Source organism: Paenibacillus sp. JT31N17 (genome assembly GCF_056269255.1).
In genome coordinates this window covers 1-57,671 of sequence record NZ_JBWDNP010000005.1, presented here as the reverse complement: position 1 = coordinate 57,671, position 57,671 = coordinate 1, and the positions used below count along the sequence as shown (strand labels likewise).

Genomic DNA, 57,671 nt, shown 5'->3' with positions numbered 1-57,671 from the left:
AATTGGAGGAGGCTGCTCTGCAGTTGACAGAGGCTTACAGAAAAATATCAGAGCAAAGTTATTATAAACCGCTGGAGGCGGGTGAAGCTGTCAAACTGCTGGACTATCGTACCGCTGCGTGGATGAAAGGTGAGAATGTAATAACTTCACAAGGGACGGAATGGACTCTTCATTTACATACTCATCTTGAAAAATTAGCAGGACATGCTATGCGAATTCTACATTTATATCCTTCTTCTGATTGGACAGAACTGACTAATTATTTTCCTGAGACGATACAGACAATTTCACATAAACTGAATGAACATGACTTACAGACACTTGTTTATTCCTCTTCTTCTAGTGGGGTTTCACGCTTTGTTCCCATCGGGCAAGCCCATGCTTATGATATTCCGTGGGATGGTATGTTAGTTTTAGACCAGTTGGTTCGGTGGATCAGAGTGGATAGTTTAGAAAACTAGGACAGGAGATTCTCATGAAAATTATTGTCATTATCCAAGCTAGAATGGGGTCGTCACGTCTTCCTGGAAAAGTTCTGAAATCGCTTGGTCAATCAACGGTGCTTGATTATGTTGTAACGCGTTGCAGATTGATTCCCTTTATTTCGGATGTGATTGTAGCAACCTCCTATCTTGCTTCGGATAACCCGATCGAAGAATGGTGCCGTAATCATGAAGTCGACTATTTTCGCGGATCCGAGGAAGATGTACTATCACGTTATTACGAATGTGCAAAAAACTACAAGCCTGATTATATTATTCGAGTTACAGCGGATTGTCCTTTTCTGGACTACCATCTGGCGGAAAAGATAGTGAAAGCTATACTTGAGCAACCCTCAGATTTGGTTGTAGTAGAAGGGGAATTACCACGAGGCCTGTCAATCGAAATCATTTCTTTTAGTGCGCTGGAACGTATTCATGAGATTGGTCAAGAGCCTAGACACAGGGAACATGTTACTTATTTTGCATATGAAAATCCTAAAGCCTTTAAACTTGTAGTTGTTCATCCGGAGAAGTCTATTCAACATCCGGAACTACGTATCACGCTTGACACAGATGAAGACTACTTGTTATGTCAAGCGGTAGCTGACGTCTTTTCATGCCATAAGGATACACCTTCCCGCGACATTATTGCCTATCTTACTGAGCATCCCGAAGTAGCAAGTATAAACGCTCATATTGAGCAAAAGCCGGTGATCTGAGTATGACACGAAAAGTTGTCTTTCGTGTGGACGCTTCTTTTGTTATCGGGACGGGTCACGTTATGCGTTGTCTTACGATTGCAGATGATTTAAATGCACAAGGGGTCGAGATATCTTTTATCTGTCGTTCACTGGAAGGGCATATGGCTGATTACATTAAACAGCGCGGATATCAGGTCTGCCTTATTAGAGAGACATATGCTCTTTCAGAACTGAACTATGAATCAGATGCACTCTTTACGGCTCAAGCTATTGCTGATGATATTACCACCGATTGGTTAATTGTGGATCATTACGAGATTGATGAGAGATGGGAACGAATCGTTCAACCAGCCGTCCGTAAACTATTCATTATCGACGATTTGGCCAACCGCAGACATTGTGCAGATATGCTTCTCGATCAAAATGCCCATGATCTTCCTGAAGCCAGATATGACAGTCTGGTTTCTGAACATTGCCGTCTCCTCTTGGGCCCAAGATATCTTCTTCTTCGTCCATCCTTTTATGATGAACGTAAAGAGCTCGGTCTAAGGACAGGTGAACTACACAGACTGCTTGTTTTTTTTGGGGGAAGTGACCCTACGGATGAAACCACTAAAGTTCTCGAATCACTTTTAGAACTTGGAAAACTAAAGCTGAAGGTTGATGTTGTCGTTGGGCAAGCCAATGGACAGATTGAAAATATTGAAAGACTTTGTACTTTACTTGCTGATACTACGCTGCACATTCAAATTGAGAATATGGCTCAGTTAATAGCCCGAGCTGACTTTGCGCTTGGTGCGGGGGGCATATCTATGTGGGAGCGATGTTATCTCGGTTTGCCATCGGCGGTTACAATTGTGGCGGAAAACCAATCTGATTCTGTCCATAAAGCAGCGACCTATGGAGCGGTTTGGAATATAGGATGGTATGAACAAAAGAATTCCAGCCTTTATTCCGATATATTACTTAATGCGGCCTATGCACAATCAGAATTACGACAAATGAGTCGCCTTGCCTTGAAATTGACGGATAGTCGGAGAGATAATGCACACAGCCTCGCCATTAAAGCTATTATGGGGGAATAATTATATGTTTAAAGCCGTTCAGATAGCTGAACGTTTCATAGGAGAGCAATATAAACCTTTCTTGATCGCTGAAATGTCCGGTAATCATAACCAATCGCTTGCAAGAGCTTTAGAAATTGTGGATGCAGCCGCTGACGCAGGCGCTGATGCCCTCAAGCTGCAAACCTATACAGCTGACACAATGACATTAGATATTCATGATGGTGATTTTTATATTAACGACGCCAATAACCTTTGGCAAGGGACGTCTCTCTATAAGCTTTATCTGGAAGCCTACACACCTTGGGAATGGCACAAACCAATTTTTGACCGGTGTAAGGAACGAGGGATGCTGGCGTTCAGTACGCCTTTTGACTTTACGGCTGTAGAGTTTCTGGAAACATTAGAAGTACCTGCATACAAAATTGCTTCCTTCGAAAATACAGATCTCCCTTTAATTCGTAAAGTAGCAGCTACGGGAAAACCATTAATTATATCGACCGGAATGGCGTCAATTGCTGAGCTGGATGAAACGGTACGTGCAGCTAGAGAGGCTGGTTGTGACCAACTCGTGCTGTTGAAATGTACAAGTACATACCCAGCCACGCCAGCTAAATCAAACTTAAATACTATTCCCCACATGAAGCATTTATTCCAATGCCAAGTTGGCCTTTCTGACCACACAATGGGTATTGGTACAGCTGTGGCGAGTGTTGCTATAGGGGCTGCAGTGATTGAGAAACATTTTACCTTATCTCGCGATGAGGGGGGCGTGGATGCGGCATTCTCACTAGAACCTCAAGAATTCAAAGCATTAGCCGATGAGATAGAGAGAGCCTGGGAGTCCATGGGTGAAATCGTGTATGGTGCTACGGACGCCGAACTTGCTTCCAAGAAGCATCGCCGATCCTTATATATCGCAGAGGATATAAAAGCGGGAGAGAGCTTTACGGACAAAAATGTGCGTGCCATTCGACCGGGTCTCGGATTGCCTCCCAAATATCTGGATCAGATTATGGGTAGACAAGCCAAACAAGACCTGGTAAAAGGAACCCCGTTGTCTTGGAACATTCTTTAAAAAATCACTTACCGGCATAGAAAGTTGAGGGTATTCATGGTAGATAAACAGCGAGAATTATCAGAAATGAATCGGTTATTTGATCAACTCTTTCCTATTTGCCGCAGTATTACAGGACAGGGTGTGCGGGACACTATCTCTCTGCTGTCGGAACAGCTTCCTTTGGAATTATTCACCGTCTCTACGGGAGAACAAGTATTTGATTGGGAGATTCCGAAGGAATGGGTCATTCGAGAAGCATGGCTGAAGGGCCCGAATGGTGAAATTATAGCGGACTTCAAGAAGCATAATTTACATGTACTCAATTACAGTACGCCAATCAATAAACAACTGACACTATACGAGCTAAAAGAACATTTGCATTCCATTCCTCGTCTGCCTGACGCTATTCCTTATGTAACGTCTTACTATAAGCCCAGATGGGGATTCTGCATTACACATCACCAGTTGGAGATGCTGCCTGAAGGCGAATATCATGCTTATATTGATAGCGAGATGATTAAGGGAGAATTGAATTACGCTCATGCGATATTGCAGGGAGAAAGTGAACAGGAAATATTAATTAGCACATATATTTGTCATCCATCTATGGCAAACAACGAATTAAGCGGACCAATAGTAGCGGCCTTTTTATATAACCGGATTTCAAAATGGAGAAATCGCCGATTTACTTATCGTTTCGTCTTTGTTCCTGAGACAATCGGCAGCATAGCTTATTTACATCGGTTCGGCAAACAAATGAAAGCACGTACACACGCAGGCTTAGTATTAACCTGTTTGGGTGGTCAAGAGAAATTAAGCTATAAATTGTCGCGTTCCGGTGAGAATCCACTTGACCGAATTTGGCGGAAAATGGTTGATTCTGGTCAATGGGAGGGTAGAACAAGACCATTTACCCCTAAATCCGGTTCAGATGAAAGACAGTACTGCTCGCCGGGTTTTAATTTGCCAGTTGGGCAGATGGCTCGTACCGTTTACGGTAATTATCCAGGATACCATAATTCATTAGATACGAAAGAATCCATGACGATCGAGGCACTTCAGCAAAGTCTCGATGAGCTGGAGACTTTACTGCTTATCAATGAAGCGGAAGGTTATTATATCAATCGATTTCCTTATGGAGAGGTCAAACTTGACAAGCACGGGCTATATCCGGATATGAACTCTCCCACGACACGATCCTTTTCATCCAATGAAGTTATGGATAGCCGAACTCAGCTTAATCTTATTCTAATGCTGCTTAATTATTCAGATGGTATACATTCGTTGCTGGATATTGCGGAATTAAGCAAATGCAGTATTTCTGAGCTTATGCCCTATGTGAAACAACTTATTGACAAAGAGATTCTGAGAGGACCATTTCATGACAAAGGGAGAGAGTTAGGGTGAAAATGATTTTGCTCACCGGGTCACATCCTCGACACCTGTACGTCGCAAAAAAATTATACGATGAAAACTTACTATCCGGATTATTGATTGAGGCTCGTGAAGAATTCATGCCAGTTCCCAGCCACGAATTATCAAACATTGATCGGCAAAACTTTGAACGACATTTCCAGAGCCGTCAAGCAAGTGAAGAACATTTCTTTGAATCTATGGATCATTCTTATTTCAGGGATATTCCGGTTTTTCATATTTCCAAAAAAAAACTCAATGAAGATTCAACCAGGCAGTGGATACAAAAGCTCCAGCCGGACGTCGTTGTGAGCTATGGTATTCATAAGCTCAATAACGATATTTTGGACATTTTGCCGGCGTTCGCCTGGAATATCCATGGTGGGTTATCTCCCTGGTATCGAGGAAACACAACTTTGTTCTGGCCGTTCTACTTTCTGAAGCCAAACTGGGCAGGAATGACCATTCACAATTTGACTTCAAAGCTGGATGGAGGAGACATTATTCATCATTCTGTCCCCCTATTGGAACGAGGCGATGGTATACATGATGTCGCCTGCAAAGCGGTTATCCAAGCATCGGAGGATTTAATACGTCTCCTTCAGCTAGTCAGAGAAGGTGCTGCTATTCAGGCGGTTCCGCAGAAATCCAATGGAAAATTATTTACTTCAGCCGATTGGATGCCGCAGCATCTAAGACTGATTTATAATACCTTTAACAATGATATTGTAGATCATTATTTGGACGGAAAGCTAGAGAGAACCGAGCCGAAATTAATAAGAGCTTTATAGTTTACTTGCCCAGAACGCAATTGTAGCCACAAAATTAATGTCAGATCTATAAGGCCAGAAAGGATCCCCAAAACATGAATATACTACTTACCGGCGGAGCCGGCTTCATCGGCCGCTGGGTCACGGATCGTCTGTTGAAGGACGGCCACCAGGTTTGGATACTGGATGACCTCTCCAATGGCAGAGAGGCAAATCTTGCAGAATTCCGCGAACATAGCGGCCTGAGGGCTTTTATCCCAGGCTCTATACTCGACGAAGTCCTGCTCAGCCAACTATTCAACCGGCACCAATTCGATATTTGCTATCACCTCGGCGCCTCCATCAATGTTCAAGACTCTATCGATGACCCGCGGACGACTTTTAACAACGACACGACAGGCACTTTTTACATCTTGGAGCAGTGCAAGCAGCACAACGTCAAAGTGGTCTTCATGAGTACCTGCATGGTCTATGACCGCTGCACGGAGGAGAGCGGTATCACGGAGCTTCATCCGACCAAACCGGCTTCTCCATATGCGGGTGCAAAGATTGCTGCCGAGAATATGGTTCTCTCCTATTATCACGCCTATGGGCTTCCGACAGTCGTGATTCGCCCCTTCAATACATACGGACCTTATCAGAAGACCGGCGGGGAAGGCGGTGTGGTCGCTATATTCCTAAAAAATAAGCTGGCAGGCAAGGACCTGAATATCTACGGAGAAGGTACGCAGACGCGTGATCTGTTGTATGTCGAGGATTGCGCGCGTTTTGTTGTGGAAGCGGGCTACAATGGCAGCGTTAATGGCGAGGTCGTAAATGCGGGACTTGGCCGGGATATCAGCGTTAATGAACTCGCGCTTATGATTGCCGGTAACGGGAGCCGGATTAAACATGTTGAGCACATCCATCCTCAAAGTGAAATCCAGAAGCTGCTGTGTAACTCCAGCAAGGCGGAGAGACTGTTGGGCTGGAAACCGGATACTACGCTTGAGGAAGGAATCCGCAGAACGGAAGAGTGGATTCAATCGACGGATTTGATCTAATGCATCGAAGGTGGGAAGGAGATTAGCTTCTTGTCAAATAAAACGATTCCGGACAGACAACCCATACGCAGCACGCTGCTTCCTTATGGCAGGCAGTGGCTGGAGGAAGAAGATATCGATGCTGTTCTTCAGGTGCTCAGGAGCGACTTTATTACGCAAGGCCCGCAAATTGATCGTTTCGAGCAAAAGGTGGCGGATTATGTCGGTGTGAAATACGCTGTTGCCTTCTGTAATGGCACAGCGGCACTGCATGGTGCATGCTTCGCGGCTGGTATCGGTCCTGGCGACGAAGTCATCACGACTCCAATTACATTTTTAGCGAGCAGCAATTGTGTTCTCTATATGGGCGGAAATCCCGTATTTGCAGATATCGATCCTGAAACCTACAACATCTCTCCCGAGCAGATCAGAGGTAAAATCACCTCACGGACAAAAGCGATCATTCCAGTAGATTTTACGGGTCAGCCTGCTGAAATGAATGAGATTGAAAAGATCGCGCGTGATCGCGGCCTCACCATCATCCATGATGCTGCGCATTCCTTGGGAGCATCTTATGGAGATCGTAAAGTTGGGACATTCGGCGATATGACCATGTTCAGCTTTCATCCGGTCAAGCATATAACGACGGGTGAGGGCGGGATGATCGTAACGGATAATGAGGCATTCTACCAACGTTTGCTGCTCTTCAGGAATCACGGGATGACGCGGGACGCGAAGCTGTTGCAGGATAATGATGGTCCGTGGTATTACGAAATGCAGGAGCTTGGGTTCAATTACCGGATGACGGATATTCAAGCTGCGCTGGGTGTGACGCAGATGGACAAGCTGGATCGGTTCGTGGAACGGAGGAGGCAAATTGCGGTGCAATATAATGAAGCTTTTTCCGGTTTTAACGGTCTGATTATTCCTCATCAGCATATGTCCGCTCAGTCCAGCTGGCATTTGTATGTGCTGCGATGGAATCTGGAGCACTTTACAGCTGACCGCAAAGGAATCTTTGAAGCCCTGCGCGGCGAGAATATCGGGGTCAATGTTCATTATATTCCTGTATATAAGCAGCCATATTATCGGGAGCACGGATATGCCGATGAATCATGTCAGAACGCCGAACAATTTTATCAATCTGCAATATCTCTTCCTGTCTTCCCAAAAATGTCACAAGAAGATATTCAAGACGTCATTTTGGCTGTTTCAAAAGTCTATTATCGCTTTATAAAATAGTAGGTATAACTGCCGGTATAAGTGCAATGTATTCGCTTACACAAATTCGTTGACAATTGTGTGACAACGGTGGTATATTCGATTTGCGGGCCACGCTTACCGTGATCTCGCAGCTATTTGAAGATGAAGGGAATGTTATGCATGCAAGGTAAAGTAAAATGGTTTAACGCTGAGAAGGGTTACGGATTTATCGAGACTGAGCAAGGCGGCGACGTATTTGTTCATTTCTCCGCAATCCAATCCGAAGGGTTCAAAACGCTGGAAGAAGGCCAATCGGTCGAATTCGACATCGTGGAAGGCGCCCGCGGACCGCAAGCTGCAAACGTTAATAAACTGTAATCATCCGGCTGTTAAGCGGCCACACCATATATGGTTCACGCTTAACCAAGAATGCAAGCAGTGCCCTGGGAAACCAGGGCTTTTTATATTTGATCACACCTGAATTTCCTCTTAAATCTTGAACAACGAAATCTTCAAAAAGTCTATAATTAATTTTATCTAAAATATTCAAATAATTCAGAAAAAAACAACAAAATGCTTTTGAGATCGCCCAGAGGGGTATGATATAATAAGAACATGTAAAGGAGGAGTGCCCATGAAATACAATGTTCGAGGTCAGCACATTCAAGTGACAGACGCTATGCGTGATTATGTCGTGAAGAAGCTTAGTCGCCTGGATAGGTATTTTGAAGAGCCAATCTCCGAATCAACCGTGACGATGTCCGTCACAAAAGGGAAACACGCCGTTGAGGTGACGATCCCTCTGACCAATGCTTTTCTCCGCGCCGAAGAAAAGAGTGATGACATGTACGCCTCAATTGACGTTGTGGTGGACAAACTGGAGCGGCAAATTCGTAAACATAAAACCAGAATCAATCGCAAGTTCCGCCAGGAGAGCGGAATCAAAATGTTGTTCAAGGATGAAACTTCCCCGGTTAAGGTGCTGGAGGAGGATGATTATGAGCTTGTCCGCACCAAACGCTTCATGCTGAAGCCGATGGATGTGGAGGAAGCGATCCTTCAAATGAATATGGTCGGCCATTCGTTCTTCATGTTCGCCAATGTGGATACCAAGGAAGTGAACGTGGTTTACAAAAGAGACGATGGCAAATACGGCTTGCTTGAACAATACTAAACTTAACTTCTATCATTCATGAATATTCAAGGGCAGGCTTCCTCGTGAAGCGCTGCCCTTTTACAATGCAAGAATAACCATTGGCGGAAAATGTCGCTGACGCTATACTCGCATTGCGGGAAGTGCCGCAAACTGATACAATTTATCCATTAGGCGTAACCACGAAAGGGGAAGACCATGCTCGGACTTGTAAAGAAAATATTCGGAGATGCGAACGAACGGGAAGTCAAGCGTCTCATGCGCACTGTAGAGCAAATTAATGAATTGGAACCAAAGATTTCACAATTATCTGACGAGGATCTTCGGGGAAAAACCGCCGAGTTCAAGATCCGTCTGGCCGAAGGCGGCGATGAGCTGATTGACCTGCTGCCGGAAGCATTTGCCGTTGTACGCGAAGCCTCCGTTCGCGTGTTTGATAAACGTCATTATGACGTTCAACTGGTTGGGGGAATGGTCCTTCATGAAGGCAAAATTGCCGAAATGAAAACAGGGGAAGGGAAGACGCTTGTTGCGACTCTCCCGGTCTACTTGAATGCTCTCCTCGAAAAAGGCGTCCACGTGGTAACGGTCAATGATTATTTGGCCTCCCGCGACAGCCAGCAGATGGGACAGCTTTATAACTTCCTCGGACTCACGGTAGGCTGCAATATGCATGGCTTATCCCATGCCGAGAAACAAGAGGCGTACGCCTGCGATATCACATACGGAACGAATAATGAATTCGGCTTCGATTATTTGCGTGATAATATGGTGCTGTACAAGGAACAAATGGTACAGCGTCCGCTTTATTTTGCCGTTATAGATGAAGTGGATTCCATATTGGTCGATGAAGCGAGAACGCCGCTTATTATATCCGGACAGGCCGCCAAATCGACAGAGCTTTATTTTGCAGCCGACCGTTTCGTAAGCCGGCTCCAGGCGGAAGATGATTACACGATCGATGTCAAGCTCCGCTCGGTGACGTTGACGGAAGCGGGCGTGGAGAAGACCGAACGCGCTTTTGGCATTGAGAATTTATTTGACCATGCCAATGTACTGCTGTACCACCATATCCAGCAAGCGCTCAAAGCGCATGCGATTATGAAGCGCGATGTCGATTATATCGTGCAGGATGACGAGGTTATTATCGTCGATGAGTTTACCGGCCGTCTGATGGCAGGTCGCCGCTACAGCGATGGGCTGCATCAAGCGATTGAGGCCAAGGAACAGATCAAGGTTCAGAACGAGAGCATGACGCTCGCAACGATCACATTCCAGAACTACTTCCGGATGTACCGCAAGCTGGCCGGGATGACCGGTACGGCGAAGACGGAGGAAGAAGAGTTCAAGAAAATCTATGGTCTGGATGTCATCCAGGTTCCAACGAACCGGACCATGATTCGTGAGGATATCGCCGATGTCGTCTACAAAACCGAGAACGGGAAATTCAAGGCGGTTGTAGAGGAAATCGTGCAGCGTCACGGCAAGAATCAGCCGGTGCTTGTCGGTACTGTCTCGATCGAAAACTCGGAAAAGCTGTCGGAGATGCTCAAGCGCCGCGGCGTGGCCCATAAGGTACTCAATGCCAAATACCATGCCGAGGAAGCAGAAATCATCTCACGCGCCGGGCAAGCCGGATCTGTCACTATCGCAACGAACATGGCGGGCCGGGGTACGGATATTTTGCTCGGTGATGAGGTTGCCGGTATTGGCGGACTGCATATCATGGGCACGGAGCGACATGAGAGCCGGCGGATTGATAACCAGCTTCGCGGTCGTGCCGGACGTCAAGGCGACCCGGGTTCCTCCCAGTTTTATTTGTCGCTTGAAGATGAATTAATGCGCCGTTTCGGTGCGGACAACATTATGAGCATGATGGAGCGTCTGGGCTTCGAGGAAGACCAGCCCATTGAGAGCCGTCTGATTTCACGGGCGATCGAATCCGCACAGAAGCGTGTGGAAGGAAGCAATTTTGACACGCGGAAGATCGTACTCCAATATGATGATGTTATGAATCAGCAGCGTGAGATCATATACAAGCAGCGTCGTGAAGTGCTGTACTCGGATAACATCCGCCAAATCGTGCAGGATATGATTACACCGGTTATCGACCTGATTGTCGGCGCGCATTGTCCCGACGACGAGGTGCCGGAGAACTGGGAGCTGCAGGAGATCGTCGATTATGCCCAGGGCACGTTCCTGTATGAAGGCATGATCACGAAAGACGATCTGTGGGGCAAAGAGAAGGAAGAAATTGTAGAATTTCTGAACGAAAAAGTGAGCGCCCTGTACGACCAGCGCGAGGAAGAAATCGGCGTCGAAACGATGCGCGAATTCGAGAAGGTTGTTGTGCTGAGGGCCGTTGACAGCAAATGGATGGATCACATTGATGCGATGGATCAACTGCGTCAAGGGATTCACTTGCGTGCATACGGCGGAACGGATCCGCTTCGCGAATATCAATTTGAAGGCTTTGAAATGTTCAAGGAAATGATTGATAACATTCAGGAAGAAGTCACCAAATATATTATGAAAGCCCAGGTTGAAAGCAATCTGGAGCGTCAGGAAGTTGCCAAGGGACAGACGGAGACCGGAGGCAGCAGCGAGCCGAAGGAGAAGCGCCCCGTTAAGAAGGACGAACGTGTAGGACGTAATGATCCATGTCCATGCGGCAGCGGCAAGAAATACAAGCAGTGCCATGGTCAACAGGCCTAAGCGCGCTGCATGATGCAGGGCAATCGACAAGACGAGGTGAAGGCGTAACATGATAGATATTACAGTGAAACAAGATATGCGTGAAATGGCTAAGCGACTCCAGGAACTTAGGGGGTCTCTTTGACTTAGATCTTAAGCAAGAGATGATTGCCAACTTCGAAGAGAAGATGACAGCACCTGATTTCTGGGATGATAATGACCGGGCGCAAAGCACCATTGCGGAGCTGAATGCCGTTAAATCCGTAGTCGATGACTACAACCAAATGAACAATGAGCACGAGGATTTGTCTACTATGCTGGAATTGGCCGAGGAAGAGGGAGATGAATCCCTGGAGGCTGATTTGGCCAAGAGTGTGACTGCGCTTGTGAAGAAGGTAAGCGACTTCGAGCTGCAGCTCCTTCTCAGCGAACCGTACGACAAGCTGAACGTAATCCTTGAGCTCCATCCTGGAGCCGGAGGCACCGAATCGCAGGACTGGGGTCAGATGCTCTATCGGATGTATACGCGCTGGGCCGAGAAGCATGGCTTCAAGGTGGAAGTGCTGGACTATCTGGCAGGCGATGAGGCGGGCATCAAAAGTGTGACCATCTCCATCAAGGGCTATAACGCCTACGGGTATTTGAAAGCGGAGAAAGGCGTTCACCGTCTCGTGCGCATATCGCCTTTCGATGCCTCGGGACGCCGGCACACTTCATTTGCCTCATGCGATATCATGCCGGAAATTGACGACACCATCGAAATTGATATTCGCTCGGAAGATCTGAAGGTCGATACGTATCGGGCCAGCGGCGCAGGCGGACAGCATATTAACAAAACGGAATCGGCTATCCGCATCACGCATATTCCGAGCGGCATTGTTGTATCCTGTCAAACTCAGCGCTCCCAGATTCAGAACCGCGAACGTGCCATGCAGATGCTCCGCTCCAAGCTCTATGAACGCAAGATCGAAGAGCAGAAGAAGCATCTGGCGGAGATCCGCGGCGAACAATCGGAGATCGGCTGGGGCAGTCAGATCCGCTCTTATGTATTCCATCCCTACAGCATGGTCAAGGATCACCGGACCTCTGTGGAGACAGGAAATGTGGGAGCCGTGATGGACGGCGATCTGGATATTTTCATCGACGGCTATTTGCGCAGCCAGATTCGTCACGAATGAACATAAACTTACACAATCCATGCATAGGCAAGGGCAAGAGTTCCGACACTGTTAAAGTGTTGGAGCTCTTTTTTCTGTTCAACAATAGAGAGTTTAAAATCGGGTCTGTATCTTGCTTGTTTTAATAGGGGCGCCGCCTGAGGACAGCACATCCGGGACTTCCGGCACGGGATTCGTACAGCTTCGCAGAGACCGTGAATATCGAACAGCCGCGTCCTCTTCCGCACAGGAAGATGCGAACATACAACCATATTATAAGTTGAGGATGGTATCCTCAATTTGAGAAGGAGGAGCCCCCATGATCGAAAAACAGCAAACGAGGAGCAGAAACGAGACGTTCTCCCCGCAACGCAAAAAGCCAAACAAGGGTAACGGCAGCAGAAGCCGCTACTCGGAGGCAACGATCAACATCGCGCTCCTGCTGATCGGCTCTCTGCTGATTGCGGCGAGTTTCAATCTGTTTCTCGTTCCGCTGGGCATCGCATCAGGCGGGGTGTCCGGTATCTCCATCCTGGTACAGCGGGCGACGGGATTCCCGCCGGCGTTTACGCAGTGGGCGATCAATGTGCCGCTGTTTCTGCTGGGTCTGTGGCTGCTGGGCGGTCGTTTCGCGATGAAGACGGCGCTGGGTTCATTTGTTTTGCCGCTGCTGGTCCTCCTCACCTCACACTGGCCGGCTCCCACGGACAACGCGCTGCTTGCGGCGATCTATGGCGGCATTGGTGTCGGAGCGGGTCTGGGCCTTGTTTTCCGCGGGCGCGGGTCCACGGGCGGACTGGATCTGGCAGCGCAGCTGCTGCATCGTTATACAGGCATGCGCCTGGGGCTTGCCGTGGCTTGTTTCGACGGTTTTGTCATCGCCGCTGCAGGAATATTGATTGCGCCGGAGAATGCGCTTTATGCTCTGATCGGCTTATATGCGACGAGCAAGACGATTGATTTTGTCCAGACCGGAATTGCGATCTCCAAGGTGGCTTTCATTATTACCGATTGCCCGGAAGCCATCATTCAGGTGGTGCTTCATGATTTGGACCGCGGACTGACCAGGCTTGACGGCCGAGGCGGATTCACCGGCGATGAGCGCTCCGTGCTGATGGTAGTGGTTGGGCGGGGTGAGGTATCCAAGCTGAAGCAGCTGGTGAAGGCGGTTGATCCGAAGGCTTTTGTCATCATCAGCGATACGGCGGAGGTTCTGGGGGAAGGCTTCAATTTGCCCTGAAGCAAGCTGTGGCGACCAGGAATTTAGTGTTGAATTATTATAATTATGAATGTATAATAATACAAAAACCTGGCTATTTCCTCTGTCTCTCGCTTCGTGTAAAATGGATAGTTAGGAAGTTAGCGGATGGGAGAGGGCATGTATGGGTTCAAAACTGAAAACAGCCATTATCGGTTCTACCGGCTACGGGGGCGTGGAACTGATCCGGCTGCTCGCCAGCCATCCTCTGGCAGAGGTGACATCAGTCATATCCTCGTCGAGCGCAGGATCGCCAATAGCCGAAGGTTATCCTCATTTAACAGAAATTCGCACCGATTTGCTTGATGATGTGGATCCTGCACTTATCAAAAGCAAAGCGGATGTTGTTTTTATAGCGACACCCTCCGGAATCGCCAGCAAGCTGGCGCCATCGATGCTTGAAGAAGGTCTCAAAGTGATAGATCTCTCCGGCGATCATCGTTTGAAGTCACCTGAAGTCTATGAAACCTGGTACAAAAAAACACCTGCCTCCCAGAATGCTCTGGATCTTGCCGTATACGGGCTTGCCGAAATATACGGCGATGCGGTGCGCGATCAGACGCTCATCTCAAACCCCGGCTGTTATTCGACAGCCACGCTGCTGGGTTTGATTCCAGCCGTTAAGGCGGGCTACATAGATCCGGCCACGATTATTATTGATGCCAAATCCGGTGTATCCGGAGCAGGGCGCGGCGTTAATCTGGGTTCGCATTATTCCGAGGTTAACGAGAATTTCAGCGCTTATAAACTGAATAAACACCAGCATATTCCGGAGATTGAGCAGGTGCTTTCTGCGGAAGCCGGTTATCCGGTCGTTACCACATTCTCCACCCATTTGGTTCCGATGACCAGGGGCATTATGAGCACGATGTATGCCACGGTCAAGGATGGGAGAAGCACGGACGAGTTTATTGCGTTGTACCGCAGCTTTTATGAAGGACGACCTTTTGTCCGCATTCGCGAAGCCGGAACCTGGCCTTCCACCAAGGAAGTATGGGGATCCAATTACTGTGATATCGGCTTCGCCGTTGACGAGCGGACGGGGCGGGTCACCATCGTATCGGTCATTGATAATTTGGTCAAGGGCGCGGCAGGGCAAGCCATCCAGAATTTAAATCTGATGATGGGCTGGGACGAGACGCTTGGCCTGCAATTTGTACCCGTTTATCCGTAAGCAATCATTCATCTATCCACCTGAAGAAGGAGACTCGATCTAATAATGGGACAGGGGAACATAGCGGCCGCCTACACGGTTGTGCCGGAGGGCTCGATTACAACTCCCAAGGGCTTTACCGCGGGAGGTCTTCACTGCGGCCTGAAAAAAACGACGCGCAATGACTTGGGAGCAATCGTCTGCGAGGTGCCGGCTGCTGCGGCTGCCGTTTATACGATGAATGCCTTTCAGGCAGCGCCGATTGCGGTAACCCGCGAAAGCATCGGCTCAGGCGGCGTACTGCGCGCCGTCATCGTCAACAGCGGCAACGCCAATGCCTGTACGGGCAAGCAGGGCGATGCCGACGCTTATGAGATGCGCAGCCATTTTGCTGAAGCCGTTGGCGTGCCGTCCGATCAAGTCGCCGTCGCTTCGACGGGGGTCATTGGCGAGCCGCTCAAGATGGACCGCGTCCGCGAGGGGATCGCGGAGCTTCCGGCGAGGCTGGCTGCGAGCAGCAAGGGCGGGGATGATTTCTGCCAGGCGATTCTGACAACGGATCTGGTGAAGAAAGAGGTCTGCGTTTCGGTCATGGTGGACGGCAAACCCGTTTACATTGCCGGAGCGTCGAAGGGCTCGGGCATGATTCACCCCAATATGGCAACGATGCTGGGGTTCGTCACCACGGATGCGGCGATCGGCAGTGCGGCACTGCACACCCTTCTGCGTCAAGTGACGGATCTTACTTTCAATATGATCACGGTTGACGGCGATACAAGCACCAATGACATGCTTTTGGCAATGGCAAGCGGCCTGGCGGGCAACCGGGAGCTGGATGAATCGCATCCGGATCTTGCGGCGTTTTCTTCCGCGCTTCGCTATGTTTGTGAAGTTCTGGCCAAAGCGATCGCACGCGATGGCGAAGGGGCAACGAAGCTGGTGGAGGTTCAGGTGAGCGGTGCGGTATCGGATGCTGCGGCGCAGGCCATCGCCAAAACCGTCGTCGGCTCGTCCCTTGTGAAGTCTGCGATCTTCGGCGCGGACGCCAACTGGGGCCGCATTATTGCCGCAGTCGGCAGGGCCGGGCAGCCGGTCAATCCGGATACGGTCGATATTCGGCTGGGGGACATTGTGACGCTTGCAGAATCGCGGCCGGTCGCTTTTGACGAGGAAGCGGCGCTGGAATATTTGAAGGGCGATACGGTTGTCATTTATGTCGACCTGCATATGGCTGAAGGCTCCGCAATTGCATGGGGCTGCGATCTGACCTATGATTATGTGCGCATTAATGCGGCATATCGGACGTAAGGGAAAGGAACGAGCGGAATATGGAACAGCGGTTTGTCATGAAATGCGGCGGAAGCACGCTTGCCGCGCTGCCTGATTCTTTTTTTGATGATTTGCGCGGGCTGCAGGAGAAAGGCGTGAAGGCGGTTATCGTGCACGGGGGCGGTCCGGCGATTTCCGAGACGCTGCAGAAGCTTGGGATTGAGAGTGAATTTGTAAACGGCCTGCGCAAAACCAGCGAAGAAGTGCTGGATGTCGTGGAGATGGTGCTGAGCGGACGCATTAACAAGGAGATTGTCCGCAAAATTCAGCAAAGCGGCGCCCAGTCTCTTGGCCTCTCGGGCGTGGACGGCAAGCTGATTCAAGCGCAGCCGGTTGCCAATGCGGCTGAAATCGGTTTTGTAGGTGATGTGACGCAGGTGAACGCATCCATTATCGAAGGTGTCATGGATATGGGCTACATACCGGTTATTGCTCCCATTGGTATTGACGAGGCCGGTCAACGCTACAACATTAATGCCGATACCGCAGCCGGTGCGGTAGCTTCCCATCTTGGGGTGGAACGGATGATTGTCGTGACCGACGTTCCGGGGATTCTGAAAACTGTGGACGGCGAGAAACGGGTGCTTTCTTCGGTCACAATCGAAGAGATAGAGGCCATGATTGCCAGCGGCGAGATATACGGGGGCATGATTCCGAAGGTGCGCGCAGCCATTCAATGCATACAGGGACGCGTGCGCGAGGTTGTTATTGTCAGCGGCGATGAACCGGGCGTGCTGAGCAAAGCGGTGCTGGAGGGCGGAATCGGAACGCGCATCGTACAGTCCTAGATTATCAGTCACCAGGCGGGCTGGCAGGACGCTAAAATATTCATGAAAGAGGTGTGCCAATCATGAGCGATGTCAAAAAAACAGCAGCGGATGATCAGAAGACAGGCGGAATCGGAACGAAATTACAAGAGCAATCCGAGGCTGGCCCTCAGGCTGGCTTGAACGCTCAAGCCGCAGGAAGCGTGAACAGCTCGCTGCTTCCAACCTACGCCCGATATCCAATCACGCTTGTCAAAGGCGAAGGAAGCTGGCTGTGGGATGATAAAGGGAACAAATATCTCGATTTCATGTGCGGTCTGGCCGTTACGAACCTGGGCCATGCCCCTCAGCGCATCAAGGAAGCGTTGATCAAGCAGCTGGATGAGCTGTGGCATGTGTCGAATTTATTCCATATTCCAAACCAGGAGGCAGCGGCGAAGCTGCTGACTGACAACAGCAGCGCGGATGCCGTATTCTTCTGCAACTCCGGCGCCGAGGCGAACGAGGCAGCGATCAAGCTGGCCCGCCGCTACCATCAGAAGGTGGCCGGCACCGGGCGCTATGAAATCATCACCTTTGAACAATCCTTTCACGGGCGCACGTTGGCAACGCTGACGGCTACGGGCCAGGAGAAGGTCAAAGAGGGCTTCGGCCCGCTGCCGGAAGGGTTCCGCTATATTCCACTGCATGATATAGAAGCGCTGGAAGCAGCCATTACAGACAGAACAGCAGCTATTATGCTGGAAACAATATTGGCCGAAGGGGGCGTAATACCTGTCGAGCCGGAATTTCTACAGCATGTTGCAAAGCTGTGTAAGGAGCGCGGTTTGCTCCTGATCATCGATGAGATTCAAACCGGAATGGGCCGTACGGGCAAACTGTTTTCATTTGAGCATTATGGCATTGAACCGGATATCTTCACACTTGCCAAAGGATTAGGAAGCGGATTTCCAGTGGGCGCCATGCTGGCGAAGGGCCATCTTGTCGAAGCATTCAGCGCCGGCAGCCACGGTTCCACGTTTGGCGGCACTCCGCTCGCAACGGCAGTGGTCAAGGCAACGGTTGAAACCATCGTAGGCGATAATCTGTCCGCCCGTGCTGCGGAGATGGGGGATTACCTGATCGCCAGGCTTCATGACAAGCTTGACGGACATCCGCTGGTTCAGACTATCCGCGGCAAAGGGCTGATGATCGGGATCGTCTGCAAGGAGCCGATCGCGGCGTTAATTGCGGAAGGACAGAAACGCGGTCTGCTCGTCGTGAGTGCCGGCCCTAACGTGATCCGTCTGCTGCCGAACCTGCTCGTATCGCGGGAGGAGATTGATCAAGCGGTGTCACTGCTGGCCGCCATCTTTGCGGATCAGACGGCTACGGCTTAATCAAGAGAGTCACAGAAGGGAGCAACAGCTATGCAGCAAGCTTTGAATGAACAATTAGCGGTCAATCTCAAGGGGCGCGATTTTCTCGCTTTGGCCGACTACAAGCCAGAGGAAGTCCGCTACCTGATCGACCTGGCTATAGAGCTTAAGAATAAGCAAAAAGCGGGCGAAATCTACCACCCGCTTCAAGGAAAAACGCTGGGAATGATTTTTGAGAAATCCTCAACCCGTACCCGGGTATCCTTCGAGGTCGGGATGTACCAGCTTGGGGGACATGCGCTGTTCCTGAGCGGCAACGATTTGCAGATCGGACGGGGGGAGACCATTTGGGACACGGCGCAGGTGCTGTCGCGTTATCTTGACGGCATTATGATCCGCACCTTCGCACACCGCACGGTGATCGAGCTGGCACGCGGAGCGACCATCCCTGTTATAAACGGCTTGACGGACGCTTCCCATCCTTGTCAGGCGCTGGCCGACTATCAGACGGTGCTGGAGCATAAAGGCCGCCTGGAAGGCCTGAAGGTGGCCTACATCGGGGATGGCAACAATATGGTGCATTCCCTGCTCATGGGGGCTGCCAAGCTCGGCATGCATATGTCGGTAGCGACTCCCGAAGGCTACGAGCCGGATGAAGAGATTATCCGCTCGACGAAGGATATTGCTTCGGAGACGGGCTCGCACATTCATATTTGCTATGATCCCAAAGAAGCGATTGCCGATGCGGACATTGTATACACGGATGTTTGGGCGAGCATGGGCTTTGAAGCGGAGCAGAAGGACCGCGAAATCGCTTTTGCCAATTATCAGGTCAACGAAGAGCTGGCCAAGTATGCGAAGAAGGATTTCTTGTTCATGCACTGCCTGCCTGCGCATCGGGGCGAAGAAGTAAGCGAAGGCATTATCGATGGCAAGCATTCTATTATTTTCGACCAGGCTGAGAACCGTCTGCATGCGCAAAAAGCAATCATGGCTGCCATTATGTAGCATTCTACAGACAAAGACACAAAAGGCTTCGAATCCAAGAGGGACGCGGATTTGCCAGCCGGGCAGTAGAACAGCGGAGTGCATGCAGACATTTTTTTTCACTTATAAGGAGTGTTAACTTACACAATGGCAAAAGACAAAATAGTATTGGCATACTCGGGCGGTCTGGATACGTCCGTTATCTTAAAATGGCTCAAAGAAACCTATGATGCTGAAATTATTGCCTTTACGGCAGATATCGGGCAAAAGGATGAGCTGGACGGCCTGGAGGCCAAGGCGCTCGCTACTGGAGCTTCCAAGGTTTATATTGATGACCTGCGCGATGAGTTTGCACAGGATTTTATTTATCCGATGTTCCAGGCAGGAGCTTTGTATGAAGGCCAATACCTGCTGGGAACATCGATCGCCCGCCCGCTGATTGCCAAAAGAATGGTCGAGATCGCCCGTGCGGAAGGCGCTACGGCCATCGCACATGGCGCTACGGGCAAAGGCAACGACCAGATCCGCTTCGAACTGACGGCTGCGGCGCTTGCACCGGATATTGAAGTGATCGCGCCATGGCGCATCGAGGAATTCCGCCACCAGTTCCCGGGACGCGCAGAGATGATCGCTTACGCCGAGAAGCATAACATTCCGGTTCAGGCCTCGGCGGCCAAACCGTACTCGATGGACCGCAATCTGCTGCATATCAGTTTCGAGAGCGGCTTACTGGAAGATCCGTGGTTCGATTCGAGCGCCGACTCCAATAAGGATATGTTTGTTTTGAGCGTTGCACCTGAGGATGCGCCGGACCAAAGCGAGTACATTGAGCTGTCGTTTGATGCAGGCAGCTGCACCGCGATCAACGGGGAACAATTGAGTCCGCTTGCCGTGATGGAGAAGCTGAATGAGCTTGGAGGCAAACACGGCATCGGGCGCGTTGACATGGTGGAGAACCGTTTCGTCGGTATGAAGAGCCGCGGTGTTTACGAGACTCCGGGCGGCTCCATTCTGTTTGCGGCACACCGCAAAATGGAATCGCTGACGATGGACCGCGAGGTTATGCATCTGCGTGATTCGCTCATTGCCAAATACGCGACGCTGGTCTACAACGGCTTCTGGTTCGCTCCCGAACGTCTTGCCATGCAGGCACTCGTGACGGAGAGCCAGAAAAATGTAAGCGGCGTTGTCCGCCTGAAGCTGTATAAAGGCAATATTATCGGAGCCGGTGTAAAAAGTCCGGTCAGCTTATATAATCCGGATATCGCCACTATGGAAGCCGATCCTTCCAAAGCGTATGACCAAGGCGATGCAACAGGTTTTATCCGTCTGAACGCGCTGCGCCTGAAAGTATCCTCCGGTGTGGAGCAAAGCAAGAAACAATAATAAGTGAAAAACATCACGTTTAGGTCGGGCTATTAGGCAATTCGATGGTCCGGCCTGCGTTGTGTTCGGAATGAACGCGATGCAAGAGGTGAAACGATAAAGGGGTGTACCAGCAGTGAGTAAATTGTGGGGAGGCCGGTTTACCAAGAAAACCGACCAATTGGTAGAGGAATATACAGCTTCGATCATGTTCGATAAAGAGCTGGCTGAAGAGGATATTCAGGGGAGCATTGCGCATGTGACGATGCTCGGCAAGCAGGGTATTCTGTCTGCGGATGACGTGGAGAAGATCAAGGACGGGCTGCATCGCGTCATGCAGCGCATCCGCCGCAATGATATCGAGTTTTCGATTGCCGACGAAGATATTCATATGAATATCGAGAAGACGCTGATCGACGATGTGGGCTCAGTGGGCGGCAAGCTGCACACCGGGCGCAGCCGGAATGATCAGGTTGCTACCGATATGCATCTTTACCTGCGCAAGCGCGTGGTTGAATTCGTGGATTTGCTGGGCAAGCTGCAAGCGGCGTTGACCACTCAGGCCAAGGCCAATCTGGATACGATTGTTCCCGGCTACACGCATTTGCAGCGGGCGCAGCCTATCCTGTTCGCGCATCATTTGATGGCTTATGTCTCCATGTTCGGGCGGGATATCGAGCGGCTTCAGGACAGCTACAAACGCATCAATACGCTGCCGCTGGGCGCGGGGGCGCTGGCGGGGACGACGTTTCCGATTGACCGCCATTTTGTGGCCAGCCAGCTGAAGTTCGACCGTGTCTATGAGAATAGTCTGGATGCGGTCAGCGACCGCGACTTTATACTGGAATTTCTATCCCATGCTTCGATTATAATGATGCATCTCTCGCGCCTTAGCGAGGAGCTTATCCTGTGGTCCAGCACAGAGTTTCGTTTCATAGAGCTTGACGATGCTTTCTGTACGGGGAGCAGCATTATGCCGCAGAAGAAAAACCCTGATGTTCCCGAGCTGGTCCGCGGCAAAACGGGCCGTGTATACGGCAACCTGTTCGGCCTGCTGACTGTGCTCAAGTCACTGCCGCTTGCCTACAACAAGGATATGCAGGAGGACAAGGAAGGGATGTTCGATACGGTTCGCACCCTGCAGGGGGCGCTTCAGTTGTTCGCGCCGATGGTTGCGACGATGAAGGTCAACAAAGACCGCATGCGCCAGGCCGTGAACCAGGATTTCTCCAATGCAACGGATATTGCGGATTTCCTAGTAGGCAAAGGACTGCCGTTCCGTCAAGCGCATGAGGTAATCGGCAAGACTGTGCTGTACTGCATCCAGCAGGAGAAGTATTTGCTTGATCTGACGCTTGAAGAGTTCAAGCAGTTCTCCCAGCTGTTCGATGAGCGGATCTACGACGTACTGCAGCCGGAGAATGTCGTCAATGCGCGCAACGTCTACGGCGGCACTGCCCGCACGCAGGTGGAAGAAGCGATCTCACGCGCCGAAAGCGAGCAGGAGCAAACTGCTGCATGGACGGTCGAATATATCGAACGCAGCCGTTAAGTAATGCCTTAACACATACAGATTTAACCGAAAGCTGTCCGGGGAATTTTTCTGCTTGAAGCAGAAAAGCCCCGGATAGCTTTTTTAAGTACCAGAAAGTATAACATGTGTTTCATCCTTGTCTGATTTTTGTGAGGAAGAAACTAACTTGCCGCCAAAGAACGGCGATAGCGGGTTCTTCTTACTCCGCAACACCATCTTCAATAATCTGCTTGCCCTTGCGCACATTGTCAGTTCCGCTTCCCGACTTATCTGCAGAAACGCCATAGACGGCAGGCTGCGCCCGGTATGTATCCCGCGATATCCGCTCCCGCGAGACTGTCTTGCCGTTCTTCGTCAGAGTGCGGTAGGTCTCTACGATATAACCGGACTTGCCGGATGAAAGCAGGAGCCGTCCGCCGGATGGAACCGCTTTGGAGGGAACCTCCCGAACGGGCGGATCTATAACCTTCACGGTTCTGGAATCGATGCTGTATTTCACATTTGCGGGCATGGTCCCGAACAGCTTCACAGTCAGCCGGCCGTTCTCGACAACGGTCCGTATGATCAGATGCTTCCCGGTCGTATTTTTGAAGCGGAAATTGATTGCGCCCTCGGCAAAGGTGGCGTCCTGTCCTTTGGGAAGATAAGAAACAGGAAGTGAGTGATTCCGCCGCTCCACCATTTCAAGGCCAGCCAGCAGGGCGGCATTGTAGAGGGTGCTCGAGACTTGACAGATCCCTCCGCCGATGCCTGGCACCAGCTCGCCGTTCAGAATGACCGGCGCCTGCCGGTAACCGTATTTCTCCCTCGTCAGGGCGATGACCTTGTTATAGTCGAATACTTCGCCGGGAGCCAGCTCCCAGCCGTTCAGCGTCTTGGCGGTCATGCTTACATTAAATGCGCGGCCGGCTCCGCTTGAGCTGAAGTCCGTCGTGAAGGAAATGATTTTCCGTTCCACTCCCTCATTCTTTAAGCGTTCCAGCGTCACATTGGGGGAAACCACGCGTACGGCAAGCGGCAGCGTAATTCCGGCGGGTCCATTGGCTTCGGCCCCTCCGCTGCCTTCCGACCCCCCCTTGTCCGAATCAGGACCAGCCTTCAGACGATCTTTCCAGTCTTTGGCGAGGAGTTCCTCTACTGCCTTCTGCGATTGTGCGAACAGCTTCTCCGTATCCAGCCGGTATGCGTTGGAATGGGGCTGATACACCACTTTGTCATCGTTTGTAATGGTCCGCTTGGCATTGGCCGGTTCATTGGCGTCCAGCCATCCCCACTGCCCGCGGATCTTGTTCATAAATACGGTTTTATTCCAGCTGAGCTGCCCGGTCAGCTCCTTGGGAAAATGCCATCTGAACTTCGCCCTTTCCCAGATGCTGCCCTCGTGCAGCTTCATGAGGGCTTGTTTGGCTTCCCCCAAATCGACGAGCACTCCCATGTCGGCCAAAGTCCAGATGCGCTGCTGCTGCCCGGATTCATTGGCCTCGATACGCAGAGGAAGGCTCATAACGTTGTTCATTCTGTTGTCCAACTCCTGAAGGGCCGTATCGATGTTCAGTCCGCCGAGATCAACGGTTTCGGTATTCTTCAGAACGATTGCCCCGTCTGCCGTCTTCGTTGGTGCGGGATCATGTCCAATCAGAATAACGCCGCCGGGAACGGTATCTCTGGAAGCATAAATCCATAGGTAGCCCCACCCGGCGGAGCATACAAGCAACAGGGCAGAGGCAAGGATCAAGGCCAAATGCAGTTTCTTCATATCCACAATCACCCCAGGTCTGCAATTCATACATGTATATGCGAATAACCCGCGCTTCTTTCCTCGGGTTTTCCAAAAGCCAACTGGATCACAGAGGCTGTTATAATGCTTATGCTCAATTGGTGAGAGGCGGGTTTTTCCTTTTCAGATGTCGAATGGGATGTAATTATTTGGTCGAAAGCCGCAGGCTAATGATTTATGAAATATAGGAAAAATGCAGAAAAACAGGACAATCATAGAGGATTTGAAGCAAACGTGTCGAAATCCTATAAGCTGAATATCTACAGGATGTGATAATGTGATCGAATTGCAAGACATTTGGAAGACGTACGCAGACGGCACTCATGCGCTGCGCGGCGTTTCTGTTCTCATAGACCGCAATGAATTTGTTTACCTGGTCGGGCCGTCCGGAGCGGGGAAATCAACCTTCATGAAGCTGATTTACCGCGAGGAAATACCGACTAAAGGGCAGATCTCGGTCAATGGCTTTAACATCGGCAAGCTGAAGCCTCGTAAAATTCCTTTCGTGCGCCGGAACATAGGCGTCATCTTTCAAGACTTCCGGCTGCTTCCTAATCTGTCGGCTTATGAGAACATCGCCTTCGCAATGGAAGTTATAGAAGCCCCAAGACGCGTCATCAGGAAAAGGACATCCGAGGTGCTGGAGCTCGTAGGTCTCAAAAACAAGCAGAACAGCCTGCCGCAGCAGCTATCCGGCGGCGAGCAGCAGCGGGTGGCCATCGCCCGTGCCATCGTGAACAATCCGGCGGTCATTGTCGCGGACGAACCGACCGGCAACCTTGATCCCGAGACATCATGGGGCATTATGAATCTCCTGGAGGAAATCAATTTCCGCGGAACGACGATTGTCATGGCTACGCATAACAAGGAAATCGTCAACACGCTTCGTAAACGGGTGATCGCCATTGAGCATGGCCTCATTGCCCGCGATCAGGCGAGAGGAGAATACGGCTATGAAATTTAGCACTTTTCTCCGGCATATACGCGAAGGCTTGAAGAATGTGATCCGCAACGGCTGGATGACATTTGCCTCCATCAGCTCGATCGTTATTTCGCTTTTTATCCTCGGTGTTTTCCTGCTGCTGGCGCTGAATGTGAATAATCTGGCTGACCAGTTTGAAAGCCAGGTACAGGTGCAGGTATACCTGCAGCTGGATACGGACCAGACCAAGATCGATGAACTCAAGACAGCGATCGGAAACATTCCGGAAGTGAGCAAGGTGGAGTTTGTATCCAAGGAGAAGGGTCTTGAGCTGATGCGCAAGAACCTCGGCGAGGACGCTTCGCAGATACTGGATGGCTATGACAAGGACAATAATCCCCTTCCCGACAAGTTTACGGTTGATGTATACGAGCCACAGACCATCGCGTTTGTGTCCAAAAAAATCGAAGCGATCGGCATGGCCGATGAATCGAATCCCTTTACCAGCGTGAATTACGGCAAAGGTACTGTAGAAACGCTGTTTAGAATTACGAACGCCGTCCGCAACATCGGGCTGGTTATTGTGATCGGTCTTGCCGTTACGGCGATGTTCCTGATTTCCAACACCATCAAGATGACTATTCTTGCACGCAGGCGTGAAATCGGAATTATGAAGCTTGTCGGAGCAACCAATAACTTTATCCGCTGGCCGTTTTTTATTGAAGGCACATTGATCGGAGTCATCGGTTCGAGCATCACGATTGCGATCCTGCTGTTTGGTTATTCAAGGCTTGTGCAAGTGTCCGAGGTCGAGCTGGGACTTATGATGATCAAGCTGATTACCCTGAAGGACGCCGGTTGGCTGGTTGCGGGTCTGCTTCTCGGGCTTGGAACACTGATTGGCATCTGGGGCAGCACGTTATCGGTAAGAAGATACTTGAAAGTGTAGGTGAAGGTAGACGTGAAAAAAGGACTTGCCCTCCTAGCCGCAGTCGTATTCGCAGTTTACATCTTTCAACCCTTCGGCGGGGAAGCTGCATCACAGGTAGACAAGATTAACAGCGAGCTGGATAAGGTTCGCAAGGAAATGAATGCCGCCGCCGAGAATCGCAAAAAAGCGGACGAGAACAAGCAATACGCGCTTACAATGAAGGAAGAGACCGCCAAAACGGTTAATGAAATCATAGCGCAGCTGAACGATGTTGGGACCCAGATGAACTCCGTTCAAACGCAAATCGATACAGCGGAAGAGAAATTGTTGAAGGCGGGGGAGGAGCTTCAGGCTACGGAAGACCGGATCAAATCCCGGGACAAGCTGCTGCAATCCCGCATTCGTCTGATGTATACGGATGGTGTTGTTTCTTATCTGGATGTGCTGATGAGCTCCACGGATTTCAGTGACTTCATTGACCGCTTTGACTCGCTCAAGTCAATTCTGGGCCAGGACCAGGAAATTCTGGAGGGCCACAAGAAAGACAAGGAGCTGATTACGCAGCAGAAGCAGGGAATTGAGAAATCGCTCGCGGATGTCAAGGTCATGTATGCGAAGCTTGACGATTACAATGAGCTGCTGAAGGACAAGGAAAGCCAGAAGGAAGTCATGATTCTCAAGTATAAGGACCAGGCCGAGGAATCCGAGGAAATCAGCGAAGAGCAGGAAAAGCTGCTGATTGATCTGGCCAAGAAAGCGTCTGATCTCGAGAAAAAGAAAAAGTCTCTCAAGACCTACTATACCGGCGGCAAGCTTGGGATGCCGCTGCGGGCGGAATACCGCTTGTCTTCCCCATTCGGCTACCGCATCCATCCCATCACGGGCGTGAAGAAGCTTCATGCCGGAATGGATATGGCGGTGGGAAGCGGCACTCCGATATATGCGGCGGAATCCGGAGTCGTACTGGTTGCGCAGTGGTGGAGCGGCTACGGCAACTGTGTCATCATTGATCATGGGGGCGGACTTTGGACCGTCTACGGGCATATCCGCAATGGCGGCATCAAGGTGGAGAAAGGTCAAACCGTCAAGCGTGGGCAAAAAATCGCGGAAGTGGGCAGTACCGGCGATTCCACCGGCAACCATCTGCATTTTGAAGTACGCAAGAACGAAGTGCCGGTGAACCCGGCGCCTTACTTGAAATAACCGCATACAGCGCAGCGAACCGTGCTTTTTATGATGCCGTACCCGTTTATGCAAATAATTGGGTGCGGCTTGTCATATACTAGGAAGGTTGCAATCGGATACATATGCCAGCCTTACGGCTCGTTGTGTGAAACGCAAACATTTAATGAGGTGAGGAAACATGCATTTCAAAGGTCGTACAGTGGCGGCATTCATATTGCTGACGATGGTAGCGTCGGTGCTCGTTACGTTGACGCTTGCCGACCGTTGGATTGCGCTTGGCAGCGGGGGAGTGGCGGCAGGCTCCGCTTCGAGTTCGCCGGGGCAGGATGACCTCAGCGAGAAGGAGCTGGGCAAGCTGAACACGGTAATGGAGCTGATCGAGACCAAATATTTCCGTGAGGTCGACCGGACGAAAGTGCTGGACGGTGCCATTAACGGGATGATGGAGGCGCTTGACGATCCCTATTCCGTATATATGGAGAAGCATTCCGCAGATCAATTTTCCGAATCCATCGAGGGCTCGTTCTCTGGCGTCGGAGCCAGCGTGACGATGAAGGACGGCAAGATCACGGTGGAATCGGCGATTAAGGACTCTCCAGCCCAGCGTGCCGGCGTGCTTGCGGGCGATGTGCTGCTGAGCGTGAATGAGGATAAGCTTGAGGGACTTTCTCTCAGCGATGCGGTGGCCAAGATCCGCGGTCCCAAAGGGTCGAAGGTGAAGCTGGGGATCCAGCGCCCCGGAGTGACGAATCCGATTCATTTGACGATTGTCCGGGATGATGTTGATTTTGAGACGGTGTTTGCGAATCTGCGCAGCGACGGCATCGGCGTCATTGAAATACGCCAGTTCTCGCTTAATACGGGCGAGCGGTTCATTGAAGAGCTGGACCGGCTGGAGAAGCTGGGGATGAAAGGACTTGTCATCGATGTCCGCGATAATCCCGGCGGTGTCCTTCCAGTCGTCGTATCGGTTGCCCAGCCGTTCGTGCCCAAAGGCAAGCCTATCGTACAGGTCGAAGACCGAGGCGGCAAACGCGAGCAGACCTTGTCCAAGGGCGGAGGCAAATCCTATCCAATCACGGTGCTGATGAATAAGGGCAGCGCAAGCGCCTCCGAGGTGCTTGCGGGCGCTTTGAAGGAAGAAGGAAATGCGGTGCTTGTCGGGCAAACCTCATTCGGCAAGGGAACCGTCCAGGTGAGCTACGATAAAGTGCTGGATGATGGCGGTCTGGTCAAAATGACAATCGCCAAATGGTTGACGCCGCTTGGAAACTGGGTGCATGAGAAGGGGCTGAAACCCGATGTGGAAGTACTGCCTCCGGATTACTACACCGTTGCCCGGCTATCGAAGTCCAAGACGCTTGTTCGTGATACCATCGATGAAGATATCAAAAGCCTGCAGATCATGCTTGCCGGTCTCGGTTATGAAACAGACCGCAAGGATGGTTATTTCAGCGAAGTGACAGAGAAGAGCGTCAAGGCTTTCCAGCAGCAGACCGGATTGCCGGTCACAGGAAAAGTCGACAAAACAACAGCGGAGAAGCTGGAAGAAAAGCTCATTGAGCGCGTTCAGGAAGACAACAATGATACGCAGCTGCTGAAGGCGGTAGAGGTCTTGAAAAGCAAGCTGGATATAACCCCTTAAAAAGCAGGCAGGATTTTGCCTGGGGGCGTCGAAATTGTAGAGGGTTGAAGCTGCGTGTGTTGCCGGCAGCTTTAGCCTTCTTTTTTTGACCGTATGGCATTTAAAAGGCACCACTATTTCGATAAGGGAGTTGAAGCTGTGGATGTATTGTTGGAAATGCTCCGGCAGGCGGGGTCAGCTGCAGTTCAGCTGTTGTTGTCTCCTTTTTATTATATTTCTGTGATTCTGATCATGCTTCAATATATGCGGCAAACCCGGCTTGAGCGGAAATTGTTTCATGTCCGTCTGCATGCCTGGCCCGTGCAGCTGGGCCGCACGATGCTGGCGGGATTGATCGTCGGGGTGCTTCTGTCATGCATAGGTCTGTTTCTGGGTATCACCGTCACAGGCGAAGCTGTGCTTTGGATGTGGGGTGCTGCTGTGGTGCTGGCGGTTATCCGTATCCGTTTTTTGTGCTTTGCCTACAGCGTTGGCCTTCTTGGCATACTGCAATGGGCGGTCGGCTGGACTGCTCTGGCGGAGCGCAGTGACTGGGTGGGCCGCGCAGCGGCTTCGCTGGGCGGCCTGGACATCCCTGGCCTGCTGCTGCTTGTCGCGCTGATGCATTTGGCGGAGGCGCTGCTTGTCCGCAAACAGGGAGCCAAATTCGCAAGTCCCCTGTTCCTGGAAGGCAAGCGCGGCAAAATCGTCGGCGCATATGCCCTTCAGGGGTACTGGCCGGTTCCGATGCTAATGCTTGTTCCGGCAGTTTCGGGCGGTTCCGGTGATATCCTGCTGCCGTGGCAAACGCTGCTTGCCGATACCTCCATGTGGAGCGGGGGCTTTGCGATGATCGGTTTTCCAATGATGATCGGGTTCTCGGAGCTGACGCGGACGCTCCTGCCGGAGGCCAAAGCCCGAAGCACCTCGCAGGGTTTGCTGGTATACGGTTTGATTCTCGCGGCCGCGGCGCTTGTATCCGTCTACTGGTCCCCGCTGACGCTTGCAGCAGCCATATGCGCCTTGCTGCTTCATGAGGCGCTGATTATCGCCGGAAGGGTGCGTGAAGCGGCTAACAGCCCGTTCTACGTACATGACGAGCAGGGATTGCGCGTGCTGGCGGTTATTCCTGGAACACCGGCGCACGTGCTTGGCATTGAAGCCGGCGAGGTGCTGCAGAAGGTCAACGGCGTTCGTGTCCGCACGAAGAGCGAGCTTTATGCCGCGCTGCATATCAACTCGGCCTTTTGCAAGCTGGAGGTGCTCAATCACGAGGGTCAAATCAAGTTCGTGCAGCGGGCGCGTTATGCCGGAGAGCATCATCAGCTTGGCGTCGTGCTGGCTCCTGATGACAAGGCGGACCAATTTGCAGCGCCTGGTCCTGCATCGTTGTTTGAATTAATCAGCCATAGGCGGGCCGCCCGGCAGCGGGAATCCTCATCGACCTCGTTGTAAGTGCTCTTCCAGTGATCGGCGATGACAAAAATCCCCGTTTCAGTTCAATATCGAGCTGAGAGCGGGGATTTATTAGGATAATTAAGTATATTAAACCTTTATACAGCTTATATTTAACAAGGATGAAGCCTGCTTCACCGAAGGGGCACATGCCGGTCGGCGGTAGATGGCGGGGTTCTACCCATGTCACCGGGCAAGAAGAAACCATCTCAGCGCTGAAGCGGGGCATGAATGCTTTTTCTCGGTTGCCTATATTGGCGTTTATTAGGATTGCTAGCCTAAATTCCGCAGTACCGTAATTTCTACGCGACGGTTTTTTTGTCTGTTCGCATTGGAGTTGTTCGGCGCGATGGGACGCGTGTCCGCGTAGCCCGCGATCTTGAATTTTTTTGGATCGATTTTGGCGGTGTCGACAAAATAGCGGAGCACCGACAGCGACCTTCCCGCCGAGAGCCCCCAGTTATCCTGGAACGTGCCCCCTGTCTGAATGGGCAAGTCGTCGGTATGGCCTTCAATGCTGATAATATTATCCAGCTTTTCGAACAGACTGGCCAATTTGCCAAGCACGGGGTTAGCGCTGGTTTTCAAATCCGCTTTTCCCAAGTCGAACAGAAACTGGTCGGACAGCCGGATGTTAATCCCTTCGGGCGTATCCGCAACGAAGACCTTGGTTTCCAGATGATTTTGCTTGATATAGGACTGGACGATCTTCAGCAGCTCCTGCAGCTCCTGCTCCATTAATTTCTTTTGCTGCTCCTTGAGCGTCTCCTTGTCGGGTGTATCCACCTTCTCGGAGGTTTCCGCGGGTTTGGGCTGCTGCGCCGTCTGCAGGCCGCCTGTAATCCCTGAGCCCATTTCCAATATTGTATCGGATTTGAGGAACTCCAGCTGGAGGGCTTGGGACAGTACTTCATATTTTGCTATGTCGATGCGGCTCATGGAGTACAGGATGACGAAAAAAATCATCAACAGCGTGATCAAATCAGCGTAGGTAATAAGCCATCTCTCATGATTCTCCGGCGCCTCGCCCTTTTTTCTTCTACTCCGCCGACGCATTGTCTTCCACCCTCTTTGCCCGCTGATCTTCCGGTTCAAGCAGCATAAAGGAATTCAGCTTCTTTCGGATAAGCTGCGGGTTTTCGCCCGCCTGAAGCGCCAGTACGCCTTCGAGCATAAGCTCCATCAGCTGGATCCGCTCATGGGTATTCGTTTTAATTTTCGTAGCCAGCGGTAAATAAATCAGGTTGGCACTTGCAACGCCGTACAGAGTGGCCGTGAACGCAACGGCGATGGAGGGGCCGAGCGAGCTGGGATCGGACAGATTGCTCAGCACGTGGATAAGGCCCATGACTGTTCCGATGATCCCCATGGTCGGGGCGAAGCCTCCCGCCGTTTCGAAGATTTTGGCCTGCTGCTCGCGTTCGCGCTCCACCGCATTGATCTCCAGCTCCAGAATTTGATTCGTCAGCTCGGGATCCGTGCCGTCGACCACCATGAGAAGGCCGTTGCGCAAAAATGGCTCTTCCAGCTCATTCGCCTCATTCTCAAGCGCCAGCACACCCTCGCGGCGGGCTACCGTTGCCATGTCGACGATCCGGTCAATCATCGATTGCGGGTCAATATCCGCTTTACGGAACGCGTGCCTGAGCGCGCCCGGTATACGTTTGAGCTTGGAGAGCGGGAAACTGACGGCAGTTGCGGCGAAGGTTCCGCCGAAGACAATAAGGATGGCCGTTTTCTCAAAAAGGCTTGCCGCATGTCCGCCTTCCCAGATAAAACCGAAAAATAAAGCGCATAATCCCGCGATGAGTCCTATGACCGTAGCTAAATCCATTTGATTGCTTCACACTCCGTCTCCAAGGTTGACAACATTTACTTACTTGCCGGCGGTTGTTTGTCAAGATCCACCGATTGCAACCGGCACCCAAAGTCGGTATAATAAATGGGAACACATATTCTTATGATTTTCCCCGCAGCGGCCAGAAGCCGCCACGCGTTCATTCATAAATAGCAAATATGAAACATTAGCCAGTTCTGTCTATTTTATCGGGAAATATGGGCATACATTTTAATAGGTCTTTTTTCATAGATACCATTGAATTGAGGTGTATAAAGACATGGTAGAGAAAATAACGGAGCCGAAACTGTTTGATTTGCAGTCGGAATACACGCCCCAGGGCGATCAGCCGGAGGCAATCCGCCAGCTTTTGGAGGGAATCAAGGAAGGCAAGATGCATCAGACCTTGCTGGGAGCAACGGGCACGGGGAAAACCTATACCATTGCGAACACGATTGCGCAGCTTAACCGGCCGACGCTTGTTATTGCGCACAACAAGACTCTCGCAGCCCAGCTGTGCAGTGAGTTTCAGGAATTTTTCCCGAATAATGCGGTTTCTTATTTCGTCAGCTACTACGATTATTTCCAGCCGGAAGCATATATCCCGTCATCCGATACGTATATCGAGAAGGATTCCAGCATTAACGATGAGATCGACAAGCTGCGCCACTCGGCGACGAGCTCGCTGTTTGAGCGTCGGGACGTCATTGTCGTAGCGAGCGTTTCGTGCATTTACGGTCTGGGTTCGCCGACAGAATACGGCAGTCTGGTTCTCAGCCTGCGCAAGGGAATGGAGAAGTCGCGGGATCAAATCCTGCATAAGCTTGTCGATATTCAATACCAGCGCAATGATATCAACTTTGTGCGGGGAACATTCCGTGTGCGCGGCGACATCGTGGAGATTTTTCCGGTGGCCAATAATGAGCGGGCAATGCGCGTCGAGCTGTTCGGAGACGAGATCGAGCGGATAACCGAGATCGATGTACTGACCGGCGAGATTGTCGGAGAACGCGATCATGTCGCAATTTTTCCGGCCTCTCACTTCGTCACCCATGAGGAGAAAATGAAAATCGCGCTCACTCATATCGAAGCCGAATTGGAGGAGCGGCTGGCCGAGCTTCGCAGTCAGGATAAGCTGCTGGAGGCGCAGCGGCTGGAGCAGCGTACACGCTACGATCTGGAAATGATGCAGGAGATGGGCTTCTGCTCAGGCATCGAGAACTATTCAGGTCCGCTGACATTCCGCGAACGCGGGGCTACACCGTACACCTTGATGGATTATTTTCCGGACGATATGCTCATAGTCATCGATGAGTCGCATGCAACAATTCCACAAATCCGGGCGATGTACAATGGAGACAGGGCTCGTAAAGAGGTGCTGGTCAACCATGGCTTCCGTCTGCCGTCGGCAATGGACAACCGGCCGCTGCGGTTTGAGGAATTCGAGGAGAAGAGCAGGCAGACCATCTTTGTCTCGGCGACGCCGGGACCTTATGAATTGGAGCTTTGTCCGGAGATGGTGCAGCAGATTATAAGACCTACCGGCCTGCTGGACCCTGTTATAGAAGTGCGTCCGACCAAAGGACAGATCGATGATCTGCTGACGGAGATACGGGATAGGATCGCCAAGGATGAGCGTGTTCTGGTGACGACTCTGACCAAGAAGATGTCGGAGGATTTGACAGATTATTTGAAGGAAGTTGGCATCAAGGTGCGGTATCTTCATTCCGACATCAAGACTTTGGAGCGGATGGCCATACTGCGGGATTTACGGATGGGAACCTTCCATGTTCTGGTAGGGATCAACCTTCTTCGGGAAGGTCTGGATCTGCCGGAAGTATCTCTGGTTGCGATATTGGATGCGGACAAAGAAGGCTTCCTGCGGTCGGAGCGTTCGCTGATCCAGACGATCGGACGGGCGGCGCGTAATTCCGACGGACGGGTTATCCTGTATGGCGACAAGATCACTAATTCCATGGAGCTTGCCATACGCGAGACTGAGCGCCGCCGGTCGATTCAACTGGCTTATAACGAGAAACACGGCGTCACTCCATTGACCATTCAAAAGAAGATTCGCGCTGTCATCGAGGCAACGAAGGTTGCCGAGGAGAAGAGCGATTATTTGACAGGCATCGGTGCGAACAAAATGTCCAAGAAGGACCGCCAGTCGCTTATCCAGCGTCTGGAGGCAGAGATGAAGGACGCGGCGAAGAGCTTGCAGTTCGAGCGTGCTGCCGAGCTTCGTGATGCCCTGCTGGAGCTTAAAGCGGAAGCGGGATAAGCATATAAGCAAACTGGTTAGAGGATAAAAGAAATATATTCATACAATTTGGAAGGAGCAATAAAGTGGCCAGCGATTCCATCGTCATTAAAGGGGCAAGAGCCCATAATCTCAAAAATATCGATGTTACCATTCCCCGCGATAAATTCGTCGTTCTGACCGGATTGAGCGGCTCCGGCAAATCATCGCTCGCCTTCGATACGATCTACGCCGAGGGACAGCGCCGCTATGTTGAATCGCTGTCCGCTTATGCCCGCCAATTCCTTGGTCAGATGGAAAAGCCTGATGTCGATTCCATCGAGGGGTTATCCCCGGCTATCTCAATCGACCAGAAGACGACGAGCCGCAATCCCCGCTCAACGGTTGGTACCGTTACAGAGATCTATGACTACCTGCGGCTTTTGTTCGCGCGTGTAGGCAAGCCGCATTGCCCGGATCACGGAATCGAAATTACTTCGCAGACTGTCGAGCAGATGGTGGACCGAATTATGGAATACCCGGAGCGGACGAGGCTGCAGATCCTGGCCCCGCTTATTTCCGGCCGTAAAGGGGAGCATACCAAGCTGCTCGCTGATGTTCAGAAGCAGGGCTTCGTACGGGTTCGGGTCAATGGCGAGCTGCGCGAGCTCAGCGAGAAGATCGAGCTCGAGAAGAACAAGAAGCACAGCATCGAGGTTGTCGTGGACCGGATCGTGGTGAAGGAAGACGTTCATACCCGTCTTGCCGATTCCCTGGAGACGGCCCTCAAACTTTCGGACGGCCAGGTGATTGTGGATGTGATGGAGAAGGAAGAGCTGCTCTTCAGCTCCAACCTGGCTTGCCCGATTTGCGGGTTCAGCATTGATGAATTGGCGCCGCGGATGTTTTCCTTTAACAGTCCTTATGGCGCCTGTCCGGAATGTGACGGACTCGGGGCCAAGATGATCGTGGATCCGGATCTGCTTGTCCCGCATCCGGACAAATCGATTGCCGATGGCGCATTCGAGGCATGGGCGGGAAGCACCTCCAATTATTATCCCCAGTTTCTTGATTCGGTCTGTCAACACTACGGAATTAAGCGGGATATTCCGGTAAGCGAGCTGACGGCTGAGCAGATGAAGAAGCTGTTATATGGAACAGGCGGCGAGAAAGTCCGCTTCCGTTATCAAAATGACTTCGGCCATGCCAAGGAAGCTTTTGTCCCTTTTGAAGGGATTGTCAATAACCTGGAGCGCCGGTACCGGGAGACCGGTTCCGACGGCATCCGGGAGCATATTGAGCAATATATGAGCGCGAAGCCCTGCGGCAGCTGCAAAGGCAAGCGGCTTCGCAAAGAGAGTCTGGCTGTCACTATCGACAGTGAGAACATCGCCCACGTCACCTCTTTATCCATCGGCGAGGCGCAGCGCTTCTTCGATTCGCTCAACCTCAATGAGAAGGACAGGACGATCGCCCATCTCATATTAAGAGAAATCAACAGCCGGCTGGGCTTTCTGGTTAACGTGGGATTGGAATACCTGACGCTCAGCCGGGCGGCAGGCTCCCTCTCAGGAGGAGAAGCCCAGCGAATCCGGCTGGCGACGCAGATTGGCTCTAGCCTGATGGGTGTGCTCTACATCCTGGACGAGCCGAGTATCGGATTGCATCAGCGGGATAACGACAAGCTGATCAAAACGCTGGAGCATATGCGCAATCTTGGCAATACGCTTATCGTTGTCGAGCATGATGAGGATACCATGCTTGCCTCCGATTATATTATCGATATCGGGCCTGGCGCGGGCATCCACGGCGGCAAGGTTGTGTCCATGGGCACGCCTCAGGAGGTCATGGACGACGAGAATTCACTTACCGGCGCCTATCTCAGCGGTCGCAAGTTTATCCCTGTCCCCATGTCGAGACGGGAGACCAGTGACAAGTGGCTGGAAATCCGCGGCGCCAAAGAAAATAACCTGAGAGGAGTCAATGTCAAAATTCCTCTGGGTGTTTTCTCCGCCGTAACCGGGGTATCGGGATCGGGCAAATCGACGCTTATTAACGAAATTCTCTATAAAACGCTTGCCCGTGATCTGAACAAAGCCAAGACACGTCCTGGCCAGCATAAGGAAATCCGGGGTCTCGAGCATATCGAGAAGGTTATCGATATCGACCAATCTCCGATCGGGCGTACGCCAAGATCCAATCCGGCGACCTATACCGGCGTATTCGATGACATTCGCGATGTTTATGCCTCGACGACCGAATCGAAGGTGCGCGGCTATAAGAAGGGGCGTTTCAGCTTCAACGTCAAGGGCGGACGCTGCGAAGCCTGCCGCGGAGACGGCATTATCAAGATCGAGATGCATTTCCTTCCGGATGTCTATGTTCCTTGTGAGATTTGCAAGGGCAAACGCTACAACCGCGAAACGCTGGAAGTGAAGTACAAAGGGAAAAGCATTGCGGAAGTGCTGAAATTAACGATCGAGGATTCCTGCGAGTTTTTCAAAAACATTCCGAAAATCCACCGCAAGCTCCAGACGCTGCTGGATGTCGGCCTCGGCTATATGGACCTTGGACAACCTGCCACGACATTGTCCGGAGGCGAAGCGCAGCGTGTGAAGCTGGCAGCGGAGCTGTACCGCCGCAGTACGGGGAAGACGCTGTATATTCTCGATGAGCCTACTACCGGCCTTCACGTGGATGATATTGACCGGCTGCTCATTGTATTGCACAGGCTAGTGGACTCCGGCGAATCCGTGCTTGTAATTGAACACAATCTGGATGTCATTAAGACGGCGGATTATCTGATTGATCTTGGTCCGGAAGGTGGCAGCGGCGGCGGAACGATCGTAGCAACCGGTTCGCCGGAGGCTGTGGTCAAGGTGAAAGGCTCTTACACCGGCCACTACCTGAAACCCATCCTTGAGAGGGATCGCCAGCGTACAATTGAACAGCAAAGCTCCGAAGGCAGCGTGGCGGCCGGCATGGCAGATTAACTGCCTGAACTGCCATCTGTACGTAATCAAAGCCTCCAAATGAGCCTGATCGTTTGGGGGCTTTTCAATGAAAGCCCGGTTATAGTTACATGTTGGATGCTGGATCATGGATATTTTGCTTACATCTTGTTATAGATGATGGCAGAGATGGACATTTTATAGGTACAGGGCCAATAGGGGAAATACAGTTCAACAAGTGACAGCTGCAAAGATTGTTTTTTCCTTCACCGGTTGGAAAAGGGCAGCTATGGACGTATGCTTTCTGAATTTTTATGCAAATGGTGACAAACTTGTTACGATTCGCATTTCGGACTTGCAACAAAGGCCCGCTCAGGCTAACATAAACTAATATAGGCTATGTGCGAAAATGAAGGAGGTTCACCCATGTTTCATCTTGCTGCCGAGGCTGCCGCAACTGCAAGCACCATCAAAAAGTTCGATCCCTTCGATATTATGATGCTGGTGTTCACGATTGTTTTGCTGATTGGGCTGGTTCGTCTGTGGAAAGCCCGTTCGAAGAAAAACATTTTTGCTATCGGATTTACAGCGCTTTCGACGCTAGTGTTCCTTTTTGCTGATTATGTCATGATATTCAAAGTATGGTTAGCTTAGGTCATCGACGCTGACAATAAGATCCGCATGCCCACATAACAAGCCGTTGAAGTCTTGCATGACAAGACTCCAGCGGCTTTTTTAATGAGTGTTGTATACGATGTGGCATCCACAAAGTTTTTTGCCGCCAGATGACGGCAAAGCCGCTTTTTCATGCGGTAACCGAAATAATGCTGTAGGGGCGGCTTCCTGCCGGTCTGTTTGAAGCTGCATCGGCCCGGCTCCGGTAATTGCCTCGTTACAGAAAAAGAGACCAACCCCTTATTGCGGTGTTGGTCTCTACAAGTCGGTAATCCATTCCCTTCAGATAAATCCTGGCGGGTCCGGCTGCGGATTAAAGGAAGTGTAAGTTAGCCCAGGGGGATCCGGCTGCGGGTTGAAGGTAAACATGAATGTGAGTGCGGCTAGAGGAAGGATCAGAAAAACAAGCAGGTTCCGTTTCATCATACGTCATCCTTTCATGAGGCTTTGTTTTGCCGTGGAGCGGCACTTCGAAAGTAAGCTTACAACAGAATTAAACAATGCCGATATACTCAAGTTTCTGAGTATATTAATTTCGTTTGTCCTGTTCCAGGAGGCCCAGCTGTCTGGAAAGCTCGATCAGATGCCGGGTGTTATGCTTTTTCAGCCGCAGCCATTCCAGATAAGGAAATTTGCCTTTTATAATTTTCTGAGCCTTGTACAGCTCGTTATTGATAGATTGCCGTGTATAAAACAGAGCTTCCGCTACCTCATTTCGGGAATATCCCTGGTCAAGCTTCCTTAAAATATCGATTTGAACGGGAGTCAGCATTTGTTTAAGCTCATCCTGCCGGGAGACAATGAATCTGTTCAATAATTTCCCTGCCGAAGAATAATGCAGATTCGGTCTTCCCGTGTAAGCGGCCCGAATAGCATCAGGAATATCCCGAAAATGCTCTTTGGTGATGTAATTGTTGACGCGTGCATAAGCAAGAGCATCAGTCATCACTTCCTCACTATCGAAGGAGGATAAAACGATAATCTGCAGTCCGGGATGCATCGCTTTAATTTCTATGGCGGCTTCTATGCCGTCAAAATTATTTTCCGTCAAATTCAGATCCAATAAAAGCACATCCATGCTCGCATTGCGAACCTCGTTAATCAGCTGCTGCTTATGGGAAGCGGTTCCAATCACTTCCATATCGGGCTCTCGATTAATGTAGTCCGTCAGCATCTGGCAAAATAACTCATCATCCTCGCATATGAACGTTCTGATCCGGGTCATCATCATCCCCCCATCCAACCTGAATGCACGGTAAACCATTAGTAAATCTGTTGTTTTGTTCCAGTATCCCATTCACTATAGCTTAAGTTTTTCACCCTTACAAGATTCTTGCTTCATCTGTCAATCATCACTATTCTGAGTATATTTCCACCCGGGCCATTGGATTATGATAAGGATCGGATCAGCCAATTTGGGGAGGAATGAATAATGAATGTGATTGGAAAACTGCACGAGGTTACAAATGTGACGTTGTTTATCTCCAGCTACTCAACGAATCCTGCGCACCCGAACCCGGCATCGTACAAACCTATGGCGGATGCTCAGATATTTTTGGGAACCGACTTTCCCGCAGGATTTGCGAATAGTTTCATACCGGGCTTTTCCTTTCAAACAAAAACAGATGCAGCCGGCTCATTCAATATTGCTGTACCCGATGCCTATCCTAAAACCATTAAGGGTTACCTGTTGGCAACACATACGATCATGAAGATCCCGCCATTCAACATTCCGATCTACGCTCCGGTGTACCGTTCACAGACCTTCCAATTCAATCAGATCAATTCCAAAGTCCAGGATATTTATGTAATGCGGGTGGACGGTACAACACAGCAGAGCTTTACGCAAGCGCAGATTAGCGCCATGACCACGGGAGTACAGCAAAAAATGGGTCTGGATAGCCTTTCGGCATTCATCAACGACGGTTCTATCGGCATTGTGGGCAAGGACCAGGGGGCAACACTTAAAGCCGACCTTTACTTAAGTCCGTTTACAGGACCGGATCTGAACACTTTTATCAGCGAAAAGGTGGATAATATCGATATTGATCTTCCTGGACCCGATTTCATCGTCGGGCTTTTCGTAAGCAAGGATGAAATAGCGAAACAATTCAAGCAGGGAATTCATAATATGATGCCTTCGCTGAACAAACAAATTATCGACAGAATTCAAAAGGAAATGGGCATGCTGATCAGCCAGCTTGAAACGAGCACAAACAGCAAAGTAACAATGACCTTCGAGAAGCTGCGCTATCCTGTAGTGGAAACCAAAACCATCGGCGGTCTTTTCACGATAAAAACCCGCGCGATCATACCGGATCTTTTCGTTGGTATTTCCCGCAAACTGTTCAGTTAATATTCGAACCAAGCTCGGCAGCAAAGAAGGACCGGATCGCAGCTTAAAATAAACAACCAAGCACGCCTGATGCCCCATGCATCAGGCATTTTTCTATTTATCATCACCGCGTATATTTCCGGCAGATGGCAAGCCCAATATGGTGGACAGCGTCGCATATACGATATAATAGGAAAATGTGGATGTGTGCACTTGTGAACGTTCTCTATAAATAGCCGTTTACTTAAGGAGAGTTGAGTACGCGATGACGTGGAAATCCAAAATATTTTTCCTTGGACTGTTAATGAGCGTTTTTATAAGTGCTGCCGGAGCAGCAGCCGTGAACGGCAATAATGTGCAGGAGAGCTCTCAGCAGCGCACCAAACAGGATATTATGCAAAAATGGAATCAATACAAACCAATGGCCATCGGTTTCGATTATATGAACACACCCGAAATATATGAAATGCAGCCTTCACTGACATCGCCTTATGCGGCAGGCAAACTTGAATCCGATTACATATTGGATGGAATCAAAGCTGTTAATTTTGTGAGATACTTGGCCGGCCTCCCGGATGACATACAACCGGACTGGAGCCTGGAGCTGCAGCAGCAGACAACGGCGCTGGTCAATGCGGTCAACGATAAGCTGACACATACGCCGACAAGACCTCCGGATATGGAGGAGGAGATGTTCAATCTCGGTTACAAAGGTGCAGGCTCCAGTAATTTATACGCCGGGGATCCGACATTGTACAGCAATGTTCTGGGTTATATGTCCGACAGCGATATGAGCAATATTGACAGAATCGGACATCGCCGCTGGATTTTGAATCCGGCCATGAAGAAAACGATGTTTGGATTCGTACCGTTAAACAGCGAGCATTTATACCCCTACGCGTCCATGTATGCGTTTAATCATGATCGCCCTAAGGCGGAAGTGGACTATGATTATGTAAGCTGGCCCTCCTCCGGATATTTTCCGCGTGAAATATTTGCGCCGCGGGACGCTTGGTCGGTATCGCTTAATCCCGATATCTACGACAATCAGCAAACGACCGGGATACGCGTCACACTCACCCGGACGAGAGACCAGAAGACATGGAGCTTTCAGACGCTGGATAAAGATAAGGAAGGCCAATACATGAACGTGGAAACGAGCGGCTTCGGCATTCCGTTCTGCATTATTTTCAGACCGGACAAGCTTTCCGAGATTGAAGACAATGATCAATTCAGTGTCCGCATAACGGGGATTTACGACAAAAGCGGCCAGGCAGCCGAAGTGAATTTCAACACGGTTTTTTTTCAAATGCTGCCGGTTGTGAAATCTAGAGCCCAGGAAATGAAGCTGAATCAGGGAGAAGAGGTCCAGCTGGCGACAAGGATAAAGGCAGGCACGGAGTCCGCCGAGGGAGCATACAGCTTTGCATCGGAGAATCCCAAGGTTGCAGCTGTGGATGGGCAGGGGAATATTAAAGCGGAGGGCATCGGGCAGACGCGCATTGTGTTGAAATCATATTTTCAGGAGAAGCAGACGATTTTTGTCGATGTGGTAAAGCCTGATAAGGCCAAGCAGGTGAGCGCCTGGGCGCTTGGCGATTACCGGAAAGCGAAAAGCAACGGAATCATCAGCAGCTTCTTCGATGAGGCTTATCAGGAGCCGATCAGCCGCTACGGTTTTGCCGTGATGGCGGCCCAACTATGCGAGAACATACTTGACAGGCCTTTGGAGTCGACCCCGACACCTTTCAAGGACATTGATGACGATTACATATCCAAAGCGGTTCATGCCGGAATTATCGTGGGGACATCCCCTGATGCCTTTGCTCCAGATCAGACCATTACAAGGCAGGAGGCGGCAGTAATGCTTATCCGGCTGTTTGATTTGTTGAATAAATCCGTAGAGGGGACGGCGGGAGAAGAACAGGACAGGGCTATTTCAGCTTTCGCCGATGAAGGACAGATTTCACTCTGGGCACGCGGGCAGGTCTATCGGGCAGTCGAGCTGCAGCTTATGAATGGAACGGGAACAGGAAGCTTTAATCCGCGGGGACGGCTCACACATGAGCAGACCTATATTATTTTGCAGCATATATTCGAGGCTTTCGAAGGAGTAAGGTTCAAAGCGGCAGTCATACCACCCTGAGAACAGGCTTGTATGCTTTCTTCTATAGAAAGAGACCGTATGGATCAGGGAATGCGTATGCAGTCCCAGAAAAAAACTCCAGCGCCGCTTGATAAAAGCGGAACTGGAGTTTTAATATTTTTCTTAAAGAATCTACACCCACCACATATCGCCAACAGGCTCGCGAATGAGGATTTGCTGCAGATTTTCGACAGCTTTGGTAAAGCCTTCATCAACGGACATCAGGCCGTCTTCATGCTCGATGCTTACTACATAATCATAACCGACAAGACGAAGAGCGCTGATGATATCAGCCCAGGTTTTCATATCGTGGCCATAGCCGACGGTACGGAACTGCCATGCGCGGTCAAGCATTAACGTATAGGACTGCATATCGGTTACGCCATGGCTGTTGACATTGATCGGATCAATCGAAGTATCCTTGGCATGGAAATGGTGAATCGCTCCGGCACGGCCCAGAATATGTACAGCCTGTACAGGATCGATGCCCTGCCACCACATATGGCTTGGATCAAGATTGGCGCCGATTGCGTCACCGGCAGCTTCACGAAGACGAAGCAGCGTTGCAGGCGTATGGACAGAGAAGCCGCCATGCAGCTCAAGACCGATTTTCACATTATTCTCGGTAGCGAGCTTGGCGATTTCGGACCAGTAAGGAATGACCTTCTCTTCCCACTGCCATTTCAGAATATCTTGATAGTCGTTTGGCCAAGGCGCAACAGGCCAGTTCGGATATTTGGCATCCTCATGGTCGCCCGGGCAGCCGGAGAACGTATTGACAACCGTTACGCCAAGCTTCGAGGCCAGTTTAATGGAGTTGCGGATCGCAGCATCATGCTCGCTGGCAATCGCTTTTTGCGGATGCAGCGGATTTCCGTGGCAGCTGAATGCGCTGATCGTCAGGCCGCGTGCGTCGATGGCATCCTTGAACGCTTTGAGCTTGCTTTCATCGGCCAAGAGCTCAGCGGGATCGCAGTGGGCGTTGCCCGGGTATCCGCCTGTACCGATTTCGATGGCATCCAACCCTTTGGATGCAATGTAATCGAGAGACTCTTCAAATGTTTTTTGCGCAAATAATACAGAAAATACACCAAGTTTCATAAGTTTTCAGATACCTCCCAATCGTATTGGACAGCTTGTGAATGACATTATTATAACATGTGCCATTAATGAAGTATAAGGGCCTGAAGAGGCAATAGCAAAATGACATAAAAAGAGGGCCAATAGTTGAAAGCGCTCACTCCGGCAGCTGAAGGCGCTCCGCAGACGAAATGCTGGTAACACTTGCATGAGTTGCTGGTGGAATCATCTTGTCTGCTCTGGTACACTTATAGAAATAGGAACGAACAGATAGGATGGCGAGAAGGAAAGATGGTAACATTGAACAGGCAAGACGTTGAGCTGCTTGCACCGGCGGGCGATTGGGATTGTATGCGCGCGGCGGTGGCCAATGGAGCGGATGCCGTGTTTTTTGGTGTTGAGAAATTCAATGCACGGGCGCGGGCAAATAACTTTTTGACGGAGGAGCTCCCGGAAATCATGGCTTTTCTTCACAGCTATGGTGTGAAGGGCTTCTTAACCTTTAATATATTGGTGTTTGAAAGTGAACTGGAAGATGCCAAACGTCTGATCGAGGCTTGTATCGACGCGGGTGTGGACGCCGTGATCGTGCAGGATCTGGGACTGGTCAAGCTGATTCGGGAGATTTCCCCGGATTTTCCGATCCATGGGTCAACCCAGATGACGATTACTTCGCCGGAGGCGGTCGAATTCACCAAGCCGTTCGACATTGAACGGGTCGTGCTGGGGCGGGAGAACAATCTGAAGCAGATCAAGACGATTGGTCAGCAGGCCAAGCTTCCCATGGAAGTTTTCGTTCATGGCGCGCTATGTGTGTCCTATTCCGGTCAATGCCTGACCTCTGAAATGTGGGGCGGACGCTCGGCAAACCGCGGTGAGTGCGCGCAGGCGTGCCGCTTGCCTTACGATCTGATGGTTGACGGCGTGCACAAGCCGATGGGGGATGTGACCTATCTGCTTTCGCCCAAGGATCTGGCCGCTATCGATATCATGCCGGAGCTGATTGAAGCGGGCGTCACATCATTCAAAATCGAAGGCCGGCTCAAAACTCCGGAATACGTGGCGAACGTGGTGAGCAAATACCGCAAGGCGATTGACCGTTATTTCGACGGCGACCGCTCGGCTCCTTCCAGGGAAGAAGTCAGAGAGCTGCAGCAAAGCTTCTCCCGCGGCTTTACCCACGGCTTCTTGAGCGGAACGAACAACAAGCAGCTGGTGGAAGGCACATTCCCCAAGAGCCGCGGCGTTTATCTGGGCCGGGTTGAACGGGTGCTTCGCGACGGCGTTGTCTGCCGCCTGGAGGCTCCGCTCAAACGCGGCGACGGCATTGTCTTCGACGCCGGAGATCCGACCAAGAAGGAAGAGGGCGGACGCGTCTATGATATCCGCCGGCAGGGCGTGAAGCTGGAGGGCGAAGCGCAGGAAGGCACTCTGCTGGATATTGTGCCGGGACGCAGCGACGTTGATCTGCACCGTGTTCATGTCGGTGACCGTGTCTGGAAAACAAGTGATCCGGCCCTGGACAAGCGGCTGCGCGCTTCCTTCGAGACGGAGAAGCCGTATCGGGTGTTCCCGCTTCATATCTCGGTCCGGGGTCAGCTGGATCAGCCCCTGCATACCTGGTGGACGGATGTACAGAAGGGCACAACTGTAGAGGTTGTATCCGAGCTGCCGCTGGAGCAGGCGCAGAAACGCCCCATGGACCAAGCGCTGCTGGAAGAGCAGCTGGGCCGTCTTGGAGGCACGGTGTATCAGCTTGAATCGCTGGAAGCGGAGCTTATTGGCGATTTGATCGTGCCTATTCGGGAGCTGAACCGCATGCGCCGCGAAGCGGTGGAGCAGCTCACGGGTGAGAGACCCAAACCTCCCGTCTATGTAAAACGAACGGTTGAGGTATACGCGGATTCGGCGGGATCAACCGCCAGTCCGTTGATGAAGCCGCCGGGCAGCGGCATATCGACGCCGCAGGCCGCACCTCGGGCAGCAGCGGCCCAGGCTGGACGCGCAGCTGCGCCCCGCTCTGAAGCGGCCAGGCTGACGGCGCTGTGCCGCAGCCTGCCTCAAGTAGAGGCGGCGGTGCATTCGCAGGTCGGCATGGTTTATGCCGACTTCGAATTCATCAAGCAGTTCCCCGCCGCCATTGAACTCGCGCGAAGCGCCGGCATGCCGATCGCGCTCGCGACTCCGCGTATCCATATGCCTGGTGAGAACGGCTACCATGCGAATATTTTGAAACTGCAGCCGGATGCTGTGCTTGTCCGGAATACAGGAGCGCTTTATTACTATTTGAAGGCACGGGCCGAGCGGCCGGGAGAGCCATTCCCCCAATTAATCGGGGATTTCTCGCTTAATATCGCGAACCATAAGGCAGCCTCGCTTTTCACCGATGCGGGCTGCAGTCTGGTTACACCGTCTTATGACTTGAACGTTCAGCAAATGTTTGATCTGCTGGGCAGCTCGGACACCTCGAAGCTGGAGGTTGTCATTCATCAGCATTTGCCGATGTTCCATACCGAGCACTGTGTGTACTGCACCTTCCTTAGCGAAGGGACCGATTTCACCAACTGCGGCCGTCCCTGCGAAGAGAAGCGCGTTTCCCTGCAGGACCGGATCGGCATGTCGCATCCGGTCCGTGTGGATGAAGGCTGCCGCAATACCGTCTATAATGCCATTGAACAGTCGGGCGCCGAATATGTAGGGCAGTTCATGGATCTGGGCGTATCCTCCTTCCGCGTTGAATTTCTGGAAGAAACAGCAGAGAAGGTGCATGAAGTTATCGATCTCTACAGCGACGCCATTGCCGGACGGATCAGTGGTACCCGCGTTTGGCGCAGCTTGAAGGCGACCAATCAGCTGGGAGTCACACGCGGACAATTGGTAAAATAAAGAAAGAGGAAGAGGGAGACTGCAACCGGAGTCTCCCTCTTCCCCTCTTCATGCCGCTTCAGCCTGCCTGCAATAACGCTTATGGCAGGGAAGGAATTTCGTGAAACAGGGCGAATAGTAGCATTAATTAACTCTATTCTGCAAGCTTTTCAGGGCGATTTAAGTGAAATGCTTGGCAGGTAAAGGTGAATGTGGCGAGGATGCATAATGGACAAAACGATAAACCACTGCTGCATAACGATGCTTGGTTAAGTAAAACACTGAATATGGAGCAGGTACTGCTCGATGGAAGAACCCTCTCCATGCAGCAGTTGGCTGAGATTCCACAAGACATTCGTCTGAAGTCGCCGCTGCTGCTGCGGGCGGAGTGCGAGGATGGACTGCTTCACGGGCGGCTTGTCGAGACGCAGCAGCTGCTGGAAATGGCTTTGAAGGGCTTCGCTGCACAGGCGGACGAGGCCTCGATGCTGGCGATGCTGGGTATGCTGGCCCTCCTCTACGAGCAGGTGGGTGACGTCCAGGAATCACGTCCGTTAATAGAACTTCTCCGCCAGGAATGGGCGCGCACACCCGAGGCATGCAGTGGTTTCGTGCCTTGGGCAATCGCGAGGGCAGAAGCCAACGAAAGAGAAAACCTGGAGAAGAACCACTCCGTCCCCGAAGCCCTTTTCCTGGCGTCGGCCGAGCGTTTTCGGCAGGAGGGCAAGCCTGTGTGGGCGGGTTTTGTCCTGCTGGACCGCCTGCTCTTCAATAATCAGTCGGTTGCGGAGCCCGAATGGAACCTGTGGATGCATTGGTTGAACCGTAACATGGCAGAGCAGCCCTACAGCGAAGCCTTATACCAAATTCTGAAAGACCAGACGGCTTCAGAGCCACTTATCAAGCAACTGCCCGCCAGATATGCTTACCTCTGCAGGGCTGTGCTTATGGGAGCGGCAGACCCCAACCCGGAGTCGTTGTTTGACGACGATATCGAAATTCAGATTTATGCGGCTGCGGCCAGAGCCCGCCAGTCGATTGCGAGGTCAGAAGCAGAGTCTGCAGCTGTTGCGCTTGAGACGGTGGAGCGATTGCATCAGCTGGTGGCAACTCCCGCAACATTAAGGGCAGCGGCCCACCTTGGGTCTTCCCTGCTGGAGATGAAGTCATTGTCCGCCGGTGCGGCGGCAGTTGACCCGGATGCCGATGCCAATCAGCAGCCGATTGCTCTTGAATCGGCCGGTCGTGACGGAAAGTCGAATGCATCCCTGGGAGCAAGCCAAGAGGCGGATGATGATTTCCCCTTCGCTCAACCGCGATGGCGGGTCAAATTGATCGACGGAATCAGTTTCACTTCCCTGCAGAACGGCTCTGTAGCCGTGCCTGTATGGAAGCGGCGCAAGGCAGGTGAGCTGCTTGTTTATCTGCTGCTCCAGCCCGGCTATAAGGCGAACCGGGAGCAGGTCATCGATCGTGTGTTTGGGGAGGGTGACCCGGCCAAAAGATCCAATCAGCTGTATGTTTCTCTCCATGATTTGAGGCAATCCCTGAAGGATATGGGAATATCCGTGGATCCTGTTTATGCTAAGCGGGGGCTGATTGCCGTGGATGAGCATATGGTGGACCAGGTGGATGCCGAAACCTTTATGACCCTGTCCCGGGTGGGCGACCAGCTTTGGGTGGACGACCGGGAAGCGGCCTGCCGCTTGTACGAAGAGGCTCTTCCGTTATACGGGCAGCTGGGCACAGAGCTTCCAGGCGCAGAATGGCTTGATCGGGTGCGCGATCAGATGATGGATAGACAGACGATTATGCTCAAGCGGCTGGCTATCTACTATTCGGACATGCAGGACGATATGATGGTGGAGCAGTGTCTGGGTGAATGGATTGCCCTGCGTCCTGAGCAGGAAGAGGCATATGAGACGATTATCCGTCATTATCTGGATAAAGGCCGCAGATCGGAAGCCGTCGGATGGTACAAGCGTCTGGAGAGAATGTGCATGGAGGAGCTGGGTACAGAGCCGGTTGAGGAGATTAAACGATTGCTATGGAGATGAACCCGATATCCTCCTCTCCATTATCGATACTCCCCGGGCGGAAGCTCATTAAACGTCTGCTGCTGGTTTATTTTTTTTCGCTGCTGGCGGGCATGCTGATTTTGCATGCGGAGAACATTTTTATTTTCAACCGCTCCATACACGATCTGCTGCCTGTTACTCTGCCGGCGACGCTGCTGGGAATTATTGCGGCGGCTTTCGCGTTGGCCGCTGTTTCGAATTGGCGCCTTGGGCCGGTTTTTCTGGCAATGGGCGGTCATAATTCGGAGCAGCGCACCCGCAGCGCGCTTGAGCGGCTGTTTCGTCTCCCATACGAGCTGCTGCTTGGTCTGGCCGTTTCCGGCATGATTGTGTTGATCATCTATCACGGGATTCTTCTGATACGTACGGGCGTGGTTCAAGGCTGGGAGCAGATCGATTGGCTTTCGGTTATCGGCGTGGTTGCCGGCGAGGTAAGCTTGGCGATTACGGTTGCCATTCTTATTTTCACATCGGTCCGGTGGCTGCTTCGTCCTATTATTTTGCAGCTGCAGCCTTGGCCCGGGAGCTTCGTCGGCCGGGCATCGATTGCGCATCCGCTCCTTTTCACCTTCGCCAGCACCTTTCTGGTGGCCCTGCTGAATTTGTTTCAGCTTGCCGTTATGGCCGAAGCCTCGCATGATCCGGAATACACGATCAAATTCGGTCAGATTGCCCTGTTTTATTTCGTCATGGGGCTTGCGCTGTTTTACTATGTGACGCTGCAATTCAGACGTGAGCTGCGCGGGCTTGTCCGAAATATCAGGGGGCTGGTCGGTGGGCGCAAGCAGCTGAGCGGCAAGATGCCGGTCATCTCTCATGATGAAGCCGGCGAGCTCGCTGTGGCCTTTAATGAATTGCAGAGCCGGATCGACCGGGAATACGAGTCACTGGAGCGTGAGCTTAAGCTTGCGTATAATGTACAACAGAAGCTGCTGCCGCCGGGGGATCTGACGATAGGGTCCTATCGGATTGCGGCGCGCTGTCAGCCTTACCGGGAAGTGGGCGGTGATTTTTTTGATGTGGTGTCGCTCAGTCCAGGCCGCTTCGCCGTCATGATCGGGGATGTTTCAGGAAAAGGCATGCCGGCAGCTCTGCTGATGTCAGCCCTGCTGCTGCTGTTCCGGGCGGAAATCCGGCGAAACGGAAATCCGGCCAAGGTTCTTCAGCGGATGAACCGCCAAATCTGTGAAGCCATGGGCAATGAAGGTTCGGTTTCCATTGGAGTCGGGGTCATCGATCTGACGGCGGATACGGTTCAATATGCCAGCGCAGGTCATCTTTCTCCTTATATTGTTAAAGCGGATGGAGGCGTCCGCGCCGTGGATTGCAGCTCGCTGCCGATCGGATTCGATGCCGAAGCGGCATATGAGGAAATTTCGCTGCAGCTGCACCCCGGCGACCGGTTTGTGCTTTATACGGACGGATTGATTGAGGCTGTGGATGAGGAAGGACAAATGTACAGCTTCGAAGGACTCGAAGCGGAGCTGTCCACCTGGAAAGCAAATGAGGATATTGTGCGGCTCGTAGACAGCTGGCTCAAGAGGATGGACCAGAGATGCGGCGCCGGCAGCGATGACCGCACCGTTGTGATTCTGGAGCTTGCCGGACCTTACAGAAGCGCTCTCTCGCAGCTGGATGTGGTGGCATCCGAACGCGGCGACGCCGCGCAGTTTATCCAAAACCAGTTCATGTCCCGGGAGTGGTCGATATCCAGCCGGCTGGGCGAGGAACGGGCGGTTGCCCTGGAGCTGGGCGAATGGATTGAGGAAAGCTGGCCGGAGTCGAATATTCGCGAGGATGTGCAAAGCGCCATGGCCGAAGCCATGATTAATGCGATCGAGCATGGCAACAAACTTCATCCCTCCACGAATGTGACGGTGCTTGCCCAGATCGGCAGCCGCCTGGCGGTTTGCAAAATATATGATGAAGGCGGCGGCTATTTTCCGCGGGCTTCCAAGGAAGAAGAAGAAATGACCAAGAAACGCGAGTCCGACGATCCCAGGGGATGGGGACTGGTTATCATAGATTCGCTGGCGGATTACTGGGCAACGGGCCGCGATGAACGCGGATTTTATACAGAGCTTTATTTCTTGAGAAAAATCAAACCGTTCTAACATACTAAACTTGGGAAGGAGGCGGCAAAAGCGATGGAACAACCCTTTAAGATGGAGATCCGGGAATTTCCCAACGGCATCGTGCTGAAGCTCAGCGGCGAATTGACCAAATCCGCAGAGAATGGTTTGTTATCAGGAATGGAGAATGAGGTGGAGCTTGGCAAAAGCATTCGTTTCATGGCGCTTGATTTGACGCAGGTGACCTATATTAACAGCGGAGGCATGGCTGTTCTCATCCGGCTCGCCAGAATGGGCCATAAGGTTGGCGTTCATACATTTGCCTGGGGAGTGACTCCCCATTATGAGAAACTGTTCCGGATGGTGGGGTTGACCGAATACCTCATGCTCTATCCCAATGAATTTGCCGTCATCCAGCGGATCGAAGCATTGGAATTGTAGAAGTTGGGGGTAGGAAAACCATGCAAGCGGCAATTTACAGCACGTGGAGACATATATTCAAGCTGGATCCGGACCGGAGCCTGACGGATGAAGCCCTTGACGCAATTTGTCTGTCAGGAACGGATGGCATTATGGTTGGCGGATCAACCGGCGTTACTTATGACAATACAGTGGAGCTTCTCTCACGGATCAGACGGTATGAGGTGCCGTGCGCGCTGGAAGTTTCGGACGAGGATGCGGTTGTAGCGGGATTCGACCATTATTTCATACCTTTGGTGCTGAATACGCCGAATGCGGAATGGATGATGGGCCGTCAGGTGCAGGCGCTGCGCAAATTCGGTGCCTTTATTCCCTGGAAAGAGACGAGCGCACAGGGATATTTGATCTTGAACAGTCAAGCGACGGCGGCCAAACTCACTGAAGCGAGTACAGAGCTGAGCATCGAGGATGTGGAAGCCCATATTTATATGGCGGACCGGCTGATGCATCTTCCGGTGGTTTACATGGAATACAGCGGGATGTTTGGGGACATTGCTTTGGTTGGACGGGTTCGCGGGCTGCTGCAGGGTGCGCAATTATTTTATGGCGGCGGCATCGATACTCCGGAGAAGGCGCGGCAGGCGGCAGAGGCAGCCCATACGGTTGTGGTCGGCAATGCGGTATACGAGAACCTGGAGCAGGCATTGCAGACAGTGGAAGCTGTACGCGGTGTGGAAGTGAAGTTGGGATAAAAACGGTTTTCGTAAGCGAATCAGGTTCGTAAGTTCGCCTACGAAAGCCGTTTTCATTTAAATATAAGAAAGTATAAAATTGCTCCATACTTTGCTTATATTTCTAAGGGAAGAAACTCGCTTTGCCGCCAAAAAGGACGGCACAGCCGTTTCTTCTTGCCGAAGAAAATTTGCTTTTTGCGGAGCAGGGCTTTTTGTACCTAAAAAAGTCCTTCAGGAAAAGGATTACGATTGACACTGTCCCCCGTGTTGTCTATCCTGAAGATAGGCGAACAAATGCGAACACAGATCACTTCATCCCTACATGCAATCATAATGAATCGGGTTTCCCGACAAGCTGAAAGGAGCTTGTTTAACTCTATGCTAAATCATATTGGAATCGACGCTGCGGTTCAAAAATTGAATCCCCCGCAGCAGCAGGCTGTGCAGGCAACGGATGGTCCTTTGCTCATTATGGCCGGCGCAGGCAGCGGCAAGACCCGTGTGCTGACGCACCGGATTGCCTATTTAATTGAGAAGAAGCGTGTAGCGCCATGGAGTATTTTGGCCATCACATTCACGAATAAAGCGGCAAGAGAAATGCAGCAGCGGGTGTCGGCGCTGGTAGGGCTGAGCGGACAGGATATCTGGGTCTCGACCTTTCACTCCATGTGCGTCCGCATCCTGCGCAGAGATATCAGCCGGATCGGGTTTTCCTCCAGCTTCTCTATCCTGGATTCGGCCGATCAGCTCTCTGTTATCCGCAACTGCATGAAGGATCTCAATATTGATATCAAGAAATTCGAGCCCAAGAGCGTACAGGCCGCAATCGGCGGAGCGAAGAATGAACTGATTACGCCGGAGCGGTTTGAGAACAAAATCGGTGATTATTTCGACGGGATTGTCGCCAAAGTATATAAGTCGTACCAGAAGCGATTGAAGAGCAACAACTCTCTGGATTTCGATGACCTGATCATGATGACGATCAAGCTGTTCACCGATGAGCCGGATGTCCTGAATTTTTATCAGAACAAGTTCCGCTTTATCCACGTGGACGAATATCAGGATACGAACCGGGCCCAATATATGCTGTGTAAAATGCTTGCCGACAAGCATCATAATATATGTGTTGTCGGTGACAGCGACCAGTCGATTTATCGCTGGAGAGGCGCGGATATCACCAATATTTTGAATTTTGAAGGCGATTATCCGGAAGCGAGAACGATTTTGCTGGAGCAGAATTACCGCTCTTCGGCCAATATTCTGAATGCGGCGAACGCCGTCATCAAGCAGAACAGCAGCCGCAAGCCCAAGAAGCTTTGGACAGACCGGGGAGAGGGAGAATCGATTACGGTCTACCAGGCGGATTCGGAGCATGAAGAAGGCTATTTCATCACTTCGGAAATCCGCAAGAATGTATCGGCGGGGCGCAAGTTTGCCGATCATGCGATTTTGTACCGGGCCAACGCCCAGTCACGGGTTATAGAGGAAACGCTGATCAAATCCGATATCCCTTATCAGATCGTAGGAGGCATTCGCTTCTACGACCGAAAAGAGATCAAGGATCTGCTCGCTTATCTGCGGTTGATCTCCAACCCCGACGACGACATCAGCTTCGCGCGGATCGTCAACGTGCCGAAGCGGGGGATCGGTGATACAACCGTCGCCAGACTATCGGAGCAGGCGGGGGAGAAGGGAATCTCCATATTCGCCCTCCTGGAGCAGCTGGACTGGCTGGATATCACCGGCCGGGCACGCGGCGCACTGAAGGAATTCCGCGATGTTATTGACAACGTGACGCGCATGGTCGAGTATTTGTCCGTGACGGAGTTAACCGAGAAGGTGCTGGAACTGAGCGGATATCGAGATGAGCTGGTGCGTGAGAATACACTGGAGTCGAAGGCGCGTCTGGAGAATATCGACGAGTTCCTGTCCGTAACCCAGGATTTCGAGAAACGCAACGAGGATAAATCGCTGGTATCCTTCCTGACTGATCTGGCTCTTATCGCGGACATTGATTCCATGAACAAGGAAGAACCCGACGGCGGAGTCAAGGATGCGATTGTGTTGATGACCATGCACAGTGCCAAAGGCTTGGAGTTCCCGGTTGTTTTTATCATCGGGATGGAGGAAGGCGTCTTTCCTCACAGCCGTACACTAATGGACAATGACGAGCTGGAGGAAGAACGCCGCCTCGCGTATGTGGGCATTACCCGGGCGGAGGAACGGCTTTACCTTACCTGTGCGCGGATGCGGACGCTGTTTGGGCGAACCAGCGCGAACCCGCCCTCGCGCTTCCTTGAGGAAGTGCCCGGCGAGGTGAAGGCGGTCGCCTCATCCTCTTACGGCGGGCGGCAGGCCGGCGCCGGTATCGGCGGGGGCAGCCGCTATGGCGGAGCCGCAGGCGGCAGCGCGGCCGGATTTGGCTTTCGCGGCGGAGCTGCGGGCCGGCCGGCGGCGCAAGGCGGTCCTGCGGCCGGAGCAGGCGGCGTAAGGGTCAGCACGCCGCTTGATGCAGCCCGCGCAGCGGGCGGCGCGGCAGCGGCCAGCGGGGAAGCGGCTCGCGATTTCGCGGCAGGCGACAAGGTTTCGCATGCCAAGTGGGGTGTCGGGACGGTGGTCGCCGTTCGCGGCAGCGGCAACGACAAGGAACTGCAGATTGCTTTTCCGGCACCGGTCGGGCTTAAGAAGCTGCTGGCCAGCTTCGCACCCATTACGAAAGTATAGGCTTGCATGATGCGGAGGAACTATAATTCAGGCGCTGCGCCATGAACCTTTAGTGACAATCTCGTATCCGTTTAAGAGCTATATATTTAGGCTGCCTCCTCATCCCGTACATTACAAGTCGGCGCAGCTGACGTCCAAGAGCAGCTTTCCGTTTACCCAACCCGCTAGTTTAGGTGCGCTGCTCCTGTGTCAAAGCGGATCCTGTGAGCAGAAGGCGGGTTAAGGGTATGTTGCAAAGCCTGTTGGCTTATGCTGGTTTATAGAAGGATAAGACGTGTAGAGAGGAAGATTCGTCCGATGACCACCCCAATCCAGCCGGAAAACAGCATCGAGCCGCAGCAGCTGGCACGTATGCGGGAGCTGATTGACCTGATTGAGCAGCACAATTACCACTATTACACACTGGATAACTCAACCATCAGCGATAAAGATTATGACGCGCTCTATTACGAACTGGTTTCATTGGAGCAGACAACTCTTCATGTGCTGCCCGATTCGCCTACTCTGCGTGTAGGCGGGGATATTCTTAAAGGATTTTTGCCGCATCGTCATCTCTCGAGGTTGTGGAGTCTTGACAAAGCGCAGGACCAGGATGCGTTGGTTACATGGAATAACCGTGTATGCAAGTCAATCGCCGACTACAATGCCAAGAACCCTGATGTGGCGCCGCTTCCTAATCCAACCTACGTCATCGAACAGAAGTTTGACGGTCTTACCCTTAATCTTACCTATGATCAAGGCAGGCTTGTTCAGGCGGCGACAAGGGGGAATGGCGTTACCGGAGAGGGCATTCTGGCCCAGGTAAAAACGATCAAATCCATTCCCCTTACGATCCCGTTCAAGGATGGGGTTATAGAGGTCCAGGGGGAAGGGATTATGAATCTGTCTGTCCTGCATACCTACAATCAAACGGCGGCTGAGCCTCTCAAAAATGCACGCAATGCCGCGGCGGGAGCTCTGCGCAACCAGAATCCGCGATTGACGGCTGAACGCAAGCTGAGCGCCTTTTTCTACAATGTGGGTTATGCGGAAGGTGTCGCCTTCGATAATCATCGTGAAATGCTGGATTTTCTGAAGGAAAACCGCTTCAAAGTCAATTCGTATTCGGCTTATTTCGATTCCATCGAAGAGGTTCAGGAGGAGTTGGAGAGGATTGCTCTTAAGCGTGCTGAGCTCGATTATCTGATCGATGGTGCTGTCGTGAAGCTGACGGATATGCGGACTCGCCAGGTACTGGGCTATACGGACAAATTCCCCCGGTGGGCCGTTGCGTACAAGTTCGAGTCCGAGGAAACGACGACTCGGCTGGAATCAGTCTCCTGGGAGGTAGGGCGTACTGGGAAAATCACCCCGGTTGCGCGTGTGGAGCCGGTTGAACTGGCCGGAGTCACCGTGCAGAACTGTACGCTGAACAATGCGGGAGATATTGAACGTAAAAACCTTAAATTTGCATTGGGCACCCACGTCTTCATTCGCCGCTCCAACGATGTCATTCCCGAGATTCTCGGCAAAGTGGATGAAGAGCCCGGGGAGGAAATTACGATCCCTACCGAATGCCCATCCTGCGGCACAAAACTTGAGCTTCGCGGCGCTCATCTTTTCTGCCTGAATAAGCTGAACTGCAGGCCGCAAACGATTGGACGGATTACGCATTTCTCATCGCGAGATGCCATGGATATTGAGTCATTCAGTGTAATGACCGCGGAACAGCTGTTTGAAGAATGCGGTGTCCGTGATCCTTCTGATTTATATACGTTAACGTATGATAACTTGATCGGTCTCGAACGGTTTGGTGAAAAAAAAGCGAATAATCTGATTGCCGCCCTGGAGAAATCCAAGGAGCGTGATCTTGCTGCTTTCCTATTCGCCCTTGGAATTCCCAATACGGGTAAAGCGACGACCAAGATGCTGGCTGACAGCCTTGGCAGTCTGGAAGCTATCCGGAATGCCTCTATAGAAGAGTTAATAGCTCTGCCGGATGTCGGGGGGATTGTAGCCGAGAGCATTTACAATTACTTCAGCGATCCTGTTTCGATAATGAGCATAGAGCGCATGCTGGAGTTGGGTGTGAAAGCAGAAGCCGAGCATGCCGCCCCAATCCGGACCGATAGTATTTTCAACGGCAAGACGGTTGTCTTGACCGGGACCTTGACATCTATGACCAGGGACGAAGCGGCCAGAAAGCTGGAAGCTTGCGGCGCGAAGGTGAGCGGCAGCGTCTCCAAGAAGACGGACTACGTTATTGCCGGGGAGAGTGCGGGGAGCAAGCTGACCAAAGCCCGTGAATTGGGTGTGACCGTTATCGAAGATGAGGATGAGCTTGCCCGGCTTTTAGGCGAGTAATCAATTCGAGAATACTGGAAGCAAGGAATCGCCTGCGGCTTGCCGCAACCGATTCCTTTTTGATTTTTCATCATAATGAGCTTCAAGCTTATCTATATTTTCGAATAGTGGTCTCCAAACTTAGTAGCCGGTTTGTTATTCAAAAAGCAGTGATTAACGATTCTATTTGCCTCTAAAATATATCTATTGAAAAAATGAACTTTTCTCTACCTGGTATCTCATTTGCTGCAAAAGGAGGTATCAGACTGCAAGCACGAGGTCGTCACCTGGTTATTGTATAAGTTCGAGACTAGAACTTTTCGGAACCTGTTGGTAGCATTCAAGAGATTCATCATCCGACAGATGACTACAAGGTGGTTTCCTGTTTCCTAATTTAACAGTGTATGTAGCGTCACATCTGGACAATAATGCATTCTTGATTTCAACTAAGGGAAATAATGATACTGAGATCCTATTTTTAAAAATAGATGTTGTGTTTTTTTTACGGCTGTGTTACATTATTTCTTGTCGCTTTTGAAGCAAACGAAAACACTCAACTCAAGCAAATGAAAGAAAGAGTTAACAAAGTGTTGACATCATCGACAAAAGCTGATAGTATAAACACTTGTCACCGCAGAATGTGACAAACAAGTTCCTTGAAAACTGAACATATGGATCGCGTCGATCCGACAAGATATTTGTTTTAAAGAATGAGCTGTTTTAGCTTATCTGTAAGTCACGAGATCTTCGGATCTCTTTTATGGAGAGTTTGATCCTGGCTCAGGACGAACGCTGGCGGCGTGCCTAATACATGCAAGTCGAGCGGATT

At 51.4% G+C, this 57,671-nt stretch carries 42 protein-coding genes and 1 rRNA gene (1 of these 43 running past the window's edge); 38 read left to right on the top strand and 5 right to left on the bottom strand.

The genetic code is table 11. From position 1 onward, the window contains the following. The 20 genes from AC0YOB_RS18090 to argH all read left to right on the top strand — a co-directional run. On the top strand, positions 1–461 hold the end of the coding sequence (locus tag AC0YOB_RS18090; protein WP_475793968.1) for an acyl-CoA reductase. The gene continues 811 nt to the left of window position 1, outside the view; only the last 461 of its 1,272 coding nucleotides appear in the window; its start codon lies beyond the left edge, outside the window; the stop codon is at positions 459–461. A gap of 14 nt (positions 462–475) precedes the next feature. Continuing rightward, positions 476–1,201 (top strand): cytidylyltransferase domain-containing protein, encoded by a 726-nt coding sequence (locus AC0YOB_RS18085; RefSeq protein WP_475793967.1) that lies wholly within the window; start codon positions 476–478, stop codon positions 1,199–1,201. A gap of 2 nt (positions 1,202–1,203) precedes the next feature. Further along, positions 1,204–2,268: a UDP-2,4-diacetamido-2,4,6-trideoxy-beta-L-altropyranose hydrolase gene (pseG, locus tag AC0YOB_RS18080; protein ID WP_475793966.1), complete on the top strand. Its 1,065-nt coding sequence runs from the start codon at positions 1,204–1,206 to the stop codon at positions 2,266–2,268. A 4-nt stretch (positions 2,269–2,272) separates the two neighbouring features. After that, the gene (gene pseI, locus AC0YOB_RS18075) at positions 2,273–3,325 is read left to right on the top strand and encodes a pseudaminic acid synthase (RefSeq protein WP_475793965.1); all 1,053 of its coding nucleotides are present in this window, start codon (positions 2,273–2,275) and stop codon (positions 3,323–3,325) included. 36 nt (positions 3,326–3,361) lie between these two features. Beyond that, positions 3,362–4,714, top strand: coding sequence for a DUF4910 domain-containing protein (locus AC0YOB_RS18070; RefSeq protein WP_475793964.1), 1,353 nt, complete (start codon positions 3,362–3,364; stop codon positions 4,712–4,714). Positions 4,715–4,716: 2 nt separating this feature from the next. Continuing rightward, positions 4,717–5,511: a formyl transferase gene (locus AC0YOB_RS18065; protein WP_475794225.1), complete on the top strand. Its 795-nt coding sequence runs from the start codon at positions 4,717–4,719 to the stop codon at positions 5,509–5,511. Positions 5,512–5,585: 74 nt separating this feature from the next. After that, on the top strand, positions 5,586–6,533 hold the full coding sequence (locus tag AC0YOB_RS18060; protein WP_475793963.1) for a dTDP-glucose 4,6-dehydratase: 948 nt from the start codon (positions 5,586–5,588) through the stop codon (positions 6,531–6,533). A gap of 45 nt (positions 6,534–6,578) precedes the next feature. Then, on the top strand, positions 6,579–7,754 hold the full coding sequence (gene pseC, locus AC0YOB_RS18055) for a UDP-4-amino-4,6-dideoxy-N-acetyl-beta-L-altrosamine transaminase (RefSeq protein ID WP_475794224.1): 1,176 nt from the start codon (positions 6,579–6,581) through the stop codon (positions 7,752–7,754). 141 nt (positions 7,755–7,895) lie between these two features. Continuing rightward, positions 7,896–8,093, top strand: a complete 198-nt coding sequence (locus AC0YOB_RS18050) for a cold shock domain-containing protein (RefSeq protein WP_125666700.1) — start codon at positions 7,896–7,898, stop codon at positions 8,091–8,093. Positions 8,094–8,349: 256 nt separating this feature from the next. Beyond that, entirely contained in the window at positions 8,350–8,889 is a 540-nt protein-coding gene (hpf, locus tag AC0YOB_RS18045; RefSeq protein ID WP_210038982.1) for a ribosome hibernation-promoting factor, HPF/YfiA family, read from the top strand. Between the two features lie 177 nt (positions 8,890–9,066). Further along, positions 9,067–11,583 carry a preprotein translocase subunit SecA gene (gene secA / locus AC0YOB_RS18040; RefSeq protein ID WP_475793962.1) on the top strand — a complete coding sequence of 839 codons (2,517 nt, stop codon included), beginning with the start codon at positions 9,067–9,069 and terminating at the stop codon, positions 11,581–11,583. A gap of 49 nt (positions 11,584–11,632) precedes the next feature. Then, positions 11,633–12,740 (top strand): peptide chain release factor 2 gene (gene prfB / locus AC0YOB_RS18035; protein ID WP_210038980.1). Its coding sequence is split into 2 segments (ribosomal slippage): positions 11,633–11,704 and positions 11,706–12,740, totalling 1,107 coding nucleotides; the frame shifts between segments, so codons are not numbered across the junction. A 298-nt stretch (positions 12,741–13,038) separates the two neighbouring features. Continuing rightward, positions 13,039–13,959, top strand: coding sequence for a YitT family protein (locus AC0YOB_RS18030; protein WP_475793961.1), 921 nt, complete (start codon positions 13,039–13,041; stop codon positions 13,957–13,959). A gap of 142 nt (positions 13,960–14,101) precedes the next feature. Then, positions 14,102–15,151 (top strand): N-acetyl-gamma-glutamyl-phosphate reductase, encoded by a 1,050-nt coding sequence (argC, locus tag AC0YOB_RS18025; RefSeq protein ID WP_475793960.1) that lies wholly within the window; start codon positions 14,102–14,104, stop codon positions 15,149–15,151. Between the two features lie 45 nt (positions 15,152–15,196). Further along, positions 15,197–16,438, top strand: coding sequence for a bifunctional ornithine acetyltransferase/N-acetylglutamate synthase (gene argJ, locus AC0YOB_RS18020; RefSeq protein ID WP_475793959.1), 1,242 nt, complete (start codon positions 15,197–15,199; stop codon positions 16,436–16,438). A 20-nt stretch (positions 16,439–16,458) separates the two neighbouring features. Beyond that, complete coding sequence (gene argB / locus AC0YOB_RS18015; RefSeq protein ID WP_475793958.1) at positions 16,459–17,247, top strand: acetylglutamate kinase; 789 nt, start codon at positions 16,459–16,461, stop codon at positions 17,245–17,247. 62 nt (positions 17,248–17,309) lie between these two features. Next, entirely contained in the window at positions 17,310–18,605 is a 1,296-nt protein-coding gene (locus AC0YOB_RS18010; protein ID WP_475793957.1) for an acetylornithine transaminase, read from the top strand. A 30-nt stretch (positions 18,606–18,635) separates the two neighbouring features. Beyond that, positions 18,636–19,592, top strand: a complete 957-nt coding sequence (argF, locus tag AC0YOB_RS18005) for an ornithine carbamoyltransferase (RefSeq protein WP_475788723.1) — start codon at positions 18,636–18,638, stop codon at positions 19,590–19,592. A 126-nt stretch (positions 19,593–19,718) separates the two neighbouring features. Further along, positions 19,719–20,957 carry an argininosuccinate synthase gene (locus tag AC0YOB_RS18000; RefSeq protein WP_475793956.1) on the top strand — a complete coding sequence of 413 codons (1,239 nt, stop codon included), beginning with the start codon at positions 19,719–19,721 and terminating at the stop codon, positions 20,955–20,957. A gap of 115 nt (positions 20,958–21,072) precedes the next feature. Beyond that, positions 21,073–22,488: an argininosuccinate lyase gene (gene argH, locus AC0YOB_RS17995; RefSeq protein WP_475793955.1), complete on the top strand. Its 1,416-nt coding sequence runs from the start codon at positions 21,073–21,075 to the stop codon at positions 22,486–22,488. A gap of 181 nt (positions 22,489–22,669) precedes the next feature. Here the strand turns inward: argH and AC0YOB_RS17990 are convergent, their stop codons facing one another. Next, complete coding sequence (locus tag AC0YOB_RS17990; protein WP_475793954.1) at positions 22,670–24,226, bottom strand: VanW family protein; 1,557 nt, start codon at positions 24,224–24,226, stop codon at positions 22,670–22,672. 298 nt (positions 24,227–24,524) lie between these two features. Here AC0YOB_RS17990 and ftsE point away from each other — a divergent pair, with 298 nt between their 5' ends. From ftsE to AC0YOB_RS17965, 5 genes are all read left to right on the top strand, one after another. Continuing rightward, positions 24,525–25,211 (top strand): cell division ATP-binding protein FtsE, encoded by a 687-nt coding sequence (ftsE, locus tag AC0YOB_RS17985; protein WP_475793953.1) that lies wholly within the window; start codon positions 24,525–24,527, stop codon positions 25,209–25,211. Continuing rightward, positions 25,201–26,118: a permease-like cell division protein FtsX gene (gene ftsX, locus AC0YOB_RS17980; RefSeq protein ID WP_475793952.1), complete on the top strand. Its 918-nt coding sequence runs from the start codon at positions 25,201–25,203 to the stop codon at positions 26,116–26,118. Before ftsE ends, ftsX begins: the two co-directional genes overlap by 11 nt. Positions 26,119–26,130: 12 nt before the next feature. Continuing rightward, a complete protein-coding gene (locus AC0YOB_RS17975; RefSeq protein ID WP_475793951.1) occupies positions 26,131–27,303 on the top strand; it encodes a murein hydrolase activator EnvC family protein in 1,173 nt (390 codons plus the stop codon). 160 nt (positions 27,304–27,463) lie between these two features. Next, the gene (locus AC0YOB_RS17970; RefSeq protein ID WP_475793950.1) at positions 27,464–28,930 is read left to right on the top strand and encodes a S41 family peptidase; all 1,467 of its coding nucleotides are present in this window, start codon (positions 27,464–27,466) and stop codon (positions 28,928–28,930) included. A gap of 138 nt (positions 28,931–29,068) precedes the next feature. Continuing rightward, the gene (locus AC0YOB_RS17965; protein ID WP_475793949.1) at positions 29,069–30,364 is read left to right on the top strand and encodes a PDZ domain-containing protein; all 1,296 of its coding nucleotides are present in this window, start codon (positions 29,069–29,071) and stop codon (positions 30,362–30,364) included. A 273-nt stretch (positions 30,365–30,637) separates the two neighbouring features. Here AC0YOB_RS17965 and AC0YOB_RS17960 read toward each other — a convergent pair whose 3' ends face one another. Together AC0YOB_RS17960 and AC0YOB_RS17955 are read right to left on the bottom strand one after the other, a co-directional pair. Beyond that, entirely contained in the window at positions 30,638–31,420 is a 783-nt protein-coding gene (locus AC0YOB_RS17960) for a flagellar motor protein MotB (protein WP_475793948.1), read from the bottom strand. Continuing rightward, entirely contained in the window at positions 31,404–32,198 is a 795-nt protein-coding gene (locus AC0YOB_RS17955) for a flagellar motor protein (RefSeq protein ID WP_210038965.1), read from the bottom strand. Before AC0YOB_RS17955 ends, AC0YOB_RS17960 begins: the two co-directional genes overlap by 17 nt. Before the next feature lie 283 nt (positions 32,199–32,481). Here AC0YOB_RS17955 and uvrB point away from each other — a divergent pair, with 283 nt between their 5' ends. The 3 genes from uvrB (at position 32,482) to AC0YOB_RS17940 (ending at position 38,045) form a co-directional block, all read left to right on the top strand. Further along, positions 32,482–34,482, top strand: a complete 2,001-nt coding sequence (gene uvrB / locus AC0YOB_RS17950; protein WP_475793947.1) for an excinuclease ABC subunit UvrB — start codon at positions 32,482–32,484, stop codon at positions 34,480–34,482. Between the two features lie 65 nt (positions 34,483–34,547). Next, complete coding sequence (gene uvrA, locus AC0YOB_RS17945; RefSeq protein WP_475793946.1) at positions 34,548–37,433, top strand: excinuclease ABC subunit UvrA; 2,886 nt, start codon at positions 34,548–34,550, stop codon at positions 37,431–37,433. 384 nt (positions 37,434–37,817) lie between these two features. Then, complete coding sequence (locus tag AC0YOB_RS17940) at positions 37,818–38,045, top strand: hypothetical protein (RefSeq protein WP_210038962.1); 228 nt, start codon at positions 37,818–37,820, stop codon at positions 38,043–38,045. Between the two features lie 550 nt (positions 38,046–38,595). Here the strand turns inward: AC0YOB_RS17940 and AC0YOB_RS17935 are convergent. Further along, positions 38,596–39,291: a response regulator gene (locus AC0YOB_RS17935; RefSeq protein WP_475793945.1), complete on the bottom strand. Its 696-nt coding sequence runs from the start codon at positions 39,289–39,291 to the stop codon at positions 38,596–38,598. Between the two features lie 207 nt (positions 39,292–39,498). Between AC0YOB_RS17935 and AC0YOB_RS17930 the strand changes: the two genes are divergently transcribed. Next, positions 39,499–40,422: a hypothetical protein gene (locus AC0YOB_RS17930; protein WP_210038960.1), complete on the top strand. Its 924-nt coding sequence runs from the start codon at positions 39,499–39,501 to the stop codon at positions 40,420–40,422. Between the two features lie 244 nt (positions 40,423–40,666). Then, positions 40,667–42,547: an S-layer homology domain-containing protein gene (locus tag AC0YOB_RS17925; protein WP_475793944.1), complete on the top strand. Its 1,881-nt coding sequence runs from the start codon at positions 40,667–40,669 to the stop codon at positions 42,545–42,547. Positions 42,548–42,679: 132 nt separating this feature from the next. Here AC0YOB_RS17925 and AC0YOB_RS17920 read toward each other — a convergent pair whose 3' ends face one another. Then, positions 42,680–43,648, bottom strand: a complete 969-nt coding sequence (locus tag AC0YOB_RS17920; RefSeq protein WP_475793943.1) for a sugar phosphate isomerase/epimerase family protein — start codon at positions 43,646–43,648, stop codon at positions 42,680–42,682. A 270-nt stretch (positions 43,649–43,918) separates the two neighbouring features. Between AC0YOB_RS17920 and AC0YOB_RS17915 the strand changes: the two genes are divergently transcribed. From AC0YOB_RS17915 to AC0YOB_RS17880, 8 genes are all read left to right on the top strand, one after another. After that, positions 43,919–46,513 (top strand): U32 family peptidase, encoded by a 2,595-nt coding sequence (locus AC0YOB_RS17915; protein WP_475793942.1) that lies wholly within the window; start codon positions 43,919–43,921, stop codon positions 46,511–46,513. Between the two features lie 200 nt (positions 46,514–46,713). Then, positions 46,714–48,549 carry an AfsR/SARP family transcriptional regulator gene (locus tag AC0YOB_RS17910; protein WP_475793941.1) on the top strand — a complete coding sequence of 612 codons (1,836 nt, stop codon included), beginning with the start codon at positions 46,714–46,716 and terminating at the stop codon, positions 48,547–48,549. Continuing rightward, positions 48,540–50,684, top strand: a complete 2,145-nt coding sequence (locus AC0YOB_RS17905; protein ID WP_475793940.1) for an ATP-binding SpoIIE family protein phosphatase — start codon at positions 48,540–48,542, stop codon at positions 50,682–50,684. Before AC0YOB_RS17910 ends, AC0YOB_RS17905 begins: the two co-directional genes overlap by 10 nt. Positions 50,685–50,717: 33 nt before the next feature. Continuing rightward, positions 50,718–51,083: an STAS domain-containing protein gene (locus tag AC0YOB_RS17900; RefSeq protein ID WP_210038954.1), complete on the top strand. Its 366-nt coding sequence runs from the start codon at positions 50,718–50,720 to the stop codon at positions 51,081–51,083. A 20-nt stretch (positions 51,084–51,103) separates the two neighbouring features. Further along, positions 51,104–51,814 (top strand): heptaprenylglyceryl phosphate synthase, encoded by a 711-nt coding sequence (gene pcrB, locus AC0YOB_RS17895; protein WP_475793939.1) that lies wholly within the window; start codon positions 51,104–51,106, stop codon positions 51,812–51,814. 360 nt (positions 51,815–52,174) lie between these two features. Further along, positions 52,175–54,520 (top strand): DNA helicase PcrA, encoded by a 2,346-nt coding sequence (pcrA, locus tag AC0YOB_RS17890; RefSeq protein ID WP_475793938.1) that lies wholly within the window; start codon positions 52,175–52,177, stop codon positions 54,518–54,520. 297 nt (positions 54,521–54,817) lie between these two features. Continuing rightward, the gene (gene ligA / locus AC0YOB_RS17885; RefSeq protein WP_475793937.1) at positions 54,818–56,863 is read left to right on the top strand and encodes an NAD-dependent DNA ligase LigA; all 2,046 of its coding nucleotides are present in this window, start codon (positions 54,818–54,820) and stop codon (positions 56,861–56,863) included. A gap of 736 nt (positions 56,864–57,599) precedes the next feature. Further along, positions 57,600–57,671: ribosomal RNA gene (locus tag AC0YOB_RS17880) — 16S ribosomal RNA — on the top strand; the annotation flags it as partial.

Coding starts and splice junctions, on each gene's coding strand:
- AC0YOB_RS17940 (WP_210038962.1), top strand. CDS start 37,818: ATGTTTCATCTTGCTGCCGAGGCTGCCGCAACTGCAAGCACCATCAAA.
- AC0YOB_RS18070 (WP_475793964.1), top strand. CDS start 3,362: ATGGTAGATAAACAGCGAGAATTATCAGAAATGAATCGGTTATTTGAT.
- AC0YOB_RS17920 (WP_475793943.1), bottom strand. CDS start 43,648: ATGAAACTTGGTGTATTTTCTGTATTATTTGCGCAAAAAACATTTGAA.
- AC0YOB_RS17930 (WP_210038960.1), top strand. CDS start 39,499: ATGAATGTGATTGGAAAACTGCACGAGGTTACAAATGTGACGTTGTTT.
- AC0YOB_RS18030 (WP_475793961.1), top strand. CDS start 13,039: ATGATCGAAAAACAGCAAACGAGGAGCAGAAACGAGACGTTCTCCCCG.
- ligA (WP_475793937.1), top strand. CDS start 54,818: ATGACCACCCCAATCCAGCCGGAAAACAGCATCGAGCCGCAGCAGCTG.
- AC0YOB_RS17910 (WP_475793941.1), top strand. CDS start 46,714: ATGCATAATGGACAAAACGATAAACCACTGCTGCATAACGATGCTTGG.
- AC0YOB_RS17900 (WP_210038954.1), top strand. CDS start 50,718: ATGGAACAACCCTTTAAGATGGAGATCCGGGAATTTCCCAACGGCATC.
- hpf (WP_210038982.1), top strand. CDS start 8,350: ATGAAATACAATGTTCGAGGTCAGCACATTCAAGTGACAGACGCTATG.
- argB (WP_475793958.1), top strand. CDS start 16,459: ATGGAACAGCGGTTTGTCATGAAATGCGGCGGAAGCACGCTTGCCGCG.
- secA (WP_475793962.1), top strand. CDS start 9,067: ATGCTCGGACTTGTAAAGAAAATATTCGGAGATGCGAACGAACGGGAA.
- pseI (WP_475793965.1), top strand. CDS start 2,273: ATGTTTAAAGCCGTTCAGATAGCTGAACGTTTCATAGGAGAGCAATAT.
- AC0YOB_RS17925 (WP_475793944.1), top strand. CDS start 40,667: ATGACGTGGAAATCCAAAATATTTTTCCTTGGACTGTTAATGAGCGTT.
- AC0YOB_RS17905 (WP_475793940.1), top strand. CDS start 48,540: ATGGAGATGAACCCGATATCCTCCTCTCCATTATCGATACTCCCCGGG.
- AC0YOB_RS18010 (WP_475793957.1), top strand. CDS start 17,310: ATGAGCGATGTCAAAAAAACAGCAGCGGATGATCAGAAGACAGGCGGA.
- AC0YOB_RS17970 (WP_475793950.1), top strand. CDS start 27,464: ATGCATTTCAAAGGTCGTACAGTGGCGGCATTCATATTGCTGACGATG.
- AC0YOB_RS17990 (WP_475793954.1), bottom strand. CDS start 24,226: ATGAAGAAACTGCATTTGGCCTTGATCCTTGCCTCTGCCCTGTTGCTT.
- pcrB (WP_475793939.1), top strand. CDS start 51,104: ATGCAAGCGGCAATTTACAGCACGTGGAGACATATATTCAAGCTGGAT.
- pcrA (WP_475793938.1), top strand. CDS start 52,175: ATGCTAAATCATATTGGAATCGACGCTGCGGTTCAAAAATTGAATCCC.
- AC0YOB_RS18000 (WP_475793956.1), top strand. CDS start 19,719: ATGGCAAAAGACAAAATAGTATTGGCATACTCGGGCGGTCTGGATACG.
- AC0YOB_RS17960 (WP_475793948.1), bottom strand. CDS start 31,420: ATGCGTCGGCGGAGTAGAAGAAAAAAGGGCGAGGCGCCGGAGAATCAT.
- argF (WP_475788723.1), top strand. CDS start 18,636: ATGCAGCAAGCTTTGAATGAACAATTAGCGGTCAATCTCAAGGGGCGC.
- pseG (WP_475793966.1), top strand. CDS start 1,204: ATGACACGAAAAGTTGTCTTTCGTGTGGACGCTTCTTTTGTTATCGGG.
- AC0YOB_RS18050 (WP_125666700.1), top strand. CDS start 7,896: ATGCAAGGTAAAGTAAAATGGTTTAACGCTGAGAAGGGTTACGGATTT.
- argC (WP_475793960.1), top strand. CDS start 14,102: ATGGGTTCAAAACTGAAAACAGCCATTATCGGTTCTACCGGCTACGGG.
- ftsX (WP_475793952.1), top strand. CDS start 25,201: ATGAAATTTAGCACTTTTCTCCGGCATATACGCGAAGGCTTGAAGAAT.
- AC0YOB_RS18085 (WP_475793967.1), top strand. CDS start 476: ATGAAAATTATTGTCATTATCCAAGCTAGAATGGGGTCGTCACGTCTT.
- AC0YOB_RS17935 (WP_475793945.1), bottom strand. CDS start 39,291: ATGACCCGGATCAGAACGTTCATATGCGAGGATGATGAGTTATTTTGC.
- uvrB (WP_475793947.1), top strand. CDS start 32,482: ATGGTAGAGAAAATAACGGAGCCGAAACTGTTTGATTTGCAGTCGGAA.
- AC0YOB_RS17955 (WP_210038965.1), bottom strand. CDS start 32,198: ATGGATTTAGCTACGGTCATAGGACTCATCGCGGGATTATGCGCTTTA.
- argJ (WP_475793959.1), top strand. CDS start 15,197: ATGGGACAGGGGAACATAGCGGCCGCCTACACGGTTGTGCCGGAGGGC.
- AC0YOB_RS18065 (WP_475794225.1), top strand. CDS start 4,717: ATGATTTTGCTCACCGGGTCACATCCTCGACACCTGTACGTCGCAAAA.
- AC0YOB_RS18060 (WP_475793963.1), top strand. CDS start 5,586: ATGAATATACTACTTACCGGCGGAGCCGGCTTCATCGGCCGCTGGGTC.
- AC0YOB_RS17915 (WP_475793942.1), top strand. CDS start 43,919: ATGGTAACATTGAACAGGCAAGACGTTGAGCTGCTTGCACCGGCGGGC.